Here is a 57671-nt window from a genome sequence, read left to right as displayed (position 1 = left end):
TCAGCGCCCCCGAATCCCGGCGCCGCTACTGGGCGCGAGCGATGCTCGGCTGGCCGCGGGTGCGCCAGGCTCAACCGAATGTGGCGCACGAGGCGCTGGCCAGTCTGCAAAGTACGCAGCAGATCAGCGGGCTGATCACCCAGAACGTCGACACCTTGCACGACCAGGCCGGCAGCCACGACGTGATCGAACTGCATGGCAGCCTGCATCGGGTGCTGTGCCTGGATTGCGGGCAGCGCAGTGAGCGGGATTCGATCCAGCAATTGATGGAAACGCAGAACCCGTATCTTGCCGGCGTGGATGCGGTGCAGGCGCCGGACGGCGACACGCTGCTCGACGCGGCGTTCGAAGCGCGGTTTCAGGTACCGCATTGCCCGCATTGCGCGGGTGAGCGAATGAAACCGGACGTGGTGTTTTTTGGCGAGAACGTGGCGCAGGTGACGGCAGCCAAGGCAATGGCTGCGGTGGAAAAAGCGGCGGGATTGCTGGTGGTGGGGTCTTCGTTGATGGCGTATTCGGCGTTTCGGTTGTGCCGGGCGGTGGCGGATCAGGGCAAGCCGCTGATAGCGATTAACCTGGGCAAGACGCGGGCGGATGACATCCTCGATCTGAAAATCGAGGCATCCTGCGAACAACTATTACCGTTGCTGACCCAGCGCCTGACACCTTAGCAACAACGCATACCTTGCCGGCTCCTACAAGGGTCTGTATTCACCTGACACACCACCAAACCTGTAGGAGCCGGCTTGCCGGCGATGGCGTCCGCAAAAACACCACAAACCTCATGGCCCAATCGCCGGCAAGCCGGCTCCTACAAAGACCGTGCCCGCCTGGCACCTTAGCAACAACGCATCCACTGTAGGAGCCGGCTTGCCGGCGATGACGTCCGCAAAAACACCGCAAACCTCAAGGCCCAATCGCCGGCAAGCCGGCTCCTACAAAGACCGTGCTCGCCTGGCACCTTAGCAACTGACAAAACGCATACCCTGTAGGAGCTGGCTTGCTGGCGATGACGTCCGCACAAACACCACAAACCTCAAAGCCCAATCGCCGGCAAGCCGGCTCCTACAAAGACCGCGATCGCCTGAAACCCGTGGGCGATTACAGCAGCGACAAGGTGTAGTTGATGATAAAGCGATTCTGATCAACGTTGCGGCCCGCATCGGTGTTCGACTTGCCGTTGCGCACGCTGAAACCAAGCCCCTTGAGCGACCCCGATTGCAGCACGTAGTCCAGGGTCATATCGCGCTCCCACTCGGACTGATCGCCCGCGTTGCGAACCTTGATGTCAGTCCCTTTCAGATACGCGATCGACGCTTTCAGGCCCGGCACGCCCAAAGGCGCGAAGTCATAGGAATATTGACCGAAGTTCGTCTGCTCGCCCGCGCGGGTAAAACTCTGGATCATGCGGTCCGTCGGCAGGTAAACACTGCCACCACCCGCCCCTTTATCAACCAGGCTACCTTGGTTGGGCTGAACGAAGTTGCTGCCGTCACCCACCTGTTGATGCCCAAGCGACACCGAGTGGCCACCGTTCACATAGGTGATCATCGCCACCCAGGTGTTGTTGTCGATTTCACCGTTGTTGTCCTCGGTATAACCCGAGGTGCGATAACCTTGCGCGCGGCCGGCGGCAGAACTGTTGGCGCCCGTCGATGTGGTATTGAAGTAACGCAGATCGGTGGTGAAAGAGCTTTTGCTGTCGATCGGCAGCACATGGGTTAGACCGAAGAAGTTCTGGTTGTAGAAGTCTTCCATCTGCGCGAAGTAATACTGCGCCTTCAGTTCCTTGGTGATGAAGTAGTCGCCGCCGGCGAAGTAGAACTTGTTGCTGTCCTGGGTGGCGCCCGGCACCGACAAACCGGTCCGGTCCGTCGAGGCGCGGCCGACCGCGTGTTCGAGCACACCACTGGTCAGCATCAACCCATCGATGTCATTCGAGGTGACCTGCGCGCCGGTGAACGACTGCGGCAATACGCGGGCATCGTTCGACAACAGGATCGGCAATTTCGGCAGCAAGGTGCCGTAGCGGAACTCAGTTTTTGAGATGCGCATCTTCGCCGTGGGGCCAAAGCTGCTCCAGGAGTCGGCAGCACCGTCGCCGTCACTCGGGATCATGCCGCTGCCCACGTGGCGACCTGCGCCGCTGTCCAGCGTCACACCGAGCAACGCTTGCGCATCCAGCCCGAACCCGACCGCGCCCTGGGTAAAGCCGGACTCGTAGCGCAGCACAAAACCCTGCGCAGCCTCCTCGGTTTTCGACGGGTCCGCCGTGCCATCACGGTTGTCGCTGTTGAAATACAAGGTGCGCATCGACAGCGTGGCTTTGCTGTCCTCCAGAAAACCGTGCGCGGCAGTGTCGGCTGCCTGTGCGCACATCGAACCGGTGGCCAGCAAAAGTGCGGTGGGGATTGCTCGCTTGAACATACGGTGCTCCTGGGTCATTTTTTTATGTTTTTTTTAGTTTCTGCCGACCGCTGTCCACCACGGGCACTCAACCACGGCGCGCACAATGCCGCGCTCGATGAGTGACCATGAGCCTTGAGGAAAGCGATCGGAGTGTTCGAGCTAGATCAGGTAAGAAAGACCCACGGTCAACGCAAAGGCGACCAGCGAAATAATGGTCTCCAGCACGGTCCAGGTCTTGAACGTCTGGGTAACGCTCATGTTGAAGTATTCCTTGATCAACCAGAAGCCGCCGTCGTTGACGTGGGAAAAGATCACCGACCCGGCGCCGGTCGCCAGCACCAGCAACTCCGGGTGCGGATAACCCAGACCGATGGCCACCGGCGCGACAATGCCAGAGGCGGTGGTCATGGCCACGGTGGCGGAGCCGGTGGCGATGCGCATCAACGCGGCGAACAGCCAGCCCATCAGCAGCGGCGACAGGTGAAATTCGTGGGCCAGGCTGACGATCTGGTCGGTGACCCCGGCGTCCACCAGGATCCGGTTCAAGCCACCGCCAGCGCCGACCAGCAAGGTGATGCTGGCGGTCGGTGCCAGGCATTCGTTGGTGAACTTGAGGATCGATTCACGGTTGAAGCCCTGGGCGAGGCCGAGGGTCCAGAAGCTCAGCAAGGTCGCCAGCAACAGCGCGATCACTGAGTTGCCGATGAACAACAGGAACTGGTTGAAGCCGCTGCCCGGTGTGGAAATCAGGTTGGCCCAACCGCCGATCAGCATCAACAGCACCGGCAACAGGATGGTCGCCATGGTGATGCCGAAACCCGGCAGGCTGTCGCGCGGTTCGCGCTCGAGGAACTGGCGTTCCAGCGGGTTCTCCGCCGGCAGTTGAATGCGCGGCACGATGAATTTGGCGTACAGCGGACCGGCAATGATCGCCGTCGGAATGCCGATCAAAATCGCATACATCAACGTCTGCCCCACCGACGCCTGATACACCTGCACCGCCAGCATCGCCGCCGGGTGCGGCGGCACCAGGGCATGCACCACCGACAGCCCGGCGACCATCGGCAAACCGACCATCAGGATCGACACACCCACGCGGCGCGCCACGGTAAACGCAATCGGCACCAGCAACACAAAACCGACTTCGAAGAACAGCGGCAGCCCGACCAGAAACGCGATGCACACCATCGCCCAATGCGCGTTCTTCTCGCCGAAACGGTCGATCAAGGTGCGCGCCACCTGCTCGGCGCCGCCGGACTCGGCCATCATCTTGCCGAGCATCGTGCCCAGCGCCACCACCAGCGCAATGTGCCCCAGGGTCTTGCCAACACCGGCCTCGTAGGCGCCGACCACCCCGGACGGCGGCATGCCGGCCAGCAGCGCCAGGCCGATGGACACCAGGGTGATGACGATGAAGGGATTAAGCCGGTAACGGGCGATCAGAACGATCAGCGCGATGATGGCGATGGCGGCATACACCAGCAGCCAATAGCCGAAGGACAGGGTCATGCGGTACTCCTCGAAAGGGTCACGTCGAATGGGTTGTGAAACTCATAAAACATTTCGAGAGGTGATTTTCAAACGAGGCGAAAGTAATTTTCGTAGAGGGATAAGGGTTGTCGTGCAGAGGTATGGGGGGTCGTGTTTTTTGAAACTGGGCCAGGCGGATTTTCATTGGGCGGGCCCTGATTTTCCGCCCCCCTCCTGGCAACCAAGGGTTACATTTCGTGATTAGTTTCTGAGGATAGTGCGCGGTAGGTTTTGTCACATCAGGCAATACCACGCTTTACCTGCCACACCGTTACTGGATAATGGCAACCTGCCATAACTGGCGACCTTCCCTCGGCCTCCCGCGGTTTTCTTTTGCAACAGCCCGACATTTGCCTTCAAGCACGGACGGCTACACGACAAGGAGTGGGCAACATTGATGCCACAACAAGATTCCCTTACAGCACCTACCCGCACCCAGAAAATCGCCTCAATGATCACCCGTGGCATGGCAGGCCTCGGTGTCTTGCTGGGTGCCATGTGGGCGTTGATCACTTATGCCGTGCCGGATCCCAGTGTGTTCGGCTTCAGTTTCATCAGTTGGAAAAATGTGGTGTTGCTGGTCAGCACCTTCCTTTTCCTGGGCGTGGTTTCCATCGGTTGGCAGATCCGTAACCTCACGCCGATGCTCAGGGGTGCGCTGCAGTTCTTCATGGTCGCGGGCCTGTCTTTCGGCTTTTTCATTTTGGGCACCGAATACGCCAAGCCCTCGTTCGAATTCGCCAAACTGCAATCCAAGGTCGTCGAAAACGAAGGCAGTAACCTGCTCGGCAAACGCATGGAAGTGCTGGATAACGTGCGCATTGAATTGGAAGGTTGCGAAAACATCGGTCGCTTGCCGACCTGCACCTTTGAACTGACCAACCTGAACGTCGACCGCAGTTTCCGCTTCAACGATGACACGGTGCTGTTCGACGAATCTGGCGGTCCGCTCAAAGGCCAATCGGTCCGGGTGGGCCAGGTCGAGGACAATATCTGGTTGAAGTTTCAGCTGATCCGCAACGTACCGACCCGGGTCACGCTGACTTTCCAGCAGAGCAACAGCAAGTTGAGTAAAACGCCAGCGATCAAGCTCGCGTTTCGTGACGGGAACAATGACCCGCTGATGCTCAAGTTCAGTGAGGTTGCACTGCACTAAAGGTTTGGCTCAATCGTTCATTTCTGCAAAACGACGGCCAGTGGCGAAATTCAATCCAGCGCTTAATCCACAATGAACAATTTCGCGCCGCTGGTGGTGAACGACCGATGCCCTTCAGCATTGTTGCCCACCTGATAACTCATGCCGGCAGTCAGCGTGAATTGTCGACCGTCCTCCAGTTCCGTGTGCAACTCACCCTCAAGGCACAACAGGATATGACCTCTCCAGCACCAATGATCGGCGAGGTATCCGGGGCTGTATTCAACCATTCGCACACGCGTCGAACCAAACTGACAGGTTCGCCAATAGGCGTTTCCTGTCTGGCCGGCATGGGTGACAGGTTCGATCGTCGACCAGTCGGTCGTCCCGAACGGGATGGCGGTGAGATCCATTTTTACCTCATCGAATACGGTAGAGGCGCAAACGTAACAACCTCGCGATGTGGCCGATAGACACAGATGGCCCGCATTTACGGGATACAGGGTTCAGTGAAGACTCCCATGCAGCCAGGTGATCTGCGAAACTGCCGAATGGCTGAACAGCCTTTGAATGATTTAACCCTCCCGTAGAAGAGAGCGAACACATGGTCACTTGTTACCTGAAGTACGTGCTGGACCCGTACCAGATCGGCGCATTCGAACACTACGCAAAGTTGTGGATTCCACTGGTGGAAAAATTCGGTGGCCAGCACCACGGCTATTTCCTGCCGTCCGAGGGTGCCAACAACATTGCGTTGGCGATGTTCACTTTTGCGAGCCTTGCCGAGTACGAGCGCTATCGGCAGGACTCCATGAACGACGCGGACTGCATTGCGGCGTTCAAGTATGCCGAGGATAAAAAATTCATCCTCAGCTATGAGCGGAGTTTTTTCCGGCCGGTGTTTGGGGATCAGGCGTAAACCCGTTCGGAAAGTCTTTTGCCGGGGTTCCTTCAGGCCGTCATGACGGGAACAGGTCGCCATGATGGTCGGGACTTCGGTTTTCAAAGGATCGAGCATGCGGTACCCGCTGCTCTTGCGCAGGTGTTCAGCGACTTCGAGTTCATTGTGCAAAGCGCGCAAGTCACCATCGCCACCGCGCATAAGAGCCATCCCGGCCAGCGCCAAAACAGGCAAAGGGCAGACGCAACTCCGTCTAAACTGCAGGATACAAATACGCCTGCCGCCTCTCGATACGGGACCGAACAGCGTCACTGACAGGGTTCGCTCCGCGCGCACTTGCCCTATCCTTCTCTCCAACCCACAACTCCGGACATCGACATGCCCGCCCCCGAATCGACCCTTCTCGATAGCTGGCACCACAACGCCCGATCCTGGATCGACGCGATCCGCAGCGGCGCCATCGAAAGCCGCCTCAAGGTCACCGATCAGGCGATCCTGCTGGCAGTGGCAAGCCGTCAGCCCGAACGTGTGCTCGACCTGGGCTGCGGCGAGGGCTGGTTGTTGCGGGCGCTGGCTGAACGGGCGATCGATGGGGTCGGTGTGGATGGCGATGCGACGCTGGTCGAGGCGGCGCGGGCAGCGGGCTCTTCGCCGGTGCATCTGGCGACTTATGAAGAGCTGGTGGAAGCGAAAGTGGACATCGGCAATGACTACGACCTGATCTGCGCCAACTTCGCCCTGCTGCACCAGGACATCATCCCCCTGCTCGCCGCCATGAACGCCCTGCTCGCCCCCGGCGGCGCGCTGGTGATCCAGACGCTGCATCCGTGGAACGCAGCGGCGGGCGACTATCAGGATGGCTGGCGGCAAGAGACTTTCACCGGGTTCAAGGGGCAGTGGCAACCCATGCCGTGGTACTTGCGCACCTTGTCCAGCTGGCTCAATGCGCTGGACATGGCCGGCTTTCAACTGACCGGCCTGCAGGAGCCACAGCACCCGCAAAGCCCTGTGCCGCAGTCGTTGTTGTTGGTGGCTGAAGTGCGGCGGTGAGTCCGCTTGATGGATGTCGGCGGGGGGTTGTTTGGTTGAAGACTCGCTAGCGGATCTCAGGCGATTGCTGCCATTTACGGAAGGCGGCAATCGGCCAAAAGCAGTCATTTGAAGACCCGACGAAGGTGGGAGCGATTCACTCACAGAGCCCATTTGAGCGTGCGCGGGTAGGGATTGCGCAATTAGCTGAATTCAGGACTCTGCAACTTCAGTCAAAAAGTGCTTTCCTGTGGTGGCGTTTTGACTCTGCGCATGACAGTCTTCTACTGTTTTTTTGACAAAAGCCTGATTTCTAAAAAATCATAATTTATCCGGTATTTAGTAAGAATTATCGTTTATAGGAGTAAATACTATGCAAGGAATGGGTGTGGAAGCGACGTTGTCTGTAGTAAAGCCAAAGTCTCTTCTTAAAACTCCACTAAAACTGGATGCAAAAGCATTGGCTGTATCGTTGGCAAAAGGGGTGGGGCATGCTTTGCTCGGAAAGTTTGACGATTTAGCTGATGACGGAGTTGATGCAGCATCAGCAATCGGTTTTGAAAGTAAAACGCCAGAGCACTTACTATATCAGTTATTGCAGCGCTCTACGTTGTCTGCTCTTTCAGGTCTCCTACTCGATTCGAAGGATCAACTGCCAGAACAATATGATATTTCGACACTTGAACCTTTGCTTGAGGGGAAGATCCTTTCTTGCAAGGTGAATAACGATTTTTTTAAGAATCCAGTGAAATTTCCACTTATAAAGTCTATTGCAGAAGCGATATTAATTTGGCTTATGGAGATAGGTGTTTCACAGGCTAAATCAAAAACAATCTCCTTGCGATTGCCGGGGTATTTTCCTCATGAGCTTCATAAAGAGTGGCAATCTAATTCTGCTGCATATCAAGATATAATTGCCTCTTTAAACTCTCCATTTAGTTTGTCCGTTGAGCGTGAGCTGGCTTGGAAACTTTATGATGCTCAATTGCAACGTCGATTGGAAGATTCTGTTTTTGGAGAGCCGTTTGGTCTTCGGCAAATATATATACCTCTTAATGCTTATTATGAGGAGAGCCCAGTAGCTACGGATATTTCAGATGGTCGCGCAAGCAATCGTAAAGTTGTTGTACGACTTAATGAAGAGTTAGATAGGTGGTTGCTTGCATCTAAGAAAGAGGATGCTGTGCGGGCGATAAGTGGGGGGCCAGGTAGTGGAAAGTCCTCCTTCTCAAAAATTTACGCAGCGCATGTGTCTAAGCAAGGTAGCATTAAAGTGCTATTTATTCCTCTGCATTATATTGATCCTGCGCGTGACTTTGTTGATGAGGTTGGTAGGTTTTTGAGTGACGAGGGGATAATTAAGGTGAACCCCCTAAAAAGGGAGGAGCTTACTTCAGATCTTTTAATAATATTAGATGGGCTGGACGAGCTTGCTAGTCAGGGCCGAGCGGCGGCTGAGACTGCGAGAAATTTTGTGCGCTCGGTACAGTTGACTGTTGATCGAATTAATATGAATGGATTGTGCGTTCGAGTTCTACTTAGCGGGCGTGAAGTAACAATTCAAGGCTCTGAGAGTGAGTTGCGTCAGGTAAGGCAGGTTTTGACAGTTTTGCCTTACTACACAGACAATTCCAAATCCAGCCAAAGTCATAGTAATTTTGAAGATCCGAAGTCAATCCTCTCTCAGGATCTTAGAACCGATTGGTGGAAAAATTACGGTGAATTGACAGGGTTGGGCTACAGTGAACTTCCTGAGGATTTAAAGCGTGCAGATCTCGATGAGATTACAGCGCAGCCTTTGCTGAACTATCTCTTGGCTCTCAGCTATTGCAGAGGCAAACTTAATTTTTCGAAGGGTGTTAATCTTAATCAAATTTATGATGATTTGGTTGAGGCAATTTATGAGCGTGGGTATGAGAATGGGCGGCAGCATGGCCCGATAAAGCTTCTGAAAGAAGCCGATTTTTTCTTGATTCTTGAAGAGATAGGGCTGGCTGCATGGCACGGGGATGGCAGGACGACGACGATTAGTGAAATTGAACACTATTGCGAACTAGGTGGGTTGGAGCAACAGCTAAATGTTTTTCAAGAGGGCGCGGAAGCAGGAATAACCTCTTTGCTAGCTGCTTTCTTCTTTAGACAACATGGCTCACGGCCTAAAGGCGATCCAACTTTCATATTTACTCACAAAAGTTTTGGTGAGTATTTGACCGCGCGCCGTCTCGTAAGGGCAATGCGAGAAATCGTAGAAGAAACTAATAGAAGGCAGGGGCGAGGGCGAGGTTGGGGGGATGCAGAGGCGTTGGCGTATTGGGCAGAAATGTGCGGGCCAGCTGCTTTATCTAAAAACATTCATGATTTTTTGCGCTCGGAAGTAAAACTGCTGACTCCTGATGTTATTGAGGCAATGCATAAGTGTTTTGTTTCCTTGTTTAACCATCTGTTGGTAAATGGTATGCCAATGGAGAAAATCACAAGTTTGGTGTCATTTCCTGATGCTTTGTTTCAGGCTCGAAATGCCGAAGAAGCTTTGCTAGCAGCGATGAATGCCTGTGCATTGGCATCTTCTCGAGTAAGCGATATAGTTCACCCTGATAAAGTTACATTTGGAACATGGTTAAAACGCATCCAAGAACAGAGGACTGGCCCTGAACACACCTTGCTCTTATCCTGCATGTCCTGGTTGAATCTTTCAGGTATATGTTTGGACTTGGCAGACTTGTATGCGGCGGACATTTCCAACTCCAATTTTGAAGGAGTATTAGGCTATAGAATTGCATTGGGAAGAGCAAATGCTACTGATACGAATTTTAAGGGTGTAAATTTTAATGATGCTTTTTTCTGTCTCGGAGATTTTGAACGAGCCAACTTTGAAGGTGCTCGATTACAAAAGGCTAACTTCGACGACACCACTTGCACAGAAGCGAACTTTTCCGGAGCGCGTCTGTCGAACGCGACCTTTAACGACGCTACTGTAATGGGTGCGATTTTCACGGGCGCAGATATCACTGACGTTAAATTTGCTACTCATGAACAACCGCGATTCAGAAATGTAAAGAGTAGAGACAAAAACAAAAAAATTGCATTGTAACATTATAGTGCTCGTAATTTTTGTGTTGACTATGTTTGCATGAGCTTGGTGATAATTTAGAGCTTGGGCCTTTAGTTTTGGTCCCAAGCTTCTTTTTTACTAGTCGAGGGATGAGCTAGGTTTTTTGAGACATTATCTAAGGACGATCATCGTGTCAGATAACTCACACTGCAAGATCTCCACGGCAGATGTTCTAACACTGCTCTGGCACAAACAGCACGTTCTGGGCGCGGCAATCAAAGTGATCCGCCCTTGAATTTCTAGGCGAATATGGCTGTCTGCTATTGGTCGAAAGATGTGCGTTACGAATGGCAGTTAATGGCCGTGAGCCGCCTATTACGACAGGCAAAAACCGGCCAAAAGCAGTCATCACGTGATTAGGAAACTACGAGAAATGCAAAGGTGAGTGCTAGCCAAGAAGACCGGGATCTAACTTCGCTCAACAAGTTCGATAAGACGCAAATAGCGTTTATCTGATGCGAGACTAGGTTCAGTTTCCGCAATGAGCGCTAGGATCATGGGCAATTGATAAGGCGGTCGGGTGAGGACTTGAGGTGTCGCTCTGTATATCAAATCCAGCGTCGTTTCAGGAAATAGAGAGGTAATCGGGCTCTCATCTCTCAGTTCTCGAGTGAACCGGTAGAACGGTTGATCATTTGCCTCCACGGGCACCAAAAACTTTTTCACCGCTTCATAAACGACCGGAAAACAATCGCCGGTATCATCAAGCAGGCCGATCCATGCCCTCATTGATGCTGAGGTTCTGTACCGGCGCTCTCTTGGCCAGTCCTCGTTGATTAAAGGGATGACGAGCTCCGTCCAGCCGTTATCGTTTTTCCTTCCAACCTGGCCCAGCCAGAAAATAAACCGGTTCCGAGTATTGTCAGGCATCGCTCGTAAAACCGATCGCATTTCGCCTCTTGAAAGGCCGCTCGACTCATTCGGTTGAAAAATCCGCATGTAACCAAGCCACTGGGCGGCTACATTTGAGAAGTCGCGATCCCATGAGAGTCCTCCGATCCAAGGAAATATGTTGATCAAGAGCGGTTTGATAATCTTTGCCAATGGCGTTCCAGGAACTCGCCCGCAGTGAAGAAAACCGCTCCACGCAGGTTCCGAAGAAGGGTGATCAAATGCCAACATTGGAATTAGGCATTCTTCTGTCCAGTTGGGATCAACGTACATGAGCCAATTCAGTTTGCGGCTCGCTACTGACACGGCATGATCTCCCCCCTCCCCAGGTGCCGTGAGGAGGCGATCGAAGCGAGACTTGATGTGATCTGGGATTAAGGAATCAGCTTCCTGTTTATCTCCTGGGACTGCATGGAAAAGTGCCTCAGTGCACATGCCAACAGGGCCATTCATCGCATGGCTGAGAGTGCGCCTAGATTGTTGAGTAGTTTTTCCACCTCGGCGGACTTCCCCCAAACCGCTCTTCGCTGCATCCGCCCCGCAGCTAAAGATGCCATCGATAATGTGGTCGTATACTGCCCAGCCGAGACCATCATCAATCTCAAGGACCGCGACCAAATTCTTTTCGAGCCATCGGCCCAAGGTATGACGCAGCCCACCGATCACTGCATGTGGGAGTCGTATTAACCTATTCAGGAATACCCGCTTCAGCCTGGGCGATATGTCCGTAGGAAGCTCATTGATCATGGAAGACCAGAGTGCCTCAGGGTAGTCCCCAGTTTTTCCTGCAATAGTGAGTGCAGAGAGCGCCTTTTGCGGACTGATTTTAACCAAACCAGTGAAGGGTCGCCTCTCGGTGAAGCTATCGAAGTCGAGCTTCAGGTCTTCTTTCGCTCTGGAGGCAACTTCGTTTATGGGAAGGTTTATAAGTACATCTGGCTTTTCGTCCGTACCGATCCAACCTCCTCGAGCCCCCAGTTCGATCACCGTCGAGACTGCCCAACCGTCGTTCCAACCTGAAATGCCTTTTATCATTTCAGCAAGCCGTTCACTTCGATCTTCGCTCAGATCGCAGCCCTGTAGTTCAAGATATCGAGCGTATTTGGCAGCCCCCAAGTCCCGCATTGCAGAAAACTCTTCGTCAGACCAATGAGCGCGCTGATCGGGACCGGCAAAGATGCGATCAGTGAGCTGGATTCTACTATCTTGGGAGAACTCTCCCCATCGATCCACCAGTAAGAAAAGAAGCTCTCGATCTACATCAGCGTCCCAGAATACCTCCTGATCTAAGGACAATAGTTCATTGGCAACATAGTCAGCCTCGAACGCGTCGACCTTGCTGAATGCATACAGTTTAAGCTTTCGGAAATAGAACAAATCTGAAACAGGCCAGGTCGTAGCATGTGCCTTGGCCAGTTCTGGCCACTTGGCAGCCATTCGGTCAAAAAGTCGAACGAACCACGTCACGATATCCGCCGAATTTGTTATGTGTTCTTCTCCTTCAACATCACGGCCTGGATAGCAGGTTGGTGTCTGGAAGTAGACAGTCTCGATATCTCCTAGCAGTCCTGAGGCAATAGTTAGCTGCTCCTCTAGGATGCCTACTACCTCTGGCAATAGATCATCAGGCACGTCCAACTCTTCGTTGTGCCGCTCGATGAGCACAACCTCCCACTCACCAAGGTCCCTAAAATGGATTTCCTCCCACCGTGCTAATGGGGGCTTTGCCTTCCCCAAGCCGAACGGCCGCTCGATCTCCAATCGAGGAGTTGAAATCCTCCGGAATTCTCGTAGAACGCTGGCCGTCCAGCCCTCCGTCGAGATTCGCTTTTTGAATTTGAACCAGTCGCCATTCCACTGACGATTAAGGGGACCTCGATGGTATTCGAGGATCAACTGCCAGATATGACGCGCATGCTCGTGGAGAGCCTCCGAATGCTCCACTCGCCACTCAAGCTGTTGCAGTAGTCGTGGATGCAGTCCACTCTGTCGGATGACCCACCAAGCCAGAACAGGGCTATCAATGCACTTGCTCATCCAGGTAATGAGATGACTAAGCCGTTTCGGCGTCGCTTCGTAACCATCAGCCTGACGCCCACATAATCGATGGCGCTCGTGTGGATTATCGTCCTCGTCTCGCCAGACTAGAAGATTGTCGTTGCTGACACCCTGCTTAAAATCATCTTCGGAAAGATCCTTCAGATCGTCATCGAGTGCATAGGCGGTCCAAGGGTCGAAGACTTCATCGTCACCATAGCTGCTGCTCTGGTTGGCTGATCGAACATTCGAATCCATTACGCAAACCCACTCCGGATGAGGCGCGGGCTCAGCCTCCGCAAACAACTTCGCCCCATGCACTGTGCGAAGGACATGTGCAACCTGGCCACGCTCGTGCGGGGCTAGACCCTTTGGATCCTGCTGGCTGTTGGCGATGACGGATTCACGCCATCTACGCGGATCGTCAGCCCGATTTGCCCAGGCGTCCATGCTCTTCCACAGATCCGAGTGTTCGGAATAGGCTATGGCTGTGACACCGCGGTCACGCCATTTGGCTTCGATCTCCTCTGGAAGCCCACGGTCAAACGCATAGAGCCTAGAACGATCATACTGGCCATCATGGTTGAGACCCTGAAGAAGATATTTGATTGGTGGGTCTTCTGCCTGATAGCCGACCAATACGACGGTATAACGTTCGAGCAGGTGCCGGATGAAGTTGGTCGCCCATCCCTCTGAGAGATAGGCACGCCCAAAGTCTGCACTGCTCAGGACGTAGGGATGGGTTTCTGCGGCGGCCTCTGCAAGCCGTCCGTGTAGATACGTGATTCCCTCTATCTTCGATCCGAAGTTCAAGTCGGGGAAAGCGGGCGGCATATGCAGGGCCAGTTTCTCTCCCTTCTCTCCTACTTCGAACAAACGATCGAAATTCGTCGTGACAATCTGTGGCACTCCGCCCTGGCTTGAAGATATTCGCTTGATCAAGCCGTGCTCATGCCCAAAACCTGTGTTTGCCAGGGAAGCACTCAACCGCTCTGTAACCAAAGCGTTAACTTCATTCTTGCCGTACTCAAGTTGAAGGAGGTTAAAGATCTGATCGAGTGGGACGTTCGCTGCCGCAGGTGATTGATCGTCCAGCCACGGTTGAAATGCGGCCATGATTTCTGAATCGCCGGGCGGATCATAGAACTCTATGACATACCGAGTAAGGCCAACAAACGTTGGCATCCCTGATGGAAGTGAAACGCCGGCACCGCACAGAAACACTACGCGACCAGCATCACAACGTTCCAGCAGGATGTCAGGTATGGAGGGACCATCAGGATGAAATTTCATGAATTCAGTATCTCAGTACTGTGCGTAGATTCTAATGCCAGATTGGTGATGGCGCCCGCTTCGATGCTAGAAAGTAGCCCTGAGTAAATGGCTGCTTTTGGCCGGTAGCAGTACGCTTCTGGCCGACAGCAGACCGTCGCGATGAACTGCACTACGCAACGAACCACTGGGCGACTGTTCAAGATAAAAACTGGCATAAAGTTGCCGCAATTCATCAAGTTAACAGAGCGCCACACCACCCAAATCGCAAGTTCGCGCTCAAGCGGTGGGATGGCGCTTTGAAGACCAGTCTGTACCACACCTAGGCTTTGATCATCGCTTGTCGAGCACCTCGATCAAGCGCTGGAAGCGCTCCAGAAGGTCATCGTAAGTGAGAATCTTGATATCTGACTTTGCGTTATGGATCATCAAGGTGTCTTTCTGCTCCTGCGTCAAATCCTTAGAGCGCCCGATCACCACCATACCTTCTGCGGCATAGTTGCCCGCCAGCCACTGTGGCAGGTTACTCGCGTTGTTATGGATCTCCCTGATCCAGTCCTGCACCTGCTGCACTGCGTGGGTCACCTTGTGCCGCTGGCTATTGCGCTTGGTGAATATCTGCGCGCTGTGGGGTTCGAGCTCCACCAGCACAACACGCTTGTCCGATTGGCGGTATTGCAGCACCAGGTCTGCACGGTATTTGCCGATGCGAACTTCGCTGTAGACCGCTGCCACATGGGAATCCAGTACTTGGGTGTGCTGCTTGAGGAAACGGTGAAGGTCTTTTTCACGCGTGCCGACCCGGCCCAATAGCTGGCACAACTCAATGAAGTTGCGCTCAAACCTTGCCGACTGAGAGACCTTTGGCCCAAGCGCTGTTACCTTGCGTTGCAGCAAATGTTGCTTGTCGACGCTGCCCCGGCGCGAGCGATTGTCCCGGCGAGTGACGCCTATGGGCGGTATCAGCTCGCGCCCCCCTACCTCCATTACCTCGGCAAGCGGCTGGTCGAAGGCACCTACAATCACTGCTTTCACCCGCGTCAGGCCAAGCGCCCTGCATGCCATATAGACGATATAGTCATCGTCCATGACCAGCGCGCCGTTCTCTTCGTACAAAAGGATATCGGTGGTTCTAGCATGGGTGATGAACCGGCTAATGTCCTCATCCGGGATACGCAGTGCATAGTCAATGTCCCGAGGCTGCACAATGGCAAGGTCTACCCTGACCCGCGTACACGCCACCTGACCATGGTAAGCACGGGTAATGAGCTGCACCAGGTACGGGTTGTCGCGAGGGCGGTCCTTGCGGTTATCGACGATCGAATTCAGCGGCAGTACCGGATAAAGGTATTTCTTGTATTGATACAGGCATTGCAGAAGGAACATGATGTGCGCCACCTGCACGGCGTACTCGCGCTCGAACCGGACCCAGCCTTCTTCCGTGCACATGGAAATGAATGGCTCCGGTCGAGTGCTCGATAGCTGCAGGTTCAATTGCCCCACCTTGCCAGACAACCCTTCGCGCCCAAAAACCGTAATTTCGAACAGAACTCCGCCATCCACCATTTCCGAGCGCCTGAATAGGACACCACAGGGCCGGCCCTCGAAGGTGGAGGAGACAAAGAACTCGCGATCTAGCTTTAACTTTTCTAGGCGATGAAGATCGCGCAGTACTTCGTCGGGGGTAGGCAACTCCGAATCGGCCACCACCAAATCTTCGTTGATCACGAACATTGCACGGGCTATATCGCCGATTAGGGGATTCTTGCGATAACAGTTACGCACCCAACTGACGATCTCATCGACATCGGGCGTACGATGCTCGCCTTGCACGATTTCACGCAGGGTGCCTTGGCGGACCTGCTGCAGCATGGGTTCGGTACCAGGAGGAAGGTCGTTTTCGCTAAGCGATAGCCTGGTATCCGTTGCCAGCGAACCGTCCATGTAATGTGCTTCCAGCTCTTGCATCCGGGCTTTCCTTAGGTGTTGAACGCAGGGTGCGAAACACCATTAAGGTATCACCTCTGCTACCACCTGCTACATTGCCGACTATCCTTCGCGCTAGGGTCGTAGTTCGGTGAGAGGATAATTCTGAAAGATAGCCGAACCAGCATACAACAGGGGGCGCATCCTCTTTTGGCCGATTGCTGCCTTTCACCACAGTCCGCTATGGGTCGAAAACGGTCTCTCCTGAGCGACTGCTTTTGGCCGTTCTCTGCCGATCGCCACTACGGCGTGTTCTGGTCAAGTCGAATGCAAACGGTTGGTGAGCACGGATGCAATTTACTGCTCAGTGGCAATGCCAATGGCTGGTTAAAGCCATGCAATTACGCACTGACCTCCCGTTTCCTGATGGGAAAAGTGGCCTTAGCAAAACTTAGCAACTTGCGGACATGGGGCTCGACCATTCTCGCGAAGCAAAACCAGGTCTTTTGGCCGAAATATTGACGCGTTTGTAGATTGCTAATATTAGCAATCTGTTCACCTTGCGATGTTGCGCAAGTTGCGCCTGATGAAAAAACAACCCGCAACCCACCTTAACCAAACTTAACGGCTTGCGGACATAGGGCTAGTGGAGGCCTAGACCAACATGGCCTCCTGCAAGCCCACTCAGACTTACTCTGTGGCGAAAAAGCGTGGCGCTGCAGCCGCAATTTCGTCTAAGTAAGACTGTATCTCAGGATCATCCGAGTTGCTCTGTGGGACCACAATACCGTGCAGTTGCGCACGTAAGTTGGCCCAGCGAGTGCGCAGAACCTGCCAGTTATGCTCATCGTAAGTGCCTTGGAAAATCACCGGGCGCACAACAATCCGTGGAATCTCGGCATTACTCTCGATGGCGCGGGCCAGTTGCTGCTGCCAGAAGCTGCCAACCCGATCAACGCGACCAATTTGCTGCTCAACCACGCCGGGGTTCCACTCGGGATGAAGCAAGATCACGGTTTTGCAGGCTTCATGCAGGTTCAACCCCTCGCGACCAACCATTGATTGCGCCACTAGCGCCTTGATTGAGCTGTGCGGACGATTAAATGCCAGTTGCATCATGCGTCGGCTATGTTGGCTCGTGCCGCCGTACATCAAACGGGCAAACGTGCCTTGACTGCTGCCGTACTCATCTTTTAGGCGCTGCTGTAAATGCGGCCACAAGCGTTCAGCTTCCTGCTCATCGAGTTGGCCATCGCCGTCCTGATCGCCTTCATTGCGTTCGCACAAGGCCTGCATCAGATCGGCAAAGGCTTTGGCATAACGCTCAGGACTTAGCAACTGGGCCGACTCACCCAATTGCTCGGTCAGGGCACGGCTAACCAGCGCTAGGCTGTGAGAGTCATCTTCCCCCTCTTGGGCATTGACCAACATGCTGCAAAATGCACCGTAGAGGCTATGCACGCGGGGTTCGAATTGCTCCCGGCGAAAACCCTCTTCGAGCAAACCAGGCAGACTATTGCGCTGGCTTTGCCGGCGCTTTTGCAACTCGCGGTATTGCTCGGCTAATGCGGCGTCCAGGAAATCCAAGCGTAAGCCCGATTGCAACTGCTGATGCGCCGCGCGCACCGCAGGCCAATCGCTCTCATGGGCACCGCCATCAATTTCACCATGCACCTTGGCTTGAGGCCACGATTGGCCTGTCGCGACTGCGCGTAACATGGCACGGGCATTCAGCAGCTGCATTAAACAAGTCAATGGTCGAGTAAAGCGCCCAAAGACCAGGGCTTTTTCACCACGTTCAATGACCTCTTCAATGGCTTCTACTGCTGCCAAGGTCGCCGGATGGTTAAACAGTACCTCATCGCCATTTGTATCTACGAAGGGTTGCTGCATAACCCTGTTCCACCATTGCGCACGCTGCAGGCGTTTGAGCTCTGCGGAGCTTTGCGAGGCTTTGCCTATCGCAGCCGATTGATTATCCGCCAACTCATCGGCTTCGCTGTCTTGCTCGGCAACATAACTGTGGCTATCGATTACAGCAGCGAGACCATGGCCATTACCCATCGTCAGGCGTAAGCGTTTAAGCTGTTCATTCTGACCATCGCGCAGGCCAACAGTCACCACCGACAGGGCTTCGGCCGCGCAAACGGCCTGCCGCCAGGCGGGATTTAGCGTTGCCACATCAATAGCAATGTCGCTCTCCTGCCGATAGGCGTCATGGGACAATTGGGTAGCCTTTACAAACTGCTGTACGGCTTGGTCCTGTCGTTTGTCACGGCGCAAGACGAAAGGCGACAAAGTCTCCTGAAAACTTGCAGCCGCAGCAGTATAGGCGGCTCTGATGGTCGCATCGGTAGGGGTGGCACGGACCTTTTGCACTGCATAGGCATAAGCCGTTACGGAGCTTTCGACGACCTGCAATTGCTCAGGCTTGAGTTCGATACGACGGAGGATTTGCTGCCATTGACTGACATCCAATTCAACTGGAGTCGCAGTCATCGCAAAGCGCCGGACATCATGGGTTGCCTGGATCAAGCGGCCAAGCAGGCCGGAAAGGCCACTGTCGTCATTACGACTTTTGTGCGCCTCGTCGATGACGACCAGATCAAAGTGGCCCAAACCCAAGCCGACTGTTTCTTCGAGGCAGGGACGGAGTATTTCATAGCGTTTGTATTCACTTGCATCCAAGGCGCCCGGCCATGGTGTACGACTTATTAGCGCGTCCATTTGCTGATACAGCGGATGCTGTGGGTCTGCCGGTATGGCGCTACAGATGCTGGCAGCAGCATTTTTTATTGATGTGTACTCAGCCCAGGAATAGTTGAGGGCCTCTTCTTGAAAGTAACCACGCGGAAAACGCCCTTGGGTTCTCTTACGCCAATGGGCATAGACCTCAGGCAGCAATGCCCAGCGCCATACAGCCGAATCTTGACCCAAGCGCCAGTTAGAAAAGCCGTGAGAAACCATGACCACTGATTCAGCAAACCATGGTTTCTGCTCTGCAACCTGCTCCGAATCCCAGGCCGAAATGTATTGCCATAGGCTGCGCAGTAAAGGGGCAGCTTTGACCTCCCCACGGGTTAACTCTTCCTGCCATTGGTAACCCAGTACTGGCGGCACCAACACTGCAATACGGCCACCGGCGGCAACCACTGCTCGGATCACCGCAACGGCGATGCGGGTTTTGCCCATCCCGACTTCATCCGCCACGATTACCCCGTTATCCGGCAATCGTTTGGCCAATGCACGCACACTGGCGCACTGTCCCTGATTTAGCCAAGGGTTTGGGTTTGTACCTGGGTCCTGCTGCTGAACGAGTTCAAGCAACTTGTCTGCAACAACCTGCCATCCTTGAAATTTATGGATCATTGCTGCTCTCCAATCTGGCACAGGTTTGCTACATCCCAGGAGGTCTCGATACGGGCAAGCATGGCAAGATAATCAGCGCCCTCAGGGCTCGACGCCTGCTCGGCAAAATTTGGCAAGAATGCAGCTTGGCGCAACGGGCTTAGAGGGTTGAGGCGCATAGACCGGAATACGCTGATGACTGGATCCTTAGCGACTTGCAGCAGAGACTGTTCTAGCCGCGTGCACCAAGCCAACCAGTCGAGCGGGTGAAGTTCTACCTGCCTGGCAGCTATCTGCTCAATGAGCGCCATCATCCGACGAATCGGGTAGCCGGCAGTGCTGACATCATCCCCTACAGCAGCCCCGGCCTGCCCCGTACTGGCTGCACTCTCTTCGAGCTCATTCAGCGACTGGTCCTCATCCACAGCGGCCTGCGGGAAATTGGCCAGCTGCCACCAGACCTCATCCAGATCCAGTTCAGGCATAGGTGTTGCGGCTAAGCGCCCGGACTCATCGAGTACGGGCACCACAGCGCTATGCACCTGCCCAGCAATTGACCATTGAATTGTCACCACTCGAGGTGGATGACCAAGCCATTGCCACACACCGGACTGCAGGTTGGCGCATCCGGCACCGTTGGCATCCAGCAGCGTTACTGGCACTTCGGTTTGCTCAGGGGCACACAGTAAACTGCCCTCCTCGGCCTCTTGCCAGTTCAGCCATGCAAGCGGCGCGGAAAGCGGGCCATCGTCATGTTCTGGCATGGGCTCACCGGCAGACAATTGCTCAAGCGCGGAAATAACCGTATCCCACTGAACTGGTAGTAGGTTAGTAATTATCCGTGTCGTGTTGGCACCCCCCTCTGCGCGCCAATACAATCCGTCAGGACTAAGCAGTATGCCAGCCTCAAGGTTACCGCCTATATTTGACATCGGGCTGGCAAACCCTGGACCAGTCAAGTTTCCCGACCCCAGGTAAACCCAGGCACTGCTGCAGCGCGAACTGTCTTCCCGGGCGTTGGCGGAGAAAATAAACTTGGCATGCAGCGAACGCGGCGTAACCGAACCAAAAATCTCAGTATTTTGCGCAGCTGCGCGAACGATGTAGCCAGCCGACTGCATAGCACTCAACCCTTCGGCAACGGATTGACATGCTCCCGGGTTAACGAAAACGTCGACTTTAGGGCGAGCAGTTAATAGACCAGAGTCTTTCAACATTGAGGTGATTTTGCTCAGCACCGAGGGCAGTTGCCCTTGGCCATTAACGCCTTCAAAAAAACCCGAGCCCATACCAAGATAATTACGCTTAACGTCGGAGGCATGCTGTTTGATCAAAGGCACCAATTGCGCAAGCAAAGACTGTTTGCGGTTATCAAAATAACGCGAGGGTGCATTCGCCGCGTGACCAGCGACAATACCTAACCAGCCACTCAGCCATTGCATGGACTGCGCTGTTAAAGAAGCTGACTGGTGACGAGATTTGGCATGCAGAATCCGTGTATCGAAATAACCGCTAAGCCACGTTAGCATCTGCCAAGCTGCAGTAATGTCCGTGCAGTTTTGCCCAAGCCAAGCAGGCTGCTGTTGCACTTCCTCACTGCTGCATTCAATGCACGAAACGAGATCAAGCGACTCGGTAACAGTTTGGACCGTCCAGTTACCTGTGGAGACGATCAAGCGCAATAGCCAGCGATGTGGTTCTTTTTCATGGCGAAAGCCCAGCACCGCCACTTTCGCATGCAGCAAAGCAAAGGGCTTTTTTTGTTCTGAAGTGAAGATCAGATGAGCAACCCCTGGAGCGTCCGTCAAGGCGATAGGTGCGTGCGCGGGGTCGAGCATAAGCGCCAATGCCAATTGTCCCTGATGGGCACGCTGTGCGGTGGTTTGCCGGGTGAAACGCTCGGCGGCCTGATCGAGAAAATTGCAATCGGCGGAATAACCACACAACCAACCAAAACTGCCCAAATAGTGATCAGGAGCTTCGAAATGATGCAACAGAGATGGTGTGCTCATCATGATTCTTCACTATGTGGGAGTGGGGCTGCGCTGAGCCATGTATCTAGATCGCCATGCAGGTCAGCGTTCAAAAAGAACAAATTGCTCATGCGGCTCGACATGCCTGTGGGCCATTTCAAACGACGCTGATCAACTTCTTCCGGTGGCGTTTCAGACTCAGTACTGTTAACACTAGGAGCGCCATCGAATGCAGGGCCTGGCAAAACAACGGAACCCATCAGGCGCAACACACGTCCATCGCGCTCCACAAGGTGACGAACAATTGCTGCATCAGCTTCAGCACTGCACTCGCGACAGAACTGAAAGGCCGCGGGCTCGCTATGACCCAACGCCTTGTACGTAGAAGCCAGCTGACGCAACTCAGCGAGTGCCACCAGCACCGACTGCGGCAAGGTTGCGGTGCTCAAGTCAAAAGATCGGCCATTTTGTAAGGTCCCGAGATGCGACTCGAGCGCATCGAGTACCCCTAGACTCTGATCACGCAGCGCAAAAAAGGCAGCGCCAGTTCGTAGGTCATGCCAATGCTCATCATCGAGCATGGTTGGGCGGCTATTCCAACTGAGAGCTTGCTCCGGTTGCTGACGCAGCCCTTCAACCCATTGCAGGGCTTTACGCCGGCGTAGCTTGCTGGCATGCGGCTCACTTTCGCCACCGCTGTGTAGCACATCGGTAAGCAGGCATCGTAATGGTTCATCCATAGGCTCAAGTGGTGATAAGGCCTTATAAAAAAAAGCCTTATAACGCCCGGTATGCGCCTCACGCCTACCTTGGTTCCAGAGGTAAATATGATCGAAGATTTCCCGGCCATAGCCGCCATTGGGTTTATCGCCCAAATCAAATCGGCGTAAGCAATGCTCACTGAGTTGGTACTGGTTAAAACGTGTCGCATCCGACTGCACCAAGCCCAATACAGGCAGCACCTGCACCGTTGCCATACGCATTGGCTGGGTCACATAAAATCCAGGTTTGGATACCGATTTGAAGGATAAATCGCTGACGCCTCTAAGCTTGGTAGCGCCGCGTAGGCGTGAATCGGTCTGCCATTTATTGCCATCAAGTGCTAGCCAGCAAGCTAAGGCTTCAATTGCATTTGCGGCCTTAATGTTGGCGCTTTTTTGCCCCGTCGCTTGACTTCTACCTGCCAGGGCAATACCTAAGACCGCATACCAAAGCTGTTTCCCGTACCAGACACCTCCAATCCCAGGCACCGCCTGCTCATTAAAAAATCGAACCGTTGCCCCCAAACCTAGAGTGCGAGCACGCCGTGCACTCACCACTGTGTCAGGCCCCAGCAAGCCCCATTTCATTCCATTCATTTCAAGGCCTTATTCGAGGGAGTTCAACATCACAGCCATCTGCTCACGCATATCTATCAGATACGATGGGTTGACCAACGCAGCCAATTGCTCTCGCGTCTCGTCCATCGATGAGACGGCTCCAAGTCTTTTCAAAAGGTTTTTGCTATTGCCAGTCATGAGCAAATCTCTGTCTATTCAGCTGTATTCGCTAGAGATATCTATTGAGTAAGCGGATCAATATTGAGTACGTCAGCCAAGTTTTCTGGACTGAGTGGGCAGCGTCTGCATCCTTGTCAGGGGCGGACGGTGCAATACGCGAAAAGGGTAAATTTTCACCTGACTGTACGCGACGAGCCAGATAGACGCTGACAAAAATGCTCAGAAATGGAAGCCTTCAAATTGATTGACGTGCCCGGACTGGGTTGATTGAAGACCTTCGCGACGGGCCGCAATCGGCTGTGGATTCAACTGGTCGATGCAACAGATTGGCATCATCACTATAGACAGCAGGGTTTGCCATCAACTTGCCGTGTTTCTCTCTGGGCAGTGTCGCGTTTGCCGTGCCCACGTCTAAGCTAGACAACGACTTACATCGCGACTGATATGTCGACTACTAGGAATTGGACCGCTTATGAGCCGACGTGAATCGAATACCATGAGATCGGCTATGGCGCAGCTAGTCGCAATCGCCTTATGGTCGCTTGCATGTGAGAGCGCGTTTGCAATGACCTTTGACGTGGTGACGATGAAAGGCGAACCCGCAATCCGTGGTCGCGGTGAAATTGTTACTGGAGATGCCACTCGCCTCAAAGGTGTTCTGACGCCGAATGCCAAACACTCGTACGGATACTACACATTGATTCTGGAAAGCCCTGGGGGGAGCGTTCAGGCTGCTTTCGAGCTATCCCGGATCATAGATGCCCACTATGTAAATACCTATGTAGCCCCGGGCGGGAGGTGTATCTCCGCTTGCGCCGCAATTGTTTTCATCGCTGGACGAGAGCATGTAGCCGTTCCTGGGTCCTACCTCGGATTTCATGGCTGCTTTAACGCACAAACCGGAAGTATCGTCACTCTCTGCAACGAAGCGATTGCGGAGCACGCCATAGCTCATGGAACCGCATACGGTGCAGTGATGGCATTTATCGAGAAAATTCCATCCGCCGAAGTTGTCTGGATTAGCAGCCGCGAAGCTGATTGCTGGGGAATTAATCGGTATGACATCAGTCCGGAACCTGTGAACTACTTGCAGTGCGTCAGGGAGGGGTTCCGTCAATGAGTAAGCATGCCGCATTAGGTTGGGCGACAAAATCAATCTAGCGTGACGACTAACCCCTTCAAGGGGACTTTATGAATGGCTGCAAAGGGTCGGCTGCTGCCCTTCGTAACTGGTCGTTATCGACCTGATGATGCCAGCCGCTCGACAGAAGTCGCCATTCAATCCCGAGCAATCTTGTCATTTGCCAAGGCTTAAGGCAGGGTCGATACCACTGACATCTCTGCCAAAGGAGTCACTCCATGTCAAAGCTATATCCCAGTATCGATCCTGAGGGGCTGGTCGAGTACTCAGTGGTCTACACAGACCGCTCGCTCAACCACATGTCGCAGTCATTTCAAGGCGTGATGAAGAACATTTCCAAGACCCTGAAACAGGTCTACAACGCCCAGGCTGTTGCGGTGGTCCCGGGCAGCGGCACATTTGGCATGGAAGCGGTGGCGCGACAGTTTGCCACCGGCCAGCAATGCCTGGTGATACGCAACGGCTGGTTCAGTTATCGCTGGAGCCAGATCCTTGAGATGGGCAACATCCCGGCGGCCACCACGGTGCTGAAAGCCCGACCGGTCGACACGGGTCGCCAGGCTGCCTACGCCCCACCTCCTCTGGACGAGGTGCTGGCAGCCATTGAGGCGCAGAAGCCGCAGATTGTCTTCGCCCCCCACGTTGAAACATCATCAGGGATTATCCTGCCCGACGAGTACCTGCGGGCCGTCGGCGACGCCGTGCATGCGGTGGGTGGCCTGTTCGTACTGGACTGCATCGCCTCAGGCACGATTTGGGTTGATATGCACAAATGCGCCGTCGACCTGCTGATCAGCGCACCGCAGAAAGGCTGGAGCGCCTCCCCTTGCTGCGCCCTGGTGATGCTCAGTTCCCTGGCCCTCGAACGCATCGAGCAGACGCAGAGCAGCAGCTTCGCCTGCGACCTGAAAAAATGGCTTCAGATCATGCAGGTCTACGAACAGGGCGGACATGCCTACCATGCGACCATGCCCAGCGATTCCCTTGCGCGATTCAACGAAGTGATGAAAGAGACGCAAGCCTACGGTTTCGACAAGGTCCGCGACGAACAACAGGCGCTGGGTGATCGGGTGCGCGCCATGTTGACCGGCAAAGGCATCAAAAGCGTGGCCGCAGCCGGCTTTCAGGCCCCTGGCGTCGTGGTGAGCTACACCGATGATGCCGACATCAAGAACGGCAAGAAATTTGCCGACCACGGCCTACAGATCGCCGCTGGAGTGCCGTTGCAATGCGACGAGCCGGCCGACTTCCAGACCTTTCGCATCGGCCTGTTCGGACTCGAAAAGCTGCAAAATATCGAGCGCACGGTCAGCACCCTCGAACAGGCACTGGATGAGGTGATGGAGAACTAAGCCGGCATCTTGCCTGCTGCACATACCGAACTTGTGAATTCCAGGAAGTCATCCTGCCCTGGGCACTGCCGACCCATGGCGTTGATCTACGAACATGACGCTGGTCGTCCGGACGTCATGTTGGGACCATAAGGGAAAGCCCGTGCACGCGTCTTACTGACGCGTGTGCTCTTCAGCGCGATCAGAGAAGGTTTCCAATGAAGCCTTTCACGGGGCGGGTGATTGGCGGCTGTATGATTTGGATCGATTCAAAGCTGACGGTGGGGATAGGCGGAAATCGGCCAGAAGCGGACAGTCGTCCCAGGAATCTGCGAGCCACAGCGCTAATTGGCTTCCAACTTATCGCGCACAAATTCGATAAACCGCTGGGTCTTGGCAGGCAGTAGCCGCGTTTCAGTGAGGGCATACACTGATACTGGCGACGCTTGCCACTCCGGCAGAATTTGTCGCAATTTGCCCTCGGATACGTCCTGTGCGGCGATCCCCTCCGGCAGCAGTGTGATCCCCAAATTCAATGACGCCAGACGCCTCAGCATCCCAACGCTGTTGAGTTCGAAACGTCCACCGACATCGACCTGCTCGGTTCCACCTTTTCCCGAAAGCGTCCAGCGATCCGAACCTGGGCCCCGTAGTCGCAAGCATTCATGGTGGGGCAGATCCGAAGGCGACTGCGGTTCGCCCGACGTTTCCAGGTATTGGGGAGATGCATACAAAAAGCGCTGAAGGCTCGCCAGTTTTCGCGCGATTAGATTCGAGTTGGCAGGCTCACCCATGCGGATCACAACATCGACCGGTTCGCTGATCAGATCCACCTGCCGTGGGGTGAGGTCAAACTCAAAGCTGATTCCCGGGTAAAGCTGAGCGAACTCTGCAATCAGCGGCGCCAAATAGACATTGGCGAAATCCACGGGCAGTGACGCCCGCAACAAACCGCTGGGCCTAGCCAGCATCTCGCCTAATTGCTCATGCGCAAGTCTCGCTTCGTCGACGATTCGTTTGCAGCGTTCGTAGTAAAGCTGCCCGGCCTCGGTCAGCTCGATCTTGCGCGTTGTACGGTGCAGAAGACGAAGACCAATGGCCTTCTCCAAACCGCTGATACGGCGCGAAAGAGTTGAGTTCGGCATATCGAGGGCCTCCGCTGCCCGTCGAAAGCTGCGCACTTTCACAACCTCGACAAACAACGCCATGTCATTGAGATACTCCAACGCATTGCTCCATCAGTGGATCAGTGATTTCAATTTTACCGGATTTATCCCGGATTCGGATTGATCAATCATAGTCACATCACCACTGAGGAACAGCGCAATGAACTCTCTTTTTTCCGAAGTCAAAGTAGGCCGTTACACTCTCTCCAACCGGATGGTCATGGCGCCCATGACCCGCTCGCGCTCTGATGATGCTGGCGTGCCCTCTGACTTGGTCACCACTTACTATTTCCAGCGCGCTTCGGCGGGTCTGATTATCAGCGAAGGCGTTTTCCCGGTTGCCATGGGCAAGGGCTACGTTCGCACGCCAGGCATTGAAACCGCAGAACAGGTGGCGGCCTGGAAGAAAGTCACCAAAGCCGTTCACGCTCGCGGCGGTCGCATCTTTATGCAACTGATGCATTGCGGACGTGTGTCGCACCCGTCCCTGCTGCCGAACGGTGCACAGCCTCAGGCCCCTTCCGCGATCAAGGCGGCGGGTCAGACCTATACCGCAACTGGTCTGCAAGATTTCGTCACTCCACACGCGCTCACCGTTACCGAGATCACCGAAGTGATCGCCGGTTATCGCAACGCTGCACGTCTGGCGATTGAAGCCGGTTTCGATGGTGTTGAGCTACATGCGGCCTCGGGCTACCTGCCAGAGCAATTTCTTTCCACTGGCAGCAACCAGCGCGACGATCAATACGGTGGCTCGGTCGAAAACCGCGCCCGATTCGTTCTGGAAGTGCTCGCCGCCATGGTCGACGAAGTGGGTGGTGATCGCGTAGGCATCAAGATTTCTCCGGAGATGAACTTCAATGACATCGTCGACGCCAATCCGCAGGAAACCTACACCTACCTGGTCTCGCAATTGCGCGATCTTGAACTGGCATACCTGCACGTGGCCCTGTTTGGTGCCAAGTTCGATTACCACGCAGCCCTTCGCCCTCTGTTCGACGGCAGCTACCTGATCGGTAGTGGCCAGACCAAAGACAGCGCTCAGTCCCTGATTGCCGGGGGCAAAGCCGATGCTGCCGTATTCGGCGGCGCGTTCCTCGCCAACCCGGATTTGCCGAATCGCTTCCTTGTCGGTGCTGAGTTGAATGTACCGAACAAAGACCTCTTCTACGCCCCTGGTGCGGAAGGCTACATCGACTATCCAGCCATGTCCGAAGGGGCATAAGGAGACCGTCATGTCATCCAGTGCACGTTTGCAGCGCATGAACCACGGCAGCCAATTCAGGGCCTTCAACCTGCGTGGCGACCAGCACGCAAAACCTATCGATCCATTTCTGGGTGTTGACCATGCCTGGATCAACGGGCCGACGTTCCCCCCACACCCTCATGCAGGTTTTTCAGCGGTCTCTTACCTGTTTCTGGATTCAGAAACAGGTATCGACAACCGAGATTCGCTGGGCAACCGCAACTTGATTCAACCGGGTGGGCTGCACTGGACGGCAGCAGGACAAGGCATTGTGCATGAAGAGGTTCCGGCAGAGCCCGGCAAGACCGTCCACATGCTTCAGATCTTCATCAACTTGCCGGAGCAGAAACAGGGCGACGTGCCATTTGTGTTGAGCCTGGAAACTCAGGACGTGCCCGTTATCTACAAATCAGGGGCAAAGATTCGTGTACCGCTGGGCAGCTTCGAGGGAGCAGTGTCTCCCCTGGCAACGCCTACAGAAGTCCGTCTTTTGGATATCTCGCTAGAAGCCGGCAGTGAAGTCTCGATCTCGGTTCCAGAAGGCCACATCGCCTTTGTGATGCCCATCGATGGCGAGACTTCGGTGGACGGCCAACCTTTCGATCTGGGTGAGCCGAAGGCTGCCGTAAACCTGCCACAAACGGCAGATCGGGTCGTGACCCTGGCTGCAAACAAGGGTAACGCCAAGGCAGTAATGTTTTCCGGCGTTCCGCTGAACCAGCCTGTGTTTTGGCAAGGGCCACTGGCGCTTGCCTCCGCAAGCGCTTTGGTCAAGGCGGTCTCCGGATACCAGCGCGGCTCATTCGGAAAGCTGCAAGCTGCCAATTGATGCAAATAATCCCCAACCGGGGTGATGTACCCCAAATAATCCCTAGGAGAAAGACCATGACGTACGAAAATTTCAGTGCCGACAATGCTGCCCTCCTGCTGATCGACCATCAGGTCGGCACCATGGGGTGGGCGAAATCCATGCCCTTTGAAGAACTCAAACGCAACGCGCTGATGCTGGCCAAAGCCGCTCGCATCCTTAAGCTCCCTGTGGTGCTGACCTCCAGCATGGAAGAGCACGCCCAAGGGCCATTGCTGAGCGAGCTGGAAGAGATCCTCCCGACCGAATTTGCCGGTCGCATCAAACGGCTGGGCATCGTCAATGCAATGGACGACGAAAAATTCGCCGCTGCGGTGAAAGCTACAGGTCGTAAAAAACTCATCATCGCTGGCGTAACCAACGACGTCTGCACGGTGTATCCGGCGCTGTCGCTGGTACGCGATGGTTTCGAGGTTCAGGTCGTGGCTGACGGTGGTGCTTCGCCTACCGCCATGGCTGATGACATAGCCTTGCGCCGCATGGATAAAGCCGGTGTAACACTTACCACCACCAACCAGCTAATTGCTGAATTAGCAGGCAGTTGGGCTACGCCAGAGGGCGGCCAGTTGGTTCAAGTGCTGATGGAAGCATTTGGCGACTAATTCACCGCTCATGGCCGGAGGAGTCGGTGTCACGGTTCCTCCGGTCAAATGCTGATGGGCGGTAAGGTGACAATCGGCGATCACAACCTCTGCAAACGAGTTGGCAACAGCTCTGCAAAGCCTCCACCTTGGTGGCGCATTCAATACACATGAGCTGTAAGAATCAGGAACTCGCCCGAGCGAGAAGGAATACGGTCAAGTGGTATGGGTCATCAGCGTCTGCTTTGGGTTGACAGCAGTCCTTGGTGGCTGGCAGCAATCGACCAAAAATGGAAACTTGGTTCGCACAGCTTTTACGCATTCAACCGAATCTGAAACGCGTCGTTCCAGTGACTTCAGAAAAGGTAAGGGCAGGATTTTTACCCGCCCTCCCCCGGTTGCCTAACCTCGCAGGAAAGCGAGCAAATCGGCGTTGATCGTATCGGCGTTCGTTGTAGGCATTCCGTGTGGGTAGCCCGAGTAGGTTTTCAGCGTGCTGTTCTGCAAGAGTCTGGCTGACAAGGGCCCGGAGTTTTCATAAGGCACGATCTGATCATCATCACCATGCATCACCAGCACGGGGATCTTGATGCTCTTCAGATCGTCGGTAAAGTCGGTCTGGGAAAAGGCTACGATCCCGTCGTAATGTGCCTTTGCACAGCCCATCATGCCTTGGCGCCACCAGTTCAGGATGATGCCTTCAGACGGTTTGGCGCCCGGGCGGTTGTAACCGTAGAAAGGTCCCGCTGGAACGTCGTGGTAGAACTGTGCACGGTTGGCTTTGAGCTGTGCCTGCAAGTCATCGAAAACCGACTTCGGCAAGCCACCTGGATTAGCCGGGGTCTGAACCATCAGCGGAGGCACGGCGCTGATGATGGCGGCCTTGGACACTCGGTCTTCGCCGTGGCGAGCAATGTAATGAATGACTTCACCACCGCCGGTGGAGTGCCCCACATGGGCTGCGCCCTGCACGCCAAGATGATCGACTACGGCCGCGACGTCATCGGCATAGTGATCCATGTCGTGCCCGTCCCAGACCTGGCTAGATCGCCCATGACCGCGTCGGTCGTGTGCAACCACCCGGTAGCCGTTCGCCAGGAAAAATAGCATTTGCGCATCCCAGTCGTCCGCGCTGAGCGGCCATCCGTGATGGAAAAAGACCACGGGGGCATCGCGTGGTCCCCAGTCTTTATAAAAGATCTCAACACCGTCCTGCGTAGTGACATAACCCATGTTCGCATCTCCCGAATGAAATGGAGGCCATGACCAGAATCGTGTACTGATCGTGCCCCTTGTTGAACAAGTGCAGCCCACCCCATAGGCGGTTCTGAGACGGGTCCTGGTCTGGCTTTCGCCTATCCCTGCATTCCATGGCGTTTGAGCAACGCATGACATCCGCGCCGCTTGGCCACCAAATCACTTTAGGTTTAAAGTCAACTTTAAGGTCAATGGTTTTCTGGGGGGAATATGAGAATAGGCGAACTGGCGAAAATCAGCGGATTGGCGCCTTCACGTATTCGTTTCTACGAAGCGAGCGGCCTGATTAAATCTGTCGTGCGCAAAGCCAATGGGTATCGGGACTACGCCCCTGACACAGAGTGGGTTCTGGAGATCATCACGGGCGCTCAGGCAGCGGGTTTTTCATTGGAAGAAATCCGACAATTACTGCCGATGAATGCGAACGGTTGGCAGCACGAAGAGTTGCTCAGCGGGCTCAAACGCAAGGTTGAGGAAATCGAAGTCCTGCAGCAACGGCTGGCCCAGAATAAAGCCCAACTTCTTCTGGTTATCGAGGGCATTGAAAGCAAGCCGGAAGGCATGGGTTGCGTGGACAACACGCAGTTGTTATTGCATCGTCTGCGAGAGGAAGGTGTGGCGGCCGCACCGCGCGGCCGTGATACCGCATCGTCCAAGTAAGGCGTCACCTGTCAGGCTTATGAGGCCTGACAGATTTTTGCCGGCAGGTTTAGTTAGTGCGTGTCAGCCAGTGCCGCTAACGGCTTCGGCGCGTAGAGCGCACTTTGGAATGCTGGCACGTATTCGTACTTCATCATTTTCCCCAGTTTCAAGGAGCGGATGTAGTTCGACAGGCTGCCGTCGCCCAGCGTGAGAGTTGCCGAATCCGCGCTCGTGCTGGAGCCGTGGCTGAGCTGGCGGGAAACAGCATACCCATAGGCTAGCCGGCCTTGGTGATCGAGATTGGTGAAACTGCTGGTGACGATATCGACGTCACTGGACAGGTCGTCGAGCTTCTGCGCTTTGAAGGACACGTCCACTTTGCCGGTCTCGCTATCGGTAATGTCATAGACCACCGATTGGGCATCTTCTTTGCGGTCAATCCCCGTCAGCCATTTCGGCAGGTTGTAACCGACGACACCACGAACCCTCGCAAGCTCTGTATTGACCGGCAACTTGAGTACATAACCCCAGAAGTCTCCAGACATCGACTGGCCAATCAGCGTGAACGGCCCCAGATTGGCTTTGCCCGGTTTGTTGGTGATGATCGATACCGCGACTTCGTTATAGGCGTCGTTATCGCAGTGCTCATAGGTGTACGCGGTAAACGCAATTAAACCTCGACCGGGCCAGATTTGCAGAGGCTGGGCGGCTGCCAACACTTCGGGTGGCATCAGTGCCCGGAGCTTGTCCAGATCTGCCGTATAGACAGCCGTTACGCGACTGTTCTGGTAGTAAAAGTTTGGGGAGAACGATTCAAAGCCTATGTCGACCTTGTTCTTCTCCAACCCTTTGAACCAGCCCAAATCAACGCCCGGTACTTCTGCTGCAATCACCGACAAAGGAGGGTTGGAGCGAAAACGATCGTACAAACCGCCCTTGACGACGGGCACCTGGTGACCGGCGATATCGATCATGGTTGTGTCGGTCGGGCTGGGCATTTCAGGCATTCCCGCCAACGCATGGTTGGCGAACGTGTTGAACAGCAATCCTGTTAAAACGGCGCTTGCGAGTTTCAATCTGTCTCTCTCCAGGTGATTGCATCTGCTTGATGGCGTCGGCCAGGGCCGGCTTCTGAGGCCGGCTTGAAATCACCTTAACGTTAAACTGAACTTTAAGGTCAAGCGCTGGAAAGGCAGATTTTCAGTTTGTTCGCAGCAGCGTTATCAACGTGCCATCGACCAGGATTCAGCGATTCGAGATTGAGGGTTTTGGCCCTCCATCGGTGATGGCAAAGCTCACCCTCCTGTCCTCAAATGAGTCCATATACGGTCACCCAGAAGCTCAACCACGGACCAAATAGGCCCCTGGCGGAACCCGATGTCGCAGCTTCTTGCATTTTCCGGGTGCGGGCTGATGCCCCGGTGGGCGATCCGGGAACCAGATTCGGCATTTACCCGGCGGCGGCCAATGGCCCCGGGGAATCTCGACCGCATCGTTTGTACCCGCAGGCTCGGTGGAAGCCATTTGCATGTTTCCTTCGGGCCCCGGCCTGCCAACCATAGGCGAGTCCAATACCGGCGCTGCCTCTGCGCGAGCGAAACTGCCAGCGTCGCGCCCCGCATTCTGAGCAGGTTGTTCAGCAATGCTGATTTCTTCTTCGCTGCGCCTTTGGGTCTCCACTGCCGGTTTGTTCAGTACTGCGACCCTGTCTGCGTCGGTACTGGGTGAGATACCGAAAGCCTGGGCCTGCTGCGCAGCCTGTATCAATTGCAAGTTGCGGTTACGTAACTCGACGTTACGCCCCACCCGAATGTTAGAGCGCATCGCCAAGTTTTCAGCCTGCTGGTACTGCCCCTGCTGAAGACGCAACACACCGAGGTAATGCAGCGTCGCCGGATTGTTCGGCTGGATATGCAGGGCTCGCTCCAGCGTGGCGGCAGCCTGGTCCAACTGGCCATTTTCATACTGCCGCGAGGCCGTTTCGATCAGGGTGGTTGATGCGCTGTTGCTTTGCGCTGTCGCTCTTCGCTCAGCAGCCACCGAATAAAGAGACGCGCTGGCGCAGAACACCAGAATGAAACCTGTCAGAAAACGTTTGGTTGGCATCAGCGGGCGAACTCGATTGATCTCTCATGGCACGATCGTACAACCGACCACAGCACTCGATACAGGGCCCCAACTGACCTGCCCGGCAGCCTGAAGTTCCCGCTGCAACGACCAGCGTAACCCGTGTTTTTTTGCCACCTCATCACTAAGCGTGAGGGTTGATGCAACTCAAAAGCGCTGGTGATATCGATCTTGAACTGCGCACCGATCCTGGTGGGCGGCACCTCAAGCGGACTGGCTACTTAGACATGACACCAATCCCTTGTAGGAGCTGGCTTGCCGGCGATAGCGGTGGGTCAGCCAACATATTTATTGACTGGACGGACGCCATCGCCAGCAAGCCGGCTCCTACAAGGGATCGGTGTGTGCTTTTGATTTTCACCACTCATCAGGCCGAGCGTTAGCTTGCCTTCAGCTTTTGATCTGAGCGCCCCCCTCGAGAGCATGCCGAGCCACAGCGAGGCACCGAACGAAAGGGCGAAACCGCCAGCCGCCATCATCGCAGCAACGGATAGGCCACCAACCTGACCATCGATTGGAAACAATAACCACCCGGTCGAATTCGGTCGCACCATTGACCTTCAGGAAGGACGCAATGCCATGGCTTATCTGTTCAAGCTGACGATAACTGCACGTCGCGCCGTGAGAGACGACCGCAATGGCGTCAGGCGAGCGCTGCGCCTGTTGCAAGAAGTCCATGAATATCGGGCGATCGGCGCAATACTCCAGATTAAGCGTCGGATTTGGGCGATGATCCTGCATCTTGGATTTATGCTCCGCACGATCTGTACGATATTAACGTCGTGCCCCGGAAATACTGACTGAGGTTAGCCCCCCCCTCACCTCAGTCTGCTACCTTTCCCCCGTTCATTGGGTACCCGGCATTCTGGAGACATCGCATGCGCCCTCTTCGTACCATCGCCCGCCCCTGGCTGCAATCACTGCTGTTGCTGGGCAGCGTCATAGCGGGCATGTCCAATGCCGAGCCGCGGCCCGGGCACATGGTCTATCTGCGCGCGATTGATCCGAGCATCGAGCAAGACATTCGCTACGCCAGCCCCCACAACTTCACCGGTCACCCACTCGACGGTTATGCCGCCGCCGAATGCCTGTTGACGCTGGACGCCGCCAGGGCGCTCGCACGGGTGCAAGCGTCGTTGCGCACGCAAGGCTACGGTTTGAAGGTGTTTGATTGTTATCGACCGAATCGGGCGGTGGCCGATATGGGCCGCTTTGCCACCGAACCGGGCGACCCACGTAAGGCCGAGTTCTACCCGCGTGTGGACAAGCAGGACTTCTGGCGCCTGGGGTATGTGGCGCGGGTGTCGAATCACTCCAGAGGCTCGACCGTGGACCTGACACTCACAGGGCCCAAGGCGTTGCCCGCCAGCACATGGACGCCCTCGGCCACGCAGGTCGATTGCACCGCCCCCTACGATCAGCGCTGGCATGACGGCGCACTCGACATGGGCACCGGCTTCGATTGCTTCGACGAGCGGGCGCATACCGCCAACCCGACGATCAACGCAACCGCGCAGGACAATCGCCAGCGGCTCGGCAGCGCCATGGCAAAAGAAGGCTTCTCCGGGTACTCGAAAGAATGGTGGCACTTCACTTATGGCAGCGCACAGGCACCGAACAACGTGATGGATTTCCCCATTACGCCGCTCGACGCCAACGCAGTACTCGACACCAGCCATCAGTTGATTGTGGTCACCACAAAAAACTGGGATGACCTGCAAGGCAGCGCCCAGCGTTATGAACGCGACGGGAACAGCTTCCGCAAATATGGCGAGGCGTTTGCGGTGGTGGTCGGCAAAAACGGCATGGCTTGGGGCAAAGGGGTGGACAACGTTGAGCCAGGCGCAGAACCCGTCAAACACGAAGGCGATGGAAAAGCGCCGGCCGGGATTTTCAAGCTGGGAACAGCGTTCGGTTACGAGACCAGCGCCGACACGAAACTGCCCTACCTCGCACTGACAGCGACCACCGAATGCGTGGACGACAGCCATTCCGGACACTACAACACCCTGGTCGACGGCGCGGCGATGCCCAAGGACTGGAACAGCTCAGAACGCATGCGCAGCGAAGAAGGCTATCGCAAAGGCATTGTCATCGAGCACAACACACCGGCGTCCCCCGCCTCGGGCTCGTGCATCTTTTTCCACATCTGGCGTAGCCCGACATCGCCGACGGCGGGTTGCACGGCCATGGATCAGGCGGACATCAGCCGATTGTTCGACTGGCTCGATCCGCAGCAGTCTCCCCTGCTGGTGCAAATGCCCGAGGCGCAATACGAGCATGTTCGCGAGCGCTGGAAGCTGCCGGAGCGTTGATCGGTCAGCCCTGCTTCAAATCCAGGCAATAGGTGTAGTAACCCGTATCGCGCACATAGCCCAAGGCTTCATACAACCGCTGCGCACCGTGATTGTCAGTGGCGGTTTCCAGCACCAGGCCTTTGGCGCCGCTCAACACCGCGAAGTCGCGCGCGGTGTTCATCAGCCGCGTTGCGACCCCGCGTCCTCGGGCGGCAGGCGCGGTGAACAGGTCGCCGAGCAGCCAGGTGCGATGCGCGTCGATAGACGAAAAAGTCGGAAACAACTGGACGAAACCCAGTGCTTCGCCGGCGGTGTCCCGGGCGAAGAAGATCACGGACTCATCCCGGGCAATGCGCTCGGCGATAAAGTGGCGGGACTGATTCAGGTTCGAAGGCTGACCATAGAAACCCCGATAGGCGTCGAAGAGGCTGGCGACTTGATCGATGTGCGTTGCGTCGGCGCGATGTACCTGAACATCCATCTCAATGGTCTCCGTGCGGTTCACGACTCATGGTAGTAGTACAGCTTGTTGATGATGACCCAGCGATCATCGATCTTCAGTAACGACAGGTAATCGGTAAACCTCATCCCTGCATAATCATCGATGATTTTTACGGCGGCGGCGTCGCCTGTTATGTCCAGGTCAATCACTTCCCAAAAAGGCTTCACCTCTTTTGCTGCCGGGCCTTCGGTTTTGATCGCGTCGATAAACTCATCAAGGGACAGCCATTCAAGCGCTTTTTGGAAGTGACCGATGATGCGACAAGACGGATGAAATGCCTTTCGCAACGAGGCTTCGTCAGCGAAGACCATACCCTCGACATAGTGTTTGACGGCTTCTTTGACAGACTCTTTTTCTGCGGAATCAGTTGTCATGTCTCACCTCCACTTCTGCTAACGCATTCTGGATTGTTCGCAAGGGCGCCCGCGAACGATCAGGTCGTTTGGTCGAACGGATCTTGCGGGCGATGTCTACAAACGGCGTGACGATCAGGCTGTAAACCGTCAGGTAACGCTCAGAATCCTGCTCACCGGTGCCGAACCGCAGGGCTTCGGGTTTCGACGTGGTGACGTAGAGCGTGCCGAACATCCAGTCCCACAGGGACAGGTTGATGCTGAAGTTCTTGTTGAAATGGTGCGGTGCGTCGCTGTGATGAATCTGGTGCTGGGCCGGGCTGTTCAGCACATGTTCGAACACCGGGCCGAACGACAGCCAGACATGACTGTGACGCAAGTTTCCCACCAGCCCGTTGAGGATGAACACCAGCCAGGTCACGCCGAACAAAGTATAGCGGCTGATCTCGCCGCCGCAGGCGTACCAGAAGACGCCGGCATAGGCGCCGATGCCGATGATCGTCGAGAGCTTTTCGACAATCTTTTCCACGAAATGAACCCGGCTGGCGGTCGCTGGAACCAGCACCGGCGCCGAATGATGGACTTTGTGGAATGCCCACAACCATTTGGAATGGAAGGCGCGGTGCGCCCAGTAGGCCATGAAGTCTTTCACCAGAAAAACGCCCAGCCCGTAGAGCAAGGACAGTGAAAGATTCTGCTCCACTTGCACCCGCGCGCCCCACAGGTTGGTGAAAAAGGCGATGTAGTCTCCGGAGCGCAGGACGAGCGGGTCCACCAGACCGACAATCGGCAACACCAACGCCACTTTCAGAATCGCCCGCACGAAGTAGTAGCGGTAATCGAGCAACGCCGAACGATGGAAATACACCCGACGCCCGCCGATGAACTGCCCGAACGACTGCGCGTCGGTGAGACCTCGATGTTTCCTGAACCGGAACAGGGCGTAAGCGATGCTGTAAGACGAGAACAGAAACAGTACACCCATGCGCCCATTCAGATCGAAAAGGCCCAGGAACTGGCGAGTGACGGGCTCAATCACCCACTCGGTCAGGCCGTTAAAAAGCAGCACAAGGGCATCCACCAGGAGCTTGCCTCCCTCAAAGAAAAGGTATTGAAATTTAACCGCAATAGAGAACGGTTCTTAAGTGTAGATTGAGTTCAAGCCTCTGCACATCCCCCCACTCAGAGATTGGATCTGCTTACTCGCCACAGGGTTTGCGACTGACGTAAAGTCGCGGGACTTACCGGAGGCCGACATGACCGAACCCACCCCCACGATCTACCTGTCAGATACATCCGACCGGGCGCTGTTCGACCGGATCGCCGATGAATTGCAGGTTTTCGATTAGAAAAAATCGATGGGGACGCACCCCAATCCGTAGGAGCCCGGCTTGCCGGCGAAGGCGTCCGTGAAATCGCCATCGCCAGCAAGCCGGGCTCCTACAGGGTTTGCGTGAACCCTAAATCTCCAACACCCTCGCGATTTGTAGGAGCCGGCTTGCCGGCGAAGGCATCCATGAAATCGCCATCGCCGGCAAGCCGGGCTCCTACAGGGTTTGCGTGAACCCTAAATCTCCAACACCCTCGCGATTTGTAGGAGCCGGCTTGCCGGCGATGGCGTCCGTGAAATCGCCATCGCCAGCAAGCCGGCTCCTACAGGGTTGGGCGGGGCCCGTCATCATGGGTGCTAGAAGGTGATGTCGGCGGCGGGTATCACGTCGATTCGCGCCACTGAACCGGTCAAATGCGCCAGGTCCTTGTTGTGCTCGGCGATGATGTCTTCGGCGGGGATGTTGCCGTTGTCGACCGTGGAGTGAGCGTCAGCCGCCAGCACCACGTCGTACCCCAGTTGCAGCGCCTGACGCACTGTGGCGTTGACGCAATAGTCGGTTTGCAAACCGCAGATGACCAGGCGTTCGAAATCCTGCACCGGCAGCAGCTTTTGCAGGTTGGTCTGGTAGAACGAATCCGGTGTGGTCTTGCGTACGTGCCAATCCTTGGGCGAGGTTTCCAGCCCTTCGGCCAGTTGCCAGCCGTCAGCGTTATACGCCAGCGGACTGCCGTCTTCCTCATGCTGGATCAGCACCACCGGAATCCCGGCCTTTCGGGCACGGGCGCCGAGCCCGTTAATGGTGTCGATGACACGTGAGATTTCGAAGCACTCGTACTCGCCCGTGCAAAGTGCTTGCTGGACATCGATGATCAACATTGCGGTGGTCATGGTTCCATCCTTGATCTGTCGTTGGATCTGGGGACAGAAACTAAATCCGTCCCCTTCCAAACACAACCCTCAATAACCGAGAGACAACCCGGTGTTACGACGCGGATCGTTCGCTCCGTAGAAACGGTTTTTGCCCACCGGTTTACCGTCCAGCGACGGCGCGCCGACCAGAATTGCGGCGATATGGTTAGCATCCTGCGGCCCGGCAAACTTGTGGCCCCAGCTTTCAAGCAGTTTCACCGTGTCCGGACTGGTGGTGAACGCCTCCAGGTTGGTCTCTTCCGGCAACCACTGCTGGTGGAAACGCGGCGCATCCACCGCCTCCTGAATGTTCATGCCGTAGTCGATCACGTTGAGGATGGTCAGCAAGGTCGCGGTGATGATGCGGCTGCCGCCAGGGGTGCCGACGACCATCACGACTTTGCCGTCCTTGGTGACGATGGTCGGGCTCATGGACGACAGCGGCGCCTTGCCCGGCGCGATGGCGTTGGCCTCCCCTTGCACCAGACCGTACATGTTCGGCACGCCGATTTTCGAGGTGAAGTCGTCCATCTCGTCGTTGAGGATGACCCCGGTTTTGCTGGCCATGACACCGGCGCCGAACCAGTCGTTCAAGGTGTAGGTCACCGACACCGCGTTGCCCCATTTATCGACGATGGAGTAATGAGTGGTGTTGCTGCCTTCGTGCGGCGCGACGCCGGGTTTGAGCTCGCGGGACACGCCGGCCTTTTGCGGATTGATGGCAGCGCGGATTTTGCTCGCGTAGTTTTTATCCAGCAGATGGGCGATCGGATTTTTCACGAAGTCCGGGTCGCCGAGGTAGCTGTTGCGGTCGACATACGCGTGGCGCATGGCTTCGATCTGGTAATGCATACCCTGCGCCGAGCGGTACCCCAGGTCTTTCATCGGGTAGCCGTCGAGGATGTTCATGATCTCGCAGATCACTACGCCGCCGGAGCTTGGCGGTGGTGCCGAGACCACGTGGTAGCCACGGTAATCGCACTCGATGGGGGCCAGTTCGCGGGTCTTGTATTTGTCGAGGTCGGCCTGGGTGATGATGCCTTTGTTGGCCTGACTGGAGGTGACGATCGCGTCAGCGACCCAGCCCTTATAGAAACCGTCGGTGCCCTTCTCGGAGATTTCCCGCAGGGTTTTGCCCAGGTCTTTTTGCACCAGTTTCTGGCCGACCTGCATCGGCTCGCCGTTGCTCAGGAAGATCGAGCCGGAATCTTTCATGTCCTTTTTGAAGACGTCGGTGGCGGACTCCAGCAAATCGACATCGCCCTGCTCCAGCACAAAGCCCTCTTCAGCGAGTTTGATCGCCGGGGCGATCACTTCCTTGCGCGGTTTGGTGCCGTAGGTTTTCAGCGCCAGTTCCATGCCGGACACGGTGCCCGGCACGCCGACAGCCAGATGACCACGGGTGCTGAGGTCCGGGACGACGTTGCCCTCTTTGTCGAGGTACATGTCGGCAGTGGCGGCCAGCGGGGCTTTTTCGCGGAAGTCGAGGAAGGTCTTGCGCCCGTCCGCCAGTTGGATGGTCATGAAACCACCGCCGCCCAGGTTACCTGCCGCGGGATACACCACCGCCAGCGCATACCCGACCGCGACGGCGGCATCGACGGCGTTACCACCGTTCTTGAGCACATCGACGCCCACATGACTGGCCAGATGCTGGGCAGTGACCACCATGCCGTTTTCGGCTGCAACGGGGGCGACGGAAGCGGCGTGAGCCGCCAGGCAACTGAGTGCCAATGAAGTCGCGATGAGCGATTTGGCAAAAGGTTCGAACTTCATGAGTCGGTCTCTTTTTGTTTTTAGGGTCGGTAAAAAAACAGAGAAAACGTTTCAAGAGCAGTACGCAGTATGGTCGGGATTGCGTATTGCGCCTCCCCGTCGAGGCAGTATGCTTGCCGCCTGCTCACCTGTTTTCGGAGTCCGCCCGCATGAGTTACACCTTCACCACCATGGCGTCGCCGGTCGGCGAGTTGAAGCTGGTTGCGAACGGTTCGAGACTGGCGGCCATCCTCTGGGAAAACGACACACCGAATCGCGTACGGCTCGGGCCGATGAGTGAGGCGGCGGACAACCCAGTCCTGGTGCGCGCGGTTCAACAGTTGCAGGAATACTTCGCCGGCACACGAAACCGCTTCGACCTGGAACTGGATTTTGCCGGCACGGACTTTCAGAAAAAGGTGTGGCACGCCCTGCTGACCATTCCCTTCGGCGAAACGCGCAGCTATAGCCAGATTGCCGAGCAGATCGGCAACCCGAGCGCAGTGCGTGCAGTGGGCGCGGCGAATGGCAAGAACCCGATCTCGATTATTGCGCCGTGCCATCGGGTGATCGGCGCGTCGGGGAAATTGACCGGGTTTGCGGGTGGGCTTGAGGCGAAGGAATTATTGCTGACGCTGGAAGGCGGCCGAGGTAAAACCGGACGTTTCGAAGGCTTTTGACCTTGCTTTATGTAGGAGCGAAGCTTGCTCGCGAAGGTGTGTCAGGCGACAGCACCGTTGCTGACACACCTTCGCGAGCAAGCTTCGCTCCTACAGGGGATTGCGTGCTCAGGTGAATATATTTTTCATGGCGGCGTACTGCAGCAGCATGATGGTCTTCGCGTCGCAGATCTCCCCGCGATAAAACGCTTCCAGCGCGTCGTCGAACGGCCACTCCAGCACTTCCAGTTCTTCGGTCTCTTCTTCGAGCCCGCCGCCCTCGCCGACTTTCGATGAAGCATCGTATTCGGCGATGAAAAAATGCAGTTTTTCTGTCACCGAGCCGGGGCTCATGTAGGCCTCGAACACCTTCTGCACATGGTGCACGCGATAACCGGTTTCTTCCTCCGCTTCATCGCGGATGCGTTCTTCTGGCGCGGCGCCTTCGAGCAATCCCGCAGCCACCTCGATCAACAGACCGTCATGACCATTGACGAACACCGGCAAGCGAAATTGCCGGGTCAGTACGACGGTTTTCTTCTCGCGGTTGAACAGCAGAATCGCCGCGCCATTGCCACGGTCGTAGACCTCGCGGGTCTGGCGTTGCCATTCGCCGTTGTTGCGCTGGTAATCGAAGGTGATTTTCTTCAGCAGATACCAGTCGTGGGACAACACCTGGGACTCAACGATGTTGACCCGTTCGGCTGTGTTCGGCATGACAACGCATCCTTATTTCGTCAGAAAACGCCCATCTTAGACGAAGGCCCTCACGAAAGTTGAGCCTTGTATTCCTTCTCGTATTGCCTGGCGAGCGTTTCTTTCTGCTGGTCGTCGAGCAGCTTGCCGGCCATCTGGAAGAACTTCTGCTCTTCCTCCTCCAGATGGTGATGGACCTTCTCGGAGAGCTTCTTCGCGGTCACCAGCCAGGCCGGGCTGGACATCTCGGTCTCGTCGAGTTCCTCCATCATTTCGTCCATCTCGTGATGTTCCGAAATCGCGTGGCGACTGAGGTCGACACCGTTGTCGAACTCCATCAGCGGGATATAAAAATGCCGCTCTTCTGCGGTTTCGTGTGCCTGGAGTTCGGACTTGAGCTGCTTGTAGGCTTCAACGCGCTCCGGGGTGTCGCCGCTGGTCTTGACCAATGCGACGGCGTAGGTGCGTTGGCGGTCGTGGCTTTCGCGCAAGGCTTCGAAAATGTTCATTGGCAATCCTCATCGGCCGCGTTCTGGAATGACGCTGTAAAGGCTAGACATCTGCGCGCTGGCGACGGTTCCTCTGAATAACGAGGGATAGAACAATCGTCGCGACCCGGATACGCTCGTGCATCACTGCCATAAGGATGTAGCCGATGACACTCAGCATCGAACAGTCGCACAACCCGACACCGGAAGATCGCGAGGCGATCCTCGCACCGTTGCGGGCCTACAACGTCGCCCAAGCGGGGGACGGCAAAGCGCAACCGCTGGCCCTGCTGGTGCGCAATGACCAGGGCGAGATTCTCGGCGGGCTGTACGGCCGGTTTTTCTATCAATGGTTGTTTATCGAATTGCTGTCGGTGCCGGAACAGGGCCGGGGACAAGGCATCGGTTCCAGGCTGATGCAGATGGCCGAAGACCTGGCGCGGGAGAAGGAATGCATCGGGATCTGGCTGGACACCTTCGACTTTCAGGCGCCGGAGTTCTACAAGAAGCTGGGGTTCAGCGAGTTGGGGCAGATCGTTGACTACCCGCCGGGGCACAAGCGCTTCTTTTTCCAGAAGCGCCTGATCAATAAAGCCGAACTCTCCCTGTAGGAGCATGGCTTGCCAGCGAAGGCGTCCGTGAAATCGCCTTCGCCGGCAAGCCGTGCTCCTACAAAGGTATTGCGGTGCTCAAAAGATCAAAGGCAGGTAGCCAGCGCCGCCAAACGGCGCTTGGCGACAAAGTCGTCATGCTGCGCGTAGTAACTCAACGCCGTCCCTGACGCATCGGTGGTCACGTCCACAAAGGACTCCGCCGAACGCGTGTAAACGGTAGACCCGCCCTTCTTGCCCGGCTGCAAATAAGCGCCCGCATCGACGCCGAATACTGCCTCGTCCTGCCAGGCGAACTGCACGCACTGGGCGACGACTTTTTCCGGTTTGTCCGAAGTCAGGGTTTTGTACGGGGTGCCCGTGCGGGCATCGTTCATCACCGAACCGGCGCATCCCGCCAGCAACGTTGCGGCCAGCGCCACCATCAGAATTCGCATTGCGTGTGCTCATCAAGAAAAAGCGGACTGTATCACCGTGGGCCAGCGTATCGTTCTGCTTTACTTCATTTATACCGCGACACCGCGCAACGATTCGCGCACCCTGTCGCGCCAAACGCTGCATCGCCCCTGTTTTCGGGCTCATTTTTTCTGGAACGTCCATGACACCCAACGCCGAATTCTACAAACCGACCGCTGAATATGCCGACAAGCTGATCAGCCAGATCGGCCAGACGCCTTCCTGGATCGCCAAGCGAATCGGCGTCACCGACAAGCGGATCCGTTACATTCTCGACGGCGAACGCACCGTCAAGGGCGAAACCACGCCGATCCAGATGACCTACTGCGAGCAGTTTGCCCTCGAATGCCTGGCCGCAGCGGCCAAGGCCAGCAAGAAGCAGTCCGTGTAACCCATTCTCAAGGAGCGACCATGGCGGCAACCGAACAGCAACACGAGCAGGCGCTGCAGAAGTTTCTCGATGAGCGACCTGAACTGCGCCACGAACTCGACAACCTCAACCCGCTGCTGGCTCAGGCCAAGGGCGAAACCGCAGCGCAGTTTCGCGACGAGCGCTTGCATGAAGCGTTCGAAGCCGAGGCCGAACGCCTGGGGTTGTTTGCCTGGGAGCTGACCCTGCAACTGACCGCCGCAACACCGGAGGACTACGAAGCTCAACGCCTGAACGTACACCGGGAAGTGGCCGAAATGGCGGGTATGGACTGGCTGGACTATTGCGAGTTATATGGTCTGATCCCATAACCGTCGCCGCACAAGGATCCCGCCACCGATGCTGCCTTCGTCCTCCACGACCCGCGCCAGTCCGGGGCATCTGCACACTCAGAAATGGCGCGGCCGCATCGGCCTGTCGCTGGTGGCCGCACTCTCGGTGCTTGCCGGCATGACCGACGCTATCGGCTTCATGGCCAGCGGCGATTTCGTTTCCTTCATGAGCGGCAACACCACCCGCCTCGCCGTGGCGATCAGCGACGGCGACATGGGCCTGACCCTGCGCCTGCTACTGCTCGTGGCCACGTTCATCCTCGGCAACGCCTTGGGCATTGTCGTCAGCCGTGTCGGCGGGCGCCGCGCGCTGCCCTTGCTGTTGTGCATCGCCATGTTGCTGTGTGCGGCAGCGGCCTGGCCTTATGACGAACAATTGCCCGCGCTGCTGGCGGCGATCATCGCGATGGGCATGCTCAATGCCGCCGTCGAAGAAGTGAATGGCCTGCCGGTGGGCCTGACTTACGTGACGGGCGCCCTGTCGCGCTTCGGTCGCGGCCTGGGACGCTGGATGCTCGGCGAGCGGCGCAATGGCTGGCGGGTGCAGTTGATCCCCTGGACCGGAATGTTTGCCGGCGCGGTGCTGGGGGCTGTGCTGGAGCATCATCTTGGACTCAGGGCGTTGTTTGTCAGCGGGTTGCTGGCGGGGGCGCTTGGCGTGCTGTCGTTGAGGATTCCACGGCGTTGGCAGTTGGGGTATATGCCGCGTTGAACCTGCATTGACTGTTCGGGCCTCATCGCGAGCAGGCTCGCTCCCACAAGGGATTTGCGTCGAGCACAATATTGGAGCGGACCACCGAACCCTGTGGGAGCGAGCCTGCTCGCGATGGGGTCGACTCGGTCTCAAGGAAAACGCCCTTCGCCGCCCCGACGAGAAAGCTTTATCATGGCCGCAGTTTTACTGATCGAGTCCGTCATGAAGTTCGCCATCGCGCTGTTTTCCGCCGCCCATGCGCCCTCCTCGCGCCGTGCCTTGTTGTTCGCCCAGGCTGCACTGGCCGGCGGGCATGAGATTGTCCGGCTGTTTTTCTATCAGGATGGCGTCTACAACGCGTCCGCCAGCGTGGTAACGCCGCAGGATGAACTGGACCTGCCCAAGCAATGGCGTGCCTTTGTGGCCGAACATCAACTGGACGGCGTCGTCTGCATCGCCGCCGCCCTGCGTCGTGGCGTATTGAACGACGAAGAAGCCCAGCGTTATCAGCGCGAAGCGGTCGCCGTCGGCGCGCCGTGGGAATTGTCCGGTCTCGGTCAGTTACATGACGCGGTGCAGGACGCCGACCGACTGATCTGTTTCGGAGGTGCGTGACATGCCTAAATCCTTGCTGATTATCAGCCGTCAGGCGCCGTGGTCCGGGCCGAGCGCACGTGAAGCACTGGACATCGTGCTGGCCGGTGGTGCCTTCGACCTGCCGATCGGCCTGCTGTTTCTTGATGACGGAGTGTTCCAGCTCGCGCCGAAACAGGACGCCAAGGCCCTGCAACAGAAAGACTTGAGCGCCAACCTGCAAGCGTTGCCGATGTTCGGCGTCGAAGACCTGTTCGTCTGTGGCGACAGCGCCGCTGAACGCGGCCTGGCCCCGGACAGCTTGTCGCTGGAGGACGCCCAGGTGCTGGCCGCCCGCGAAATCACCGCCCTTATTGACCGTTACGACCAGGTGATCACCCTCTGATGTCGACTTTGCATGTGTTGTCTCATTCCCCGTTCGGCGACGACCGTCTGAGCAGTTGCCTGCGCCTGATCGGCGCGAACGATGCGCTGCTGCTGACCGGTGACGCGGTGTATGCGTTGCAACCGGGCACCGCGCCCTTCAACGCCCTGATCGCCGGCAACCCGACGCTGTTCGTGTTGGCCGAAGACGCCCAGGCCCGTGCGATGGAGGTTCCGGATACGGCCAAGGCGATCGATTATCCCGCCTTCGTCGAACTGTCGATTCACTACGACAAGGTCAACAGCTGGTTATGAATGCACTGACGGTCGGCGCCCGCGCCATCGAGTTGGACAAGGACGGTTTCCTGGTTGAACTGAGCGACTGGTCCGTCGACGTGGCCAGCGCCCTCGCCGCTGCCGAAGACATCGAGTTGAGCCCCGAACACTGGGAAATCCTCGAATTGCTGCGCAGCTTCTACGCCGAGTTCCAGTTGTCCCCGGCGACACGTCCGCTGATCAAGTACACAGCGTTGAAGCTCGGCCCGGAAAAAGGCAACAGCCTGCACCTGAACCGACTGTTCAAAGGCACCCCTGCCAAACTCGCCGCGAAACTGGCGGGCCTGCCCAAACCGACGAATTGCTTATGACCGACTATCCAGTGCTGACTCTAGAAACGCCCGCCGAACACCCCTTCGCCCAATTCGTGCGGATCCTCGGCAAAGGCAAGCGCGGCGCCCGCGACCTGACCCGCGAAGAAGCCCGCGAAGCCATGGGCATGGTGCTCGACAACAAGGTCGAAGACACTCAGCTCGGTGCGTTTCTGATGTTGCTGCGGCACAAGGAAGAAAGCGCTGAGGAAATGGCCGGCTTCACCGAAGCCCTGCGTGAGCGCTTGCAACCACCGGCCTTGAATGTCGATCTGGATTGGCCAACCTACGCTGGCAAGAAGCGTCATCTGCCGTGGTATCTGCTGGCGGCCAAGTGCCTGGCGCAAAACGGCGTGCGGATTTTCATGCACGGCGGCGGCGCACACACGGCCGGGCGGCTGTACAGCGAGCAACTGCTGGATGAGCTGAAGATCCCGTTGTGCCGCAACTGGCAACAGGTCGGCTCGGCGCTCGATAACGGCGGCCTGGCGTTCATGCCGCTGGTGGATTGGGCGCCGCAACTGCAACGCATGATCGACCTGCGCAACACCTTGGGCCTGCGCTCGCCGATCCACTCCCTGACGCGCATTCTCAATCCGTTGAACGCTCGCTGCGGCCTGCAAAGCATTTTCCATCCCGGCTACCAGGCGGTGCATCGCGATGCCAGCGGCTTGCTCGGCGACACCGCGATTGTGGTCAAGGGCGATGGCGGCGAGATCGAGATCAACCCCGACACCGACAGCCACTTGTACGGCACCACCGGCGGCGAGAGCTGGGATGAGGAATGGCCGCAGCTCTCAGCGCAACGCCATGTCAAACCCGCCTCTCTCGATCCCGAACATTTGAAAGCCGTATGGCGTGGCGACGTGGTCGACAGTTATCCGCAAATGGCGCTGATCTCGACCATGGCCCTCGCACTACGCGGCCTCGGCCAACCTCGCGAAATCGCCTTCGAAACAGCCCATAAATATTGGGACGCACGGGACAGATCGATTTAACCGATCATAAGCGCCCAACCTTTGCGCTTTTTTATCGAACCTATCGGAATAGACTCCTCTCCAACGCTTATCGGTTGGGGAGTCTTGAACATGGGTTTGTTAGTCGAAGGTCGCTGGCATGACCAGTGGTACGAAAGCAGCAAGGACGGCGCGTTCCAGCGCGAACAGGCGCAGCGTCGAAACTGGCTGACCGCCGACGGCACGCCCGGCCCGACCGGTGTGGGTGGCTTTGCCGCCGACGCGGGTCGTTATCACCTCTACGTATCGCTCGCCTGTCCGTGGGCGCATCGCACACTGATCCTGCGCAAACTCAAAGGCCTTGAAAGCCTGATTGACGTGTCGGTGGTCAGTTGGCTGATGCTGGAAAACGGCTGGACCTTCGACAAGCACTTCGGCTCGACCGGCGACAAGCTCGATCACTTCAACTTCATGCACCAGCGCTATACCGCCGACACCGCCGACTACACGGGCCGCGTCACTGTGCCGGTGCTCTGGGACAAGCAGCAGAATCGCATCGTCAACAATGAATCGGCGGAGATCATCCGCATGTTCAACGGCGCATTCGATGACTTGACCGGCAATGACCTGGATTTCTATCCGGCGCCGTTGCGCAGCGAGATCGATGCGTTGAATGAGCGGATTTATCCGGCGGTGAACAACGGTGTGTACCGCGCCGGGTTCGCGACATCGCAGACGGCTTATGAAGAGGCGTTTGACGGGTTGTTTGCGGAACTGGATCGACTGGAACAGCTGTTAGACGCCAATCGTTATCTGGTGGGCGAATACCTGACTGAAGCGGACATTCGCCTGTTTACCACGCTGATCCGCTTTGATGCGGTGTACCACGGGCACTTCAAGTGCAACCTGCGGCGGATTGCCGATTATCCGAACCTGTCGAACTGGCTGCGCGAGATTTATCAGTGGCCGGGGATTGCCGAGACGGTAGATTTTCAGCACATCAAGAACCACTACTACGGCAGTCACAAGACCATCAACCCGACCGGTGTTGTGCCGAAGGGGCCGGAGCAAGACTTTACCGTGGCGCATGATCGGGCGCGGTTGAGCGGGAAAGGGGTTTGGCGCAAGAACAGCGCCTGATCTGAACCTCGTACAAATTTGAGGGCCTCTTCGCGGGCAAGCCTCGCTCCTACAGGGATGTGTACGTTCCCTGTAGGAGCGAGGCTTGCCCGCGAAGAAGGCGACGCGGTCTTCAGACTTGCGCCTGAGCCCCTTCAAACCACGCCAGTTTCTCGCGCAACTGCACCACTTCCCCAACAATCACCAGCGTCGGCGCATGCACTTCATGCTCCGCCACCAATCGTGGAAGATCGGCCAAGGTGCCGGTGAACACCCGCTGATTAACCGTGGTGCCCTGCTGAATCAACGCCGCCGGCGTATCCGCTGCGCGACCATGCTTGATCAACTGCTCGCAGATGATCGGCAAGCCCACCAGCCCCATGTAGAACACCAGGGTTTGCGCCGGGGCGACCAGATCACCCCACGGCAAATCGGTGGAGCCGTCCTTCAAGTGCCCGGTGACAAATCGCACCGACTGCGCGTAATCGCGGTGGGTCAGCGGAATCCCGGCGTATGCCGCGCAACCGCTGGCCGCCGTGATGCCGGGCACCACCTGGAACGGGATGCCATGGGCCGCCAACTCTTCGATCTCTTCACCGCCACGGCCGAAGATGAACGGATCACCGCCCTTCAACCGCACCACGCGCTTGCCTTGTTTGGCCAGGTCCACCAATTGCTGGTTGATCTGATCCTGCGGCACGGCGTGATCGGCGCGACGCTTGCCGACGTAGACCCGCTCGGCATCGCGACGGCACAAATCGAGAATCGCCGGCGCCACCAACCGGTCATACAGCACCACATCGGCTTGCTGCATCAGGCGCAACGCGCGGAAGGTCAACAGGTCGGGATCACCCGGCCCGGCACCAACCAGGTACACCTCACCCGTGGCAACCGGCGCTTCACCGCTGATTTTCGCCTGCATCATGCGTTCGGCTTCAGCGCCCTGCCCGGCCAGTTGCCGGTCGGCAATCGGGCCCTGGAACACATCTTCCCAGAACGCCCGACGCTGCTGTACATCCGGAAACAGGCCTTTGACCTGACTGCGAAAACGCGCAGCCAGACCGGCCAGTTGACCGTAGGTGGAAGGAATCCAGGTTTCGATCTTGGCGCGGATCAACCGCGCCAGCACCGGCGCATCGCCGCCACTGGAAACCGCGATGATCAATGGCGAACGGTCGACGATCGCCGGGAAGATCACGCTGCACAAGGCTGGCGCATCCACCACGTTGACCGGCACGCAACGCCGATGAGCATCGGCGGAGACTTGTGCATTCAGCGGTTCATCATCGGTGGCGGCAATGATCAGCCCACAGCCGTCCAGATCCGCTTCGACGTAGCCACGCAACAGGCACTCGCCACCGCTGCCGGCAACGAGTTCGCGCAGTTGCGGTTCGATTTCAGGCGCAACCACCCGCAGCAGCGCACCGGCTTCGGCCAGCAGGCGGGATTTGCGCAAGGCAATTTCCCCCCCACCGACGACCAACACACGACTGCCGCGAAGGTTGTGAAACAGCGGCAGATAGTCCATTTAGCCGATGACCTCGAGGCCACCCATGTACGGTTTCAGCACGTCCGGCACACGGATCGAACCGTCGGCCTGCTGGTAGTTTTCCAGCACGGCAACGAGGGTACGACCGACCGCCAGACCGGAACCGTTCAGGGTGTGAACCAGTTCAGGCTTGCCGGTTTCCGGGTTGCGGAAACGCGCTTGCATACGACGGGCCTGGAAATCGCCGCAGTTGGAGCACGACGAAATCTCGCGGTATTTGTCCTGGCTCGGGATCCACACTTCCAGGTCGTAGGTCTTGACTGCACTGAAGCCCATGTCGCCGGTGCACAGCGCAAGGGTGCGATAAGGCAGTTCCAGCAATTGCAGGACTTTCTCGGCGTTGGCGGTCAGGCCTTCCAGCGCTTCCATCGAGGTCGATGGCTCAACGATCTGGACCATCTCGACCTTGTCGAACTGGTGCTGGCGAATCATGCCGCGGGTATCGCGACCCGACGCACCGGCTTCACTGCGGAAGCACGGCGTATGGGCGACGAACTTGATCGGCAGCAGTTTCGAATCGACGATTTCGCCAGCGACGATGTTGGTCAGCGACACTTCAGCGGTCGGGATCAGGTACAGATCGGCCTCGCCTTCGCGAGCGATCTTGAACAGGTCTTCTTCGAATTTCGGCAATTGACCGGTGCCTTGCAGCGCCGGCGCCTGGACCAGATAAGGCGTATAGGCCTCTTCGTAACCGTGCTCGCTGGTGTGCAGGTTGATCATGAACTGCGCCAGGGCGCGGTGCAGACGGGCGATCGGGCCGCGCAACAGGGCGAAACGCGCGCCGGACAGCTTGGCGGCGGTTTCGAAGTCCAGCCAGCCGAATTTCTCGCCCAGGGCGACGTGGTCCTGGACCGGGAAATCGAACGCGGTCGGGGTGCCCCAGCGGCGCACTTCAACGTTGCCGTCTTCGTCATCGCCGATTGGCACGGATTCGTGCGGCAGGTTCGGGATGCCGAGCAGGATCGAATCCAGATCGGTCTGGATCGCGTCCAGTTCCACTTTGCCGGCGCTCAATTCGTTGGCCATGCGCTCGACGTCCGCCATCAACGGCGCGATGTCTTCGCCGCGCTGCTTGGCCTGACCGATGGATTTGGAGCGCGCATTACGTTCAGCCTGCAGTGCTTCGGTGCGGGTCTGGACGGTCTTGCGCTGTTCTTCCAGCGCTTCGATGCGCGCAACATCCAGCGTGTAGCCACGGGATGCCAGGCGGTCCGCTACGTCCTGAAGGTTGCTACGTAACAGTTTGGAATCGAGCATGTCGGTCTCTCGTTATCAAAGTTTGGTCAAGGACAGGCCGGCCCAGGTGGCGAGCAGCCCGCCGAATACGCTGATGGCAGCATAGCCCAGGGCTAGTGGCACCTGCCCGCTTTCCAGCAGGCGCACCGTATCCAGTGAAAAGGATGAAAAAGTCGTCAGCCCCCCGAGGAAGCCGACAATCAGCCCGGCGCGCACTTCGAAAGGCACCTCCGGGCGAATCAAAAACAGACCGTATAGAACGCCGATCAGCAAACAGCCGACGATATTAACGGCCAGCGTCGCGGTATAGAAGTGCCGTGGCCAATTAGCGTTGACCCAGTTGCCAGTGGCGAAGCGCAACAGCGTGCCAGCGACCCCGCCGACGGAAACCGCAACAATCAATGGAAGCACTATTTTCTCCGCTGCCGGGGGCTTAAACGGTCAAGTTGCGCGAGGTGATTGAGCTTCTCGCCGATCTTCAGCTCCAGGCCTCGCGGCACTGGCTGATAGAACGGTTGCGGCTCAAGCTCTTCGGGGAAGTAGTCTTCGCCGGCGGCGTAGGCATCCGGCTCATCGTGGGCATAACGATACTCGTCGCCGTAACCGAGTTGCTTCATCAGCTTGGTCGGGGCGTTGCGCAGGTGCAACGGCACTTCCAGCGAACCGTGTTCGGTGGCGCTGCGCATCGCGGCTTTGAAGCCCATGTACACCGCATTGCTTTTCGGCGCGCAGGCCAGATAGGTGATGGCCTGGGCCACCGCCAACTCGCCTTCCGGGCTGCCGAGGCGTTCCTGCACTTCCCACGCGGCCAGGCACAGGCTCAAGGCACGCGGGTCGGCGTTGCCGATGTCTTCGCTGGCCATGCGCACCACGCGCCGGGCCAGGTACAGCGGATCGCAACCGCCATCGATCATCCGTGCAAACCAGTACAACGCGCCGTCCGGATTGGAGCCGCGCACCGATTTATGCAGCGCGGAAATCTGGTCGTAAAACGCTTCACCGCCCTTGTCGAATCGGCGACGGGTATCGCCCAAAAGACTTTGCAGCAGATCGACGCCGATTTCGCTGTTGTCTTCGGCAAGGTCCGAGGCGTTTTCCAGCAGGTTGAGCAGGCGCCGACCATCGCCATCGGCGGCGGACAGCAGCATCTGAAAACCTTCATCGCTGAGGGTCAGTTGCCGTTTGCCCAGGCCACGCTCTTCGGTGAGCGCACGATGCACCAGTTTGCGCAGCGCCGCTTCGTCGAGGCTTTTGAGCACGTAGACGCGCGCCCGGGAGAGCAACGCGTTATTGAGTTCGAACGAAGGGTTTTCCGTGGTCGCGCCGATGAAAATCAGCGTGCCATCTTCGACGTAGGGCAGGAAGGCGTCCTGCTGCGACTTGTTGAAGCGATGCACTTCGTCGACGAACAGGATGGTGCGTTTGCCGTACTGGCCGGCCTGTTGCTTGGCGATTTCCACCGCCTGGCGGATTTCTTTCACGCCGGCCAATACAGCCGAGACCGTTTCGAAGTGCGCATCCGAGACTTCCGCCAGCAACCGCGCCAGGGTGGTTTTACCCACGCCCGGCGGGCCCCAGAAAATCATCGAATGCAGCGCACCCTGCTCCAGCGCTTCGCGCAAAGGCTTGCCGCGAGCGAGCACGTGTTCCTGACCGACGTACTCGTCCAGATTGGCCGCACGCAAACGGGCGGCCAAGGGCTGAGCTATCGGGGCGCTGCGAAACAGGTCCATCACTGCTTATGAAACCTCACTATGAACACCGTAATACCTGTAGGAGCTAGCCTGCTAGCGATGGTCGTAAACGATAACGCGGCATGCCTGACACCCCGCGGTGCCCTGAAGTCCATCGCGAGCAGGCTCGCTCCTACAAGGGGCTGCGTTTTATTCCTGGATGATGTCCGCGCCTTTAGGGATGTCGAACTTGAACTTCGACGCCGGGATCGGCTCGTTGGCCTTCACGCCGGTAAACAGGATGTTGGTGCGCTGGCCGACGCTGTCGATCAGTTGCATGTCATTGACCAGGCCATTGCGGAACGACAGGCGCAGGCTGTCGAACAGGGTGTCCTTGGTCTTTGGCTTCAGGGTGAAGTCGATCACGCCGCCGGCTTCCTTGGCGCTGATGGCGAAGCTCTGGCTGATCTTCGACACGTCACCGGACAACAACAATGCCGGCGTCTGGCTCAGACGCAGATCGAGGGTCTTGATGGTGGCCTGTTCCAGGTCCGGGTCCCACAGGGTCACTTTCTTGCCGTCGGAAACCACGACCTGCTCGGCCGGCGCATCGGTGTGCCAGTAGAACAGGCCCGGGCGCTGCAGCGACATTTCACCGGCCGTTTCCTGCAACTGGGTGCCGCTGCCATCGAGGGTCAGCTGCGAGAAGCGTGCAGTCAGGGTCTGGGATTTTTCCAGGAGTTGGGTCAGACGCGCCACGTCCTTGTCATCGGCGTGGGCCGAGAGCGTGGTCAAAGCCAGAACCGGCAGCAACAGCATGCGGATAAGACGCATGGGAGTCCTCATAACATTCGTGGGGAGTACGATGGCGCGTCACTGCGCCATCGTTCAAAACATCAAATCAAATCAGTCGCGCACCGGGCCAGGCGCCAGGACTTCACGCGAACCGTTGGTGTTCATGGACGTCACGACCCCGGCCATTTCCATGGCTTCGATCATGCGTGCGGCGCGGTTGTAGCCGATTTTCAGCTTGCGCTGAACCGCAGAGATGGACGCGCGACGGCTTTCCAGTACGAACTGCACCGCTTCGTCGTACAGCGCATCGGTTTCAGCATCGTCATCACCGCCGCCACCGCCATTCTCAAAGCCGCTACCGGCCTCTTCAACACCGGCGAGGATGTCATCGTTGTATTCCGGCGCACCGCGCAGTTTCCAGGCTTCCACCACCCGGTGAACCTCGTCATCGGACACGAACGCGCCATGCACACGAATCGGCAGGCTGGTGCCCGGCGGCATGTAGAGCATGTCACCGTGGCCCAGCAACTGCTCGGCACCACCCTGGTCGATGATGGTCCGCGAGTCGATCTTGCTCGACACCTGGAACGCCATGCGTGTCGGGATGTTCGCCTTGATCAGACCGGTGATCACATCAACCGACGGACGCTGGGTCGCGAGGATCAAGTGGATACCGGCGGCACGGGCCTTCTGGGCGATACGGGCGATCAGCTCTTCAACCTTCTTGCCGACGATCATCATCATGTCGGCGAATTCGTCGACCACCACGACAATGGTCGGCAGCTTGGTCAGCAGCGGCGCTTCGTCGTGAATGCTTTCGCGCTTGTACAGCGGATCGGTCAGCGGCGTTCCGGCGTCCTGGGCTTCCTTGACCTTGGCGTTGAAGCCGGACAGGTTTCGTACGCCCATCTTCGCCATCAGTTTGTAGCGACGCTCCATCTCCGCCACGCTCCAGCGCAGGGCGTTGGCCGCGTCTTTCATGTCGGTCACAACCGGGCACAACAGGTGCGGAATGCCTTCGTAGATCGACAGTTCAAGCATTTTCGGGTCGATCATGATCAGCTTGGCGTCTTCCGGGCCAGACTTGAACAGGATCGACAGAATCATCGCGTTCACACCCACCGACTTACCGGAACCGGTAGTACCGGCCACCAGCAAGTGCGGCATTTTGGCGAGGTCGGTGATGACCGGCTTGCCGCCGATGTCATGACCCAGGGCCAGGGTGACCGGGGATTTGAAGTTGTCGTACTCAGGCGTCGAGAGCACTTCGGAGAAGCGCACGATCTGCCGGTCTTCGTTGGGAATCTCGATACCGACGGTGGTCTTGCCCGGAATCACTTCCACCACCCGCACGCTGGTCACGGCCAGGGAGCGCGCCAGGTCTTTCGCCAGGTTGGCGATACGGCTGACCTTGACCCCGGCGGCAGGCTGGATTTCGTAACGGGTAATCACCGGGCCCGGGTGGATCGAATCCACCGAGACTTCGACGCCGAATTCCTTGAGCTTGATTTCCAGCAAGTGGCCGACGGCTGCCAGCGACTCCGGGGAATAATTGAGTTGTTTCTTTTCTGCGGGATCGAGAATCGAGATCGGCGGCAAGGTGCCTTCGACGGCGCTGTCGACGAACAGCGGCGCCTGTTTCTCTTTTTCCACGCGCTGGCTTGGCGCGGCGGGTTTCGGCGGCGCGGGGGCAATCACCGGCGGGACCTGCTTCTCGCGGTCCGACATGTGTTTGCTCAGGGCTTGCTCGCGCTCGATCAGGCGTTCCTTGACCTTGGCTTGCTCGCGCTTGTCGGTAACGGTCGGTGCGACCACCTCATGCACGCGATCATCGACTTCACGCAACTGCGCAACCAGCTGCTTGCGCTCGACACGGGCGGCCCACCAGCGGTTGGCCGCGCCCTGGAACACTTCGAACAGGTCGAGGGTGATCTTGCCGGTAACGTCCATCACCTTGAACCACGACAGGTCGGTAAACACCGTCAGGCCGAACAGGAACAACGCGATGAACAGCAAGGTGCTGCCCTGGATATTCAGTGCATTGCGGGCCAGATCGCCAAGGCTTTCGCCCAACGCGCCGCCCGCGCCGGCCGGCAGACCGGTCGGTGCATGGAAATGGATGTGGGCCAGGGCCGCGCCCGACAGCACCAGGAACACCAGGCCGATCAGGCGCCAGGAAAACAGCCAGCCGCTCCACTGCCACGGCTCGTGGCGTTGACGGAAGATCTGGTAGGTCTTGACCGCCAGCAACAGCGGGAAAATGTAGGCGAAGTAACCCAGCACCATGAACAGGATGTCGGCACTGTAGGAGCCGACCGGTCCGCCAAAGTTCTGAACATCGTCGATCTTGCTGTTATGGCTCCAGCCCGGATCGTCCTTGCCGTAAGTCAGCAAGGCCATCATCAGGAACAGGCACAGGCCGCCGATGGCGATCAATGCACCTTCCTTGAGCCGGTAGTGCAAATGCTGGCGCCAGAGCGGAACGACGGCTGGTTTAGGTGCTGCGGTGGATTTCTTCAAAACGCTTCTTTTCCTGCGCCTATGGCGCGTCCATCTGTTGAATGACTATAAAAAACTGCCCAATCCAGGCAGGTAAAAAAGTTAACCGGCGCAACTGGGACTACTTTTAACACTGCACTCCGGTTTTTATAAACACGGGGCGCACTGAATATTCAAGTGACCGGCACGCATTGTACGGGTTTGTTCGTACGATGCCATGCTGGCAGGCCATGGATCAGCATAGCTAACGGCGCACCGATTGCGATTCAATTTGAGCACGCATTCTCTTTCGTGACAAAGGCTTATGAGGTGTTTTATGAGCGAATCCAAGCATTGCCGCCTGATCATTCTGGGTTCCGGCCCTGCCGGTTACAGCGCAGCGGTTTATGCCGCCCGCGCCAACCTCAAACCTGTGGTCATTACCGGCATACAGGCAGGTGGCCAGCTCACCACCACCGTCGAAGTCGACAACTGGCCCGGTGACGTCGAAGGCCTGACCGGCCCGGTACTGATGGAACGCATGCAAAAACACGCCGAGCGCTTTGACACAGAGATCGTTTACGACCACATCCACACAGCCAAGTTGCAACAGCGCCCGTTCGAACTTATCGGCGACGGCGGCACTTATACGTGCGACGCGCTGATTATTGCCACCGGCGCTTCGGCACAGTATCTGGGCCTGCCCTCGGAAGAGGCCTTCGCCGGCAGAGGGGTTTCGGCCTGCGCAACGTGCGACGGCTTCTTCTACCGCAATCAGGTGGTCGCCGTAGTCGGTGGCGGCAATACCGCTGTTGAAGAAGCGTTGTATTTGTCCAACATCGCCAAGGAAGTCCACTTGATCCACCGACGCGACAAGTTGCGCTCGGAGAAAATCCTTCAGGACAAACTCTTCGAAAAGGCCGCCAACGGTAATATCCGTTTGCACTGGAACCAGAATCTCGATGAAGTGCTGGGCGACGCCAGCGGCGTAACCGGCGCCCGCCTGCGCGAAAGCCACAGCGGCGAAACCAGCGAGCTGTCGGTGGCCGGCGTGTTCATCGCCATTGGCCACAAGCCCAATACCGGACTGTTCGAAGGCCAGCTGAAAATGCGTGACGGCTATCTGCTGATCAGAGGCGGCAGCGAAGGCGATGCCACCGCCACCGAGATCCCCGGCGTGTTCGCCGCTGGTGATGTGGCCGACCACGTTTATCGCCAGGCCGTCACTTCCGCCGGCGCCGGCTGCATGGCCGCACTCGACGCCGAGAAATACCTCGACGACATTCCGGCCGTTTGACGGCAAACTCCACGGTGGGCCCACC

50 protein-coding genes and 1 pseudogene (1 of these 51 running past the window's edge) are annotated in these 57671 nt (G+C 57.0%); 24 read left to right on the top strand and 27 right to left on the bottom strand.

The features are described 5' to 3' along the window. Window positions 1-671, top strand: the 3' portion of a protein-coding gene (locus KGB24_RS15145; RefSeq protein ID WP_223415940.1) for an NAD-dependent protein deacetylase. 172 nt of this gene lie to the left of the window's left edge; 671 of the gene's 843 nt are visible here — the last part of the coding sequence; its start codon lies beyond the left edge, outside the window; the stop codon is at window positions 669-671. A 430-nt stretch (window positions 672-1101) separates the two neighbouring features. Here KGB24_RS15145 and KGB24_RS15140 read toward each other — a convergent pair whose 3' ends face one another. Then, window positions 1102-2427: an OprD family porin gene (locus KGB24_RS15140; protein WP_223415939.1), complete on the bottom strand. Its 1326-nt coding sequence runs from the start codon at window positions 2425-2427 to the stop codon at window positions 1102-1104. A gap of 141 nt (window positions 2428-2568) precedes the next feature. Continuing rightward, window positions 2569-3918: a gluconate:H+ symporter gene (locus KGB24_RS15135; protein WP_192227665.1), complete on the bottom strand. Its 1350-nt coding sequence runs from the start codon at window positions 3916-3918 to the stop codon at window positions 2569-2571. Window positions 3919-4336: 418 nt separating this feature from the next. Between KGB24_RS15135 and KGB24_RS15130 the strand changes: the two genes are divergently transcribed. Continuing rightward, the gene (locus KGB24_RS15130; protein ID WP_223415938.1) at window positions 4337-5095 is read left to right on the top strand and encodes a hypothetical protein; all 759 of its coding nucleotides are present in this window, start codon (window positions 4337-4339) and stop codon (window positions 5093-5095) included. Window positions 5096-5157: 62 nt separating this feature from the next. Here the strand turns inward: KGB24_RS15130 and KGB24_RS15125 are convergent, their stop codons facing one another. Then, window positions 5158-5487: a DHCW motif cupin fold protein gene (locus tag KGB24_RS15125; RefSeq protein WP_008029418.1), complete on the bottom strand. Its 330-nt coding sequence runs from the start codon at window positions 5485-5487 to the stop codon at window positions 5158-5160. Between the two features lie 191 nt (window positions 5488-5678). Between KGB24_RS15125 and KGB24_RS15120 the strand changes: the two genes are divergently transcribed. The 3 genes from KGB24_RS15120 to KGB24_RS15110 all read left to right on the top strand — a co-directional run bounded on the left by KGB24_RS15120 (window position 5679) and on the right by KGB24_RS15110 (window position 10095). After that, a complete protein-coding gene (locus KGB24_RS15120; RefSeq protein ID WP_207285894.1) occupies window positions 5679-5993 on the top strand; it encodes an NIPSNAP family protein in 315 nt (104 codons plus the stop codon). Window positions 5994-6353: 360 nt separating this feature from the next. Next, the gene (locus tag KGB24_RS15115; protein WP_223415937.1) at window positions 6354-7025 is read left to right on the top strand and encodes a class I SAM-dependent methyltransferase; all 672 of its coding nucleotides are present in this window, start codon (window positions 6354-6356) and stop codon (window positions 7023-7025) included. A 352-nt stretch (window positions 7026-7377) separates the two neighbouring features. After that, window positions 7378-10095: a pentapeptide repeat-containing protein gene (locus KGB24_RS15110; protein WP_223415936.1), complete on the top strand. Its 2718-nt coding sequence runs from the start codon at window positions 7378-7380 to the stop codon at window positions 10093-10095. A 429-nt stretch (window positions 10096-10524) separates the two neighbouring features. On the opposite strand, the gene KGB24_RS15105 is transcribed toward KGB24_RS15110, so the two are convergent. The 5 genes from KGB24_RS15105 to KGB24_RS15085 all read right to left on the bottom strand — a co-directional run bounded on the left by KGB24_RS15105 (window position 10525) and on the right by KGB24_RS15085 (window position 22921). After that, on the bottom strand, window positions 10525-14337 hold the full coding sequence (locus KGB24_RS15105; RefSeq protein WP_223415935.1) for an SIR2 family protein: 3813 nt from the start codon (window positions 14335-14337) through the stop codon (window positions 10525-10527). A 312-nt stretch (window positions 14338-14649) separates the two neighbouring features. Continuing rightward, window positions 14650-16284: a Shedu anti-phage system protein SduA domain-containing protein gene (locus KGB24_RS15100; RefSeq protein WP_223415934.1), complete on the bottom strand. Its 1635-nt coding sequence runs from the start codon at window positions 16282-16284 to the stop codon at window positions 14650-14652. A 648-nt stretch (window positions 16285-16932) separates the two neighbouring features. After that, window positions 16933-19611, bottom strand: a complete 2679-nt coding sequence (locus KGB24_RS15095; protein ID WP_223415933.1) for a DEAD/DEAH box helicase — start codon at window positions 19609-19611, stop codon at window positions 16933-16935. Continuing rightward, on the bottom strand, window positions 19608-21605 hold the full coding sequence (locus tag KGB24_RS15090) for a hypothetical protein (RefSeq protein WP_223415932.1): 1998 nt from the start codon (window positions 21603-21605) through the stop codon (window positions 19608-19610). Before KGB24_RS15090 ends, KGB24_RS15095 begins: the two co-directional genes overlap by 4 nt. Next, window positions 21602-22921: a hypothetical protein gene (locus KGB24_RS15085; RefSeq protein ID WP_223415931.1), complete on the bottom strand. Its 1320-nt coding sequence runs from the start codon at window positions 22919-22921 to the stop codon at window positions 21602-21604. The genes KGB24_RS15090 and KGB24_RS15085 overlap by 4 nt, the downstream gene beginning before the upstream one ends. A 649-nt stretch (window positions 22922-23570) precedes the next feature. On the opposite strand from KGB24_RS15085, the gene KGB24_RS15080 reads away from it, so the two are divergent. Further along, the gene (locus tag KGB24_RS15080) at window positions 23571-24182 is read left to right on the top strand and encodes a hypothetical protein (protein ID WP_223474801.1); all 612 of its coding nucleotides are present in this window, start codon (window positions 23571-23573) and stop codon (window positions 24180-24182) included. A 239-nt stretch (window positions 24183-24421) separates the two neighbouring features. Beyond that, complete coding sequence (locus KGB24_RS15075) at window positions 24422-25555, top strand: aminotransferase class V-fold PLP-dependent enzyme (protein WP_223415929.1); 1134 nt, start codon at window positions 24422-24424, stop codon at window positions 25553-25555. Between the two features lie 323 nt (window positions 25556-25878). Here KGB24_RS15075 and KGB24_RS15070 read toward each other — a convergent pair whose 3' ends face one another. Next, a complete protein-coding gene (locus KGB24_RS15070; protein WP_008029437.1) occupies window positions 25879-26760 on the bottom strand; it encodes a LysR family transcriptional regulator in 882 nt (293 codons plus the stop codon). Window positions 26761-26860: 100 nt separating this feature from the next. Between KGB24_RS15070 and KGB24_RS15065 the strand changes: the two genes are divergently transcribed. The 3 genes from KGB24_RS15065 to KGB24_RS15055 are packed head-to-tail and all read left to right on the top strand — an operon-like array spanning window position 26861 to window position 29416. Then, a complete protein-coding gene (locus KGB24_RS15065; protein ID WP_008029440.1) occupies window positions 26861-27925 on the top strand; it encodes an alkene reductase in 1065 nt (354 codons plus the stop codon). Window positions 27926-27935: 10 nt separating this feature from the next. After that, window positions 27936-28775: a pirin family protein gene (locus KGB24_RS15060; protein ID WP_008029441.1), complete on the top strand. Its 840-nt coding sequence runs from the start codon at window positions 27936-27938 to the stop codon at window positions 28773-28775. Window positions 28776-28831: 56 nt separating this feature from the next. Next, window positions 28832-29416 carry an isochorismatase family protein gene (locus tag KGB24_RS15055; protein ID WP_223415928.1) on the top strand — a complete coding sequence of 195 codons (585 nt, stop codon included), beginning with the start codon at window positions 28832-28834 and terminating at the stop codon, window positions 29414-29416. A gap of 381 nt (window positions 29417-29797) precedes the next feature. Here KGB24_RS15055 and KGB24_RS15050 read toward each other — a convergent pair whose 3' ends face one another. Then, complete coding sequence (locus KGB24_RS15050; protein WP_008029447.1) at window positions 29798-30628, bottom strand: alpha/beta fold hydrolase; 831 nt, start codon at window positions 30626-30628, stop codon at window positions 29798-29800. A 234-nt stretch (window positions 30629-30862) separates the two neighbouring features. Between KGB24_RS15050 and KGB24_RS15045 the strand changes: the two genes are divergently transcribed. Beyond that, complete coding sequence (locus KGB24_RS15045) at window positions 30863-31312, top strand: MerR family transcriptional regulator (protein ID WP_008029448.1); 450 nt, start codon at window positions 30863-30865, stop codon at window positions 31310-31312. A 53-nt stretch (window positions 31313-31365) separates the two neighbouring features. Here the strand turns inward: KGB24_RS15045 and KGB24_RS15040 are convergent, their stop codons facing one another. From KGB24_RS15040 to KGB24_RS15030, 3 genes and pseudogenes are all read right to left on the bottom strand, one after another. Next, window positions 31366-32370 (bottom strand): acetoacetate decarboxylase (ADC), encoded by a 1005-nt coding sequence (locus KGB24_RS15040; protein WP_223415927.1) that lies wholly within the window; start codon window positions 32368-32370, stop codon window positions 31366-31368. A gap of 265 nt (window positions 32371-32635) precedes the next feature. Next, complete coding sequence (locus tag KGB24_RS15035; protein WP_223415926.1) at window positions 32636-33400, bottom strand: tetratricopeptide repeat protein; 765 nt, start codon at window positions 33398-33400, stop codon at window positions 32636-32638. Window positions 33401-33931: 531 nt separating this feature from the next. Continuing rightward, a pseudogene (locus KGB24_RS15030) lies at window positions 33932-34162 on the bottom strand (AMP-binding protein); the annotation flags it as partial. Between the two features lie 137 nt (window positions 34163-34299). Here KGB24_RS15030 and KGB24_RS15025 point away from each other — a divergent pair. Next, window positions 34300-35736, top strand: coding sequence for a M15 family metallopeptidase (locus KGB24_RS15025; protein WP_223415925.1), 1437 nt, complete (start codon window positions 34300-34302; stop codon window positions 35734-35736). Window positions 35737-35740: 4 nt separating this feature from the next. Here the strand turns inward: KGB24_RS15025 and KGB24_RS15020 are convergent, their stop codons facing one another. From KGB24_RS15020 to ggt, 5 genes are all read right to left on the bottom strand, one after another. Continuing rightward, entirely contained in the window at window positions 35741-36199 is a 459-nt protein-coding gene (locus KGB24_RS15020; protein ID WP_223415924.1) for a GNAT family N-acetyltransferase, read from the bottom strand. Window positions 36200-36219: 20 nt separating this feature from the next. Next, a complete protein-coding gene (locus KGB24_RS15015; RefSeq protein ID WP_223415923.1) occupies window positions 36220-36594 on the bottom strand; it encodes a nuclear transport factor 2 family protein in 375 nt (124 codons plus the stop codon). Continuing rightward, window positions 36584-37654, bottom strand: a complete 1071-nt coding sequence (locus tag KGB24_RS15010) for a sterol desaturase family protein (RefSeq protein ID WP_223415922.1) — start codon at window positions 37652-37654, stop codon at window positions 36584-36586. Before KGB24_RS15010 ends, KGB24_RS15015 begins: the two co-directional genes overlap by 11 nt. Before the next feature lie 606 nt (window positions 37655-38260). After that, complete coding sequence (locus KGB24_RS15005; RefSeq protein ID WP_223416590.1) at window positions 38261-38794, bottom strand: cysteine hydrolase family protein; 534 nt, start codon at window positions 38792-38794, stop codon at window positions 38261-38263. 69 nt (window positions 38795-38863) lie between these two features. Continuing rightward, the gene (gene ggt, locus KGB24_RS15000; RefSeq protein ID WP_223416591.1) at window positions 38864-40591 is read right to left on the bottom strand and encodes a gamma-glutamyltransferase; all 1728 of its coding nucleotides are present in this window, start codon (window positions 40589-40591) and stop codon (window positions 38864-38866) included. A gap of 149 nt (window positions 40592-40740) precedes the next feature. Between ggt and KGB24_RS14995 the strand changes: the two genes are divergently transcribed. After that, a complete protein-coding gene (locus tag KGB24_RS14995; protein ID WP_223416592.1) occupies window positions 40741-41250 on the top strand; it encodes a methylated-DNA--[protein]-cysteine S-methyltransferase in 510 nt (169 codons plus the stop codon). 108 nt (window positions 41251-41358) lie between these two features. On the opposite strand, the gene KGB24_RS14990 is transcribed toward KGB24_RS14995, so the two are convergent. Further along, on the bottom strand, window positions 41359-41946 hold the full coding sequence (locus KGB24_RS14990; protein ID WP_223416594.1) for an NUDIX domain-containing protein: 588 nt from the start codon (window positions 41944-41946) through the stop codon (window positions 41359-41361). Between the two features lie 50 nt (window positions 41947-41996). Next, the gene (locus tag KGB24_RS14985) at window positions 41997-42434 is read right to left on the bottom strand and encodes a hemerythrin domain-containing protein (RefSeq protein ID WP_008045275.1); all 438 of its coding nucleotides are present in this window, start codon (window positions 42432-42434) and stop codon (window positions 41997-41999) included. 146 nt (window positions 42435-42580) lie between these two features. On the opposite strand from KGB24_RS14985, the gene KGB24_RS14980 reads away from it, so the two are divergent. Beyond that, window positions 42581-43024, top strand: a complete 444-nt coding sequence (locus KGB24_RS14980; protein ID WP_223416595.1) for a GNAT family N-acetyltransferase — start codon at window positions 42581-42583, stop codon at window positions 43022-43024. Between the two features lie 86 nt (window positions 43025-43110). On the opposite strand, the gene KGB24_RS14975 is transcribed toward KGB24_RS14980, so the two are convergent. Further along, complete coding sequence (locus tag KGB24_RS14975; protein ID WP_008029480.1) at window positions 43111-43461, bottom strand: hypothetical protein; 351 nt, start codon at window positions 43459-43461, stop codon at window positions 43111-43113. 161 nt (window positions 43462-43622) lie between these two features. Between KGB24_RS14975 and KGB24_RS14970 the strand changes: the two genes are divergently transcribed. From KGB24_RS14970 to KGB24_RS14930, 9 genes are all read left to right on the top strand, one after another. Then, window positions 43623-43871, top strand: coding sequence for a hypothetical protein (locus KGB24_RS14970; RefSeq protein ID WP_008045271.1), 249 nt, complete (start codon window positions 43623-43625; stop codon window positions 43869-43871). Window positions 43872-43891: 20 nt separating this feature from the next. Further along, window positions 43892-44221, top strand: a complete 330-nt coding sequence (locus tag KGB24_RS14965; protein ID WP_223416596.1) for a DUF6388 family protein — start codon at window positions 43892-43894, stop codon at window positions 44219-44221. Window positions 44222-44249: 28 nt separating this feature from the next. Continuing rightward, window positions 44250-44954, top strand: a complete 705-nt coding sequence (locus KGB24_RS14960; protein WP_008029486.1) for a YoaK family protein — start codon at window positions 44250-44252, stop codon at window positions 44952-44954. A gap of 204 nt (window positions 44955-45158) precedes the next feature. After that, entirely contained in the window at window positions 45159-45551 is a 393-nt protein-coding gene (gene tusD / locus KGB24_RS14955) for a sulfurtransferase complex subunit TusD (protein WP_223416604.1), read from the top strand. A gap of 1 nt (window position 45552) precedes the next feature. Continuing rightward, a complete protein-coding gene (gene tusC, locus KGB24_RS14950) occupies window positions 45553-45915 on the top strand; it encodes a sulfurtransferase complex subunit TusC (RefSeq protein WP_223416597.1) in 363 nt (120 codons plus the stop codon). After that, a complete protein-coding gene (gene tusB, locus KGB24_RS14945) occupies window positions 45915-46208 on the top strand; it encodes a sulfurtransferase complex subunit TusB (protein ID WP_223416599.1) in 294 nt (97 codons plus the stop codon). The genes tusC and tusB overlap by 1 nt, the downstream gene beginning before the upstream one ends. Further along, complete coding sequence (locus KGB24_RS14940; protein ID WP_223416600.1) at window positions 46205-46540, top strand: TusE/DsrC/DsvC family sulfur relay protein; 336 nt, start codon at window positions 46205-46207, stop codon at window positions 46538-46540. Before tusB ends, KGB24_RS14940 begins: the two co-directional genes overlap by 4 nt. Then, window positions 46537-47538, top strand: coding sequence for a glycosyl transferase family protein (locus KGB24_RS14935; protein ID WP_223416601.1), 1002 nt, complete (start codon window positions 46537-46539; stop codon window positions 47536-47538). Before KGB24_RS14940 ends, KGB24_RS14935 begins: the two co-directional genes overlap by 4 nt. Window positions 47539-47628: 90 nt before the next feature. Then, the gene (locus KGB24_RS14930; protein ID WP_223416603.1) at window positions 47629-48636 is read left to right on the top strand and encodes a glutathione S-transferase family protein; all 1008 of its coding nucleotides are present in this window, start codon (window positions 47629-47631) and stop codon (window positions 48634-48636) included. A gap of 112 nt (window positions 48637-48748) precedes the next feature. Here the strand turns inward: KGB24_RS14930 and cysG are convergent, their stop codons facing one another. The 6 genes from cysG to KGB24_RS14900 form a co-directional block, all read right to left on the bottom strand. After that, window positions 48749-50143: a siroheme synthase CysG gene (gene cysG, locus KGB24_RS14925; RefSeq protein ID WP_008029501.1), complete on the bottom strand. Its 1395-nt coding sequence runs from the start codon at window positions 50141-50143 to the stop codon at window positions 48749-48751. Next, a complete protein-coding gene (gene serS, locus KGB24_RS14920) occupies window positions 50144-51424 on the bottom strand; it encodes a serine--tRNA ligase (RefSeq protein ID WP_008029502.1) in 1281 nt (426 codons plus the stop codon). 15 nt (window positions 51425-51439) lie between these two features. After that, window positions 51440-51814, bottom strand: a complete 375-nt coding sequence (gene crcB, locus KGB24_RS14915; RefSeq protein WP_008029503.1) for a fluoride efflux transporter CrcB — start codon at window positions 51812-51814, stop codon at window positions 51440-51442. Then, window positions 51814-53136 carry a replication-associated recombination protein A gene (locus KGB24_RS14910; RefSeq protein ID WP_008029505.1) on the bottom strand — a complete coding sequence of 441 codons (1323 nt, stop codon included), beginning with the start codon at window positions 53134-53136 and terminating at the stop codon, window positions 51814-51816. Before KGB24_RS14910 ends, crcB begins: the two co-directional genes overlap by 1 nt. A gap of 150 nt (window positions 53137-53286) precedes the next feature. Beyond that, the gene (gene lolA / locus KGB24_RS14905; RefSeq protein WP_008029508.1) at window positions 53287-53910 is read right to left on the bottom strand and encodes an outer membrane lipoprotein chaperone LolA; all 624 of its coding nucleotides are present in this window, start codon (window positions 53908-53910) and stop codon (window positions 53287-53289) included. 72 nt (window positions 53911-53982) lie between these two features. Next, a complete protein-coding gene (locus KGB24_RS14900) occupies window positions 53983-56391 on the bottom strand; it encodes a DNA translocase FtsK (protein WP_192227336.1) in 2409 nt (802 codons plus the stop codon). A 295-nt stretch (window positions 56392-56686) separates the two neighbouring features. On the opposite strand from KGB24_RS14900, the gene trxB reads away from it, so the two are divergent. Further along, window positions 56687-57646, top strand: coding sequence for a thioredoxin-disulfide reductase (trxB, locus tag KGB24_RS14895; protein ID WP_008029514.1), 960 nt, complete (start codon window positions 56687-56689; stop codon window positions 57644-57646). Window positions 57647-57671: the final 25 nt, after the last annotated feature.

The sequence above is a fragment of the Pseudomonas sp. BF-RE-25 genome (assembly GCF_019956105.1).
GTDB classification, from domain to species: domain Bacteria; phylum Pseudomonadota; class Gammaproteobacteria; order Pseudomonadales; family Pseudomonadaceae; genus Aquipseudomonas; species Aquipseudomonas migulae.
This window is presented reverse-complemented; position numbering and strand designations above follow the sequence as displayed.

Bases quoted from the DNA above. Each gene is read 5' to 3' on its own strand.
- KGB24_RS15140 (WP_223415939.1), bottom strand. From the start codon at position 2,427: ATGTTCAAGCGAGCAATCCCCACCGCACTTTTGCTGGCCACCGGTTCG.
- KGB24_RS15135 (WP_192227665.1), bottom strand. From the start codon at position 3,918: ATGACCCTGTCCTTCGGCTATTGGCTGCTGGTGTATGCCGCCATCGCC.
- KGB24_RS15130 (WP_223415938.1), top strand. From the start codon at position 4,337: ATGCCACAACAAGATTCCCTTACAGCACCTACCCGCACCCAGAAAATC.
- KGB24_RS15125 (WP_008029418.1), bottom strand. From the start codon at position 5,487: ATGGATCTCACCGCCATCCCGTTCGGGACGACCGACTGGTCGACGATC.
- KGB24_RS15120 (WP_207285894.1), top strand. From the start codon at position 5,679: ATGGTCACTTGTTACCTGAAGTACGTGCTGGACCCGTACCAGATCGGC.
- KGB24_RS15115 (WP_223415937.1), top strand. From the start codon at position 6,354: ATGCCCGCCCCCGAATCGACCCTTCTCGATAGCTGGCACCACAACGCC.
- KGB24_RS15110 (WP_223415936.1), top strand. From the start codon at position 7,378: ATGCAAGGAATGGGTGTGGAAGCGACGTTGTCTGTAGTAAAGCCAAAG.
- KGB24_RS15105 (WP_223415935.1), bottom strand. From the start codon at position 14,337: ATGAAATTTCATCCTGATGGTCCCTCCATACCTGACATCCTGCTGGAA.
- KGB24_RS15100 (WP_223415934.1), bottom strand. From the start codon at position 16,284: ATGCAAGAGCTGGAAGCACATTACATGGACGGTTCGCTGGCAACGGAT.
- KGB24_RS15095 (WP_223415933.1), bottom strand. From the start codon at position 19,611: ATGATCCATAAATTTCAAGGATGGCAGGTTGTTGCAGACAAGTTGCTT.
- KGB24_RS15090 (WP_223415932.1), bottom strand. From the start codon at position 21,605: ATGATGAGCACACCATCTCTGTTGCATCATTTCGAAGCTCCTGATCAC.
- KGB24_RS15085 (WP_223415931.1), bottom strand. From the start codon at position 22,921: ATGAATGGAATGAAATGGGGCTTGCTGGGGCCTGACACAGTGGTGAGT.
- KGB24_RS15080 (WP_223474801.1), top strand. From the start codon at position 23,571: ATGGCGCAGCTAGTCGCAATCGCCTTATGGTCGCTTGCATGTGAGAGC.
- KGB24_RS15075 (WP_223415929.1), top strand. From the start codon at position 24,422: ATGTCAAAGCTATATCCCAGTATCGATCCTGAGGGGCTGGTCGAGTAC.
- KGB24_RS15065 (WP_008029440.1), top strand. From the start codon at position 26,861: ATGAACTCTCTTTTTTCCGAAGTCAAAGTAGGCCGTTACACTCTCTCC.
- KGB24_RS15060 (WP_008029441.1), top strand. From the start codon at position 27,936: ATGTCATCCAGTGCACGTTTGCAGCGCATGAACCACGGCAGCCAATTC.
- KGB24_RS15055 (WP_223415928.1), top strand. From the start codon at position 28,832: ATGACGTACGAAAATTTCAGTGCCGACAATGCTGCCCTCCTGCTGATC.
- KGB24_RS15050 (WP_008029447.1), bottom strand. From the start codon at position 30,628: ATGGGTTATGTCACTACGCAGGACGGTGTTGAGATCTTTTATAAAGAC.
- KGB24_RS15045 (WP_008029448.1), top strand. From the start codon at position 30,863: ATGAGAATAGGCGAACTGGCGAAAATCAGCGGATTGGCGCCTTCACGT.
- KGB24_RS15035 (WP_223415926.1), bottom strand. From the start codon at position 33,400: ATGCCAACCAAACGTTTTCTGACAGGTTTCATTCTGGTGTTCTGCGCC.
- KGB24_RS15025 (WP_223415925.1), top strand. From the start codon at position 34,300: ATGCGCCCTCTTCGTACCATCGCCCGCCCCTGGCTGCAATCACTGCTG.
- KGB24_RS15020 (WP_223415924.1), bottom strand. From the start codon at position 36,199: ATGGATGTTCAGGTACATCGCGCCGACGCAACGCACATCGATCAAGTC.
- KGB24_RS15015 (WP_223415923.1), bottom strand. From the start codon at position 36,594: ATGACAACTGATTCCGCAGAAAAAGAGTCTGTCAAAGAAGCCGTCAAA.
- KGB24_RS15005 (WP_223416590.1), bottom strand. From the start codon at position 38,794: ATGACCACCGCAATGTTGATCATCGATGTCCAGCAAGCACTTTGCACG.
- ggt (WP_223416591.1), bottom strand. From the start codon at position 40,591: ATGAAGTTCGAACCTTTTGCCAAATCGCTCATCGCGACTTCATTGGCA.
- KGB24_RS14995 (WP_223416592.1), top strand. From the start codon at position 40,741: ATGAGTTACACCTTCACCACCATGGCGTCGCCGGTCGGCGAGTTGAAG.
- KGB24_RS14990 (WP_223416594.1), bottom strand. From the start codon at position 41,946: ATGCCGAACACAGCCGAACGGGTCAACATCGTTGAGTCCCAGGTGTTG.
- KGB24_RS14985 (WP_008045275.1), bottom strand. From the start codon at position 42,434: ATGAACATTTTCGAAGCCTTGCGCGAAAGCCACGACCGCCAACGCACC.
- KGB24_RS14980 (WP_223416595.1), top strand. From the start codon at position 42,581: ATGACACTCAGCATCGAACAGTCGCACAACCCGACACCGGAAGATCGC.
- KGB24_RS14975 (WP_008029480.1), bottom strand. From the start codon at position 43,461: ATGCGAATTCTGATGGTGGCGCTGGCCGCAACGTTGCTGGCGGGATGC.
- KGB24_RS14970 (WP_008045271.1), top strand. From the start codon at position 43,623: ATGACACCCAACGCCGAATTCTACAAACCGACCGCTGAATATGCCGAC.
- KGB24_RS14965 (WP_223416596.1), top strand. From the start codon at position 43,892: ATGGCGGCAACCGAACAGCAACACGAGCAGGCGCTGCAGAAGTTTCTC.
- KGB24_RS14960 (WP_008029486.1), top strand. From the start codon at position 44,250: ATGCTGCCTTCGTCCTCCACGACCCGCGCCAGTCCGGGGCATCTGCAC.
- tusD (WP_223416604.1), top strand. From the start codon at position 45,159: ATGAAGTTCGCCATCGCGCTGTTTTCCGCCGCCCATGCGCCCTCCTCG.
- tusC (WP_223416597.1), top strand. From the start codon at position 45,553: ATGCCTAAATCCTTGCTGATTATCAGCCGTCAGGCGCCGTGGTCCGGG.
- tusB (WP_223416599.1), top strand. From the start codon at position 45,915: ATGTCGACTTTGCATGTGTTGTCTCATTCCCCGTTCGGCGACGACCGT.
- KGB24_RS14940 (WP_223416600.1), top strand. From the start codon at position 46,205: ATGAATGCACTGACGGTCGGCGCCCGCGCCATCGAGTTGGACAAGGAC.
- KGB24_RS14935 (WP_223416601.1), top strand. From the start codon at position 46,537: ATGACCGACTATCCAGTGCTGACTCTAGAAACGCCCGCCGAACACCCC.
- KGB24_RS14930 (WP_223416603.1), top strand. From the start codon at position 47,629: ATGGGTTTGTTAGTCGAAGGTCGCTGGCATGACCAGTGGTACGAAAGC.
- cysG (WP_008029501.1), bottom strand. From the start codon at position 50,143: ATGGACTATCTGCCGCTGTTTCACAACCTTCGCGGCAGTCGTGTGTTG.
- serS (WP_008029502.1), bottom strand. From the start codon at position 51,424: ATGCTCGATTCCAAACTGTTACGTAGCAACCTTCAGGACGTAGCGGAC.
- KGB24_RS14910 (WP_008029505.1), bottom strand. From the start codon at position 53,136: ATGGACCTGTTTCGCAGCGCCCCGATAGCTCAGCCCTTGGCCGCCCGT.
- lolA (WP_008029508.1), bottom strand. From the start codon at position 53,910: ATGCGTCTTATCCGCATGCTGTTGCTGCCGGTTCTGGCTTTGACCACG.
- trxB (WP_008029514.1), top strand. From the start codon at position 56,687: ATGAGCGAATCCAAGCATTGCCGCCTGATCATTCTGGGTTCCGGCCCT.